The organism is Zoogloea sp. GDB6 (genome assembly GCF_056724105.1).
The window spans coordinates 912671-969265 of record NZ_CM161497.1 but is presented as its reverse complement, the minus strand read 5'-3'; the positions used below and the strand labels follow the sequence as shown (position 1 = coordinate 969265).

Below are 56595 nucleotides of genomic sequence, written 5' to 3'. Positions count from 1 at the left end.
CAGATTGTACACGTTGGCGATCAGGCCCCCTTCGATCTCCCGGCTCAGCGTCGAGCGGTCCTTGATCACATCGACCCGCAGCGTCGAGCGCGTCGCCAGACCCCACACGAAGGCCGTGCAGATCGCCACCAGCACCCCGGCGTAGATCAGGATCCGCGGGCGCATCACGTGCCCGACGATCTCCTTCCTGCCCCAGTGCCGCTTCATCGCGTTCTCGGTGGTGTAGCGGATCAGCCCCTTGGGGTAGTTCATCTTGTCCATCACCTGGTCGCAGGCGTCGATACACGCCGCGCAGCCGATGCACTCGTACTGCATGCCGTTGCGGATGTCGATGCCGGTCGGGCAGACCTGCACGCAGATGCCGCAGTCGACGCAGTCGCCCTTGCCCACCGTCTTCGGCTCGACGCCCTTGCGCCGCGCGCCGCGCGGCTCGCCCCGCTCGGGGTCGTAGGTGATCACCAGCGTGTCCGGGTCGAACATCACGCCCTGGAAGCGGGCATACGGGCACATGTACTTGCAGACCTGCTCGCGCATCACGCCGGCAAACAGGTAGGTGAAGCCGCCGTAGAAGCAAATCCAGAACAGCTCCCACGGGCCGAAGCTGAACGTCGCCGCCTCGTGCAGCAGTTCGTGCATCGGCGTGAAGTAGCCGACCAGCGTGAAACCCGTCCACAGCGCCAGGGCGCCCCAGGCGCCGAACTTGGCACCCTTGATCGCCAGCTTGCGGGCGCTCAGCGGGGCCTGGTCCAGCTTCATGCGCTGGGCGCGGTTGCCTTCGATCTTCTCCTCGATCCACATGAAGATCTCGGTATAGACGGTCTGCGGGCACGAATAGCCACACCATAGCCGCCCCGCCACCGCCGTGAAGAAGAACAGCGAATACGCGCTGATGATCAGCAGGATCGCCAGAAAGAACACGTCCTGCGGCCAGAAGATCCAGCCAAAGATGTAAAACTTGCGCTGCACTACGTCCAGCAGCACCGCTTGCCGGCCATTCCACGGCAGCCAGCACAGGCCGTAGAAAATGATCTGCGTCGCCCACACCAGAATCCACCGCCAGGTCGCAAAGCGGCCCGTCACCGCACGGGGGTAAACCTTCTGGCGGACAGCGTAGAGGGTGTCTTCAGTTTCCGCCCGCGCCCTGGCCTGGGAGTCGGGAGGGATGATGGTTCGAGGGTCTGCTTCGCTCATGGCTGCAAGGAACTCGCGTTGAAATGGGTCGGCACCACGGCGAAAACTGCTTCACGAAACCGTGGCGAATCACCCTATCCATAACAACATCCGTGCCATCTGGCCCGGCCGGCGGAAAGCCCCTGTGATCAAGGGTTTGGCCTGAGCTGCCGCTGGCCCGGCGCGCCACGCTGGCAGTCTTCTGACAGAAACGCTGCCACAGCTGGCAGCGTTTCTGTCCGGAACACGTGGCGGCAAGCCCTTGCCACCACCGCGACCGTCGCCCCCCAATCAGTCGCGCAGCCCGCGCACGGCGAGTGCCGCCAGGGACGTCAGCATCGCCAGGCCGGTGACCGCCAGCCAGCCCCACTGGGCAAACAGCAGGCTGCCGGCCACCGCCCCCGCCGCCATGCCGACGAACATGCTCACCACCAGGACCGCATTAAGACGGCTGCGCGCACCGCTGTCGAGGCCATACACGATGCTCTGGTGGGCGATCAGCGAGGCCTGTACGCCGAGGTCGAAGCCCACCGTGGCGATACCCAGCACCACCAGCTGGACGGTCGGCGGCAACTGCGTGCCGAGCCCCATCAGACCGAAGGACAGTGCGGCGAGGCCAGACGCCAGGCGGATCACCAGGGCCGGTCCGCGACGGTCCGCCAGATGGCCAGCCATCGGCGCGGCCAGCGCACCGGCCGCACCCGCCAGCCCGAAGGCACCGGCGGCGGCACTCCCCAGATGGAAGGGCGCGCCGTGCAGCATCAGCGCCAGCGTGGACCAGAAGGCGCTGAAGCCCACCGACAGCAGCCCCTGGGCCAGCGCCGCGCGGCGCAGCTCCGCATGGCGACCCAGCAGCGCCGGCAAGGACGCAAGCAGGGCACGGTAGGACAGCTGCGTGGTCGGCGCGAACTGCGGCAGCCAGCGCCACGCGGCCACGCCGATGAGCGCAATGCCGACCGCCGCCGCGGCGAACATCGCCCGCCAGCCCCAGTACTCGGCCACCAGTCCGCTGACCACGCGGGACAGCAGGATGCCCATCAAGAGGCCGGTCATCACCGTGCCGACGATGCGCCCGCGGCTCTGCTCCGGCGCGAGGCTGGCGGCGGCCGGCACGAAATCCTGGGCCAGCGTGGCGGTCAGGCCGATGGCCAGGCTGGCCAGCAGGAAGCCGCCGAAGTCCCCGGCCAACCCGGCCGCCAGCAGGGCCAGCACCAGCAGCACCGACTTGCCGAGAATGATCTGACGGCGGTCGTGGCGGTCGCCCAGCGGCGCCAACAGCAGGATGCCCAGCGCGTAGCCGAGCTGGGTCAGGGTCGGCACGAAGCCGGCTTCCCGCGCGCCGGCGCCGAACTCGGCCGTCAGCACGCCGAGCAGCGGCTGGCTGTAGTACAGGGACGCGACGGACAGGCCGGCGCCCGCCGCCAGCAGGAAGATCAGCGAGCGGGCCGGCCGACGGACCTCCGGCAGCGCCGGCTCGATCAACTCCGGTGCCAGCGGGACGGCCAGCGGGTCATGCGTCTTGCAAATGGAAGTCATGGCAAAGCTCCTGTTTCATGGGTGAACGAAGCTTGCCCGTCGCCCGATCACCACGGTAGTAGCCCGGCATGCAGATTTGCTATACGTTTGACGCATGAAGAAGACGCTCATCACCGCCCCCGGCGAGCCGCGCGCCCGCGCCGATGCCCCCGCCACCGCCACCGCGTCGGCCACCGGCGACCGCCTGGAATTGATCCAGACCTTCGTGCGCATCGTCGAAGCCGGCAACCTGTCAGCCGCTGCCGCCCAGCTCGGCATGACCCAGCCGACCATCAGCCGGCGCCTGCAGACCCTGGAGAAATCCCTCGGCGTGCGCCTGCTGCAGCGCTCCACCCACACCATGCGCCTGACGGTGGACGGCGAACGCTGCTACGAAGGCGCCAAAGCCCTGCTGGCCAACTGGGCGGCCTTCGAGTCCGACCTGAAAGGCGCCCGCGAGGAACCGGAAGGCGTGCTGCGCGTCGTCGCGCCCCATGCCTTCGGCCAGGAACGCCTGGTCGGCCCGCTGGCCAGCTACCTGCAGCGCTACCCGCGCATGAAGGTCGAATGGCTGCTGCACGACGACAGCGCGATCCAGGACTTCATCGCCGCCGGCATCGACTGCGCGATCCAGGTCGGCGAGATCCGCGATTCGTCGCTGGTGGCCATCCAGCTCGCCGAGGTGCCACGCATCGTCGTCGCGGCGCCGTCAGTGCTCGCCACCGGCGCCATGCCCCGCGAGCCGGAAGACCTCGCCGGCCTGCCCTGGCTGGCCCTGCGCACCTACTACCGCCACGAGATCGCGCTGCGCCACGTGGCGACGGGCGAGCGCCGTGTCGTGCCGATCGAACCGCGTCTGAGCACCGACAGCCTGTACGCGCTGAAGAGCGCGGCCCTGATGGGCCTGGGCGTCGGTGTCGGCTCGGCATGGGTGATGACCGAGGCGCTGGCCGACGGACGCCTGGTGCAACTGGCACCGGACTGGCAGGCCGCGCCGTTGCCGGTCAGCCTGGTCTATCCCTACGCCCGCTTCTACCCGGCCCGCCTGCGCTGCTTCATCGACGTGATGCGCGCCGCGCTGCCCCAGGCGATCGCCGGTTGAACCCGGCGTGGCGGCGAGCAACAGCCCTGCCACTGTTGGAATTCCCACCCTGGCTGCTGCCCGGCCAGCAGGCGACCAGTCCGTGATCGCCTGCTGGCCCCGCAGCGCAAGCCCGCCACGGGCGGCACGAAAGCTGCGTAGTCGTTTGCCATTTTTCTGGCACAGGGCTACGCACATGATCTCTTCCACCCTCAAGCTGGCCGGCCTGCTGGGCTTTGGCCTCCTCCTCGCCGGCGGCGGGCTGCCGCACACCGTCCAGGCCGCCGGGCTCGATCCCCGCGCGGTCGAATACCAGTTGCCGCAGGACATCAAGTGGGTGCGCAACGCGGCCGGCACGTCGGAGCAGGCGGTGCTGTTCGGCGACCCGAGCAAGCCCGGGCCTTACGTGGTGCGCATCAAGTGGCTGCCGGGCAACAACTTCAGCCGGCCGCACTTCCACAACGGCGACCGCTTCTTCGCGGTGCTGTCCGGCACTTGGTGGGTCGGCACCGGCGACAAGTTCGATCCGGACGCCACCGTTCCGGTAACGGCCGGCGGCTACGTCATCCACCACGGCGGCCAGGTCCATTACGACGGCGCCAAGAACGAGGAGGCGATCATCCAGGTGTGGGGCATCGGCCCGGTGCACACGACCCAGGCCAGCCGCTGATCGGTGCTCCCGCCGCCACCCTGCGCGGCGGGCAATGCGGATTCGCAGCTTAGTTTTGCGTCACAAGCATCCCAGGATTCCTTGTTTCACCCCGGCGCAGGTCCGGATGCATGATGAAGGCGTCTCTTCGATCACATTCCCCGGAGCCCCCGATGACCCAGGCACGCCAGACCGACTACCCGATCGACCCGCTGTTCACGCAGCGCTGGTCGCCCCGCGCCTTCACCGGCGAACAGATCCCCGAGGAAAGCCTGCTCGCACTGCTGGAAGCCGCGCGCTGGGCGCCGTCGGCCTATAACGCGCAACCGTGGCGCTTCATCTACGCGCGCCGCGACACGCCGAGCTGGCAGCCGGTTTTCGACAATCTCGTGGAGTTCAACCGCGGCTGGGCCCACAAGGCCGCGGCGCTGGTCGTCGTGCTGTCCCACAAGCAGTACACCGCACCGGGCGCCACCGAGAGCCAGCCCAATGCCTGGCACTCCTTCGACACCGGCGCCGCGTGGGCCAGCCTGGCCTTCCAGGCCACCCTGTCGGGCTGGCACGCCCACGGCCTCGGCGGCTTCGACGCCGACGGCCTGCGCGCCAGCCTCGGCATCCCCGACGACTACGCGGTCGAGGCGGTCATCGCGGTGGGCAAGCTCGGCGACAAGGCCAGCCTGCCCGAAGCCCTGCAGACGCGGGAGACACCCAACACCCGCCGTCCGCTGGCCGAGCTGGTGGCCGACGGCCGTTTCGACTTCGCGGCGTAAACGCGGAAGTGCCCGCCCGGCCTCCCCTTGCGGGTGCCGGACGGGCACTTCATTCAGCCAGACGAAACGCGCTTGTCAGTGGTCCCGCCGGTTGGGCGGCACGATGTTGAGGCGCGTCAGCTTGCGATAGAAGGTGGCCCGCGACAGGCCCAGCTCCTTCGCCGACACCGTCACCTGCCACTGGTTACGCCGCAGCACCTCCAGCATGCGCTCGCGCAGCCGGGCGTCCTTCTCCTTCAGCGGCGGCGCAGGCGGCTCCGGCAGGGATTCGCGCAGGCTGTGGATGCCGTGATCGTCCCGCGGCGCCGGCCGCGCCGACACCAGGCGCGGACCGAAGAACAAGTCCGGCGGGAAATGCGCGGTGTGCAGCAGCGTGCTCTCGCAGATCGCGCAGGCGTAGCGCATCGCGTGGCGCAGCTGGCGGATGTTGCCGGGCCAGCCGTGGCGGATCAGCGCATCGCGGGTTTCCGGCGCCAGGCGTAGGGATTCCCGCCCCATCGCCTTGACCTCCTCCTCCAGCACCCGGTCGATCACCGTGCCGATGTCCTCCCGCTCGCGCAGCGGCGGCAGCACGAACACCGCGCCGTTGAGGCGGTAGTACAGATCCTCGCGGAAGCGCCCCTCCTCCACCAGGCGCGGCAGGTTCTGGTGGGTCGCGCAGATGATGTGCAGCTTCACCGGGATCGGCTGCTCGGCACCCAGCGGCAGCACCTCGCCCTCGGCCAGCACGCGCAACAAACGGCTCTGCAGCACCAGCGGCATGTCGCCGATCTCGTCGAGGAACAGCGTGCCGCCGTCGGACTGCAGGATCTTGCCGCGGGCGCCCTTGGCCCGCGCACCGGTGAAGGCACCGTCCCGGTAGCCGAACAGCTCGCTCTCGATCAGGCTTTCCGGAATCGCCGCACAGTTGAGGGCGATGAAGGGTTGCTTGTGGCGGCTGCTGCAGTCGTGGATGGCCTTGGCGAAGGCTTCCTTGCCGGTGCCGGTCTCGCCCAGCAGCATCACCGGGATGTCCCGGTTGGCCACCTTCAGCGCGCGGCTGACGTTGGTGCGCACCCGCGAATCGTCGGTGGCCAGGTGGCCGAAACCGCGCACCTCGTTGCAGCCCTCGTCGTTGGTCGCGCCGTGGTGCACATCGCTCGGCGCACGGCGCCGTGCATCGGGCACCCGCAGCAGCGCGAAGAAACGTTCGCCGCTGTCCTGCACGCGCAGCGGAATGGCCTGCCCCGGCTGCGCGTGGGCCGCTGCCAGCAGATCGGCGGCGGAGCATTCGAAGAGGTCGGACACGCAGCTGATCATCCGCCCCGGCCGCTGCAGCAATTCCTTGCGGGCCCGGCGATTGCCGCCGACGATCATGCCGGTGTCGTCGAAGGCGAGCAGGTAGTCGGTCTGCACGTGCAGCAGCTCGGGGCTGCGGCCGAACTGCAATATCCAGTACTGGCGCAGGCTGTGGAATGCGAAGGCGTCCTCGATCAGGCGCGCCTTCTCGACCACCATCTGGAACACCAGCAACTGGCTGTCACGGTTCTCCGGCGAATACAGCGCCGACGCATCGAGCACCGCCAGCGGCTGATCGTCGATGCCGAGGATCGGCGCCGAGCTGCAGGTGAAGCCGATGTTGTGGGAGCGGAAATGCTCGCCCCGGTGCACGAGGATCGGCTGGCCATCCACCAGACAGGTGCCGACGCCGCAGGTGCCTTCATCCATTTCGGACCAGCGCGTGCCATTGCGGAAACCCTGGGCGCGGAATTCCTTGTCCAGTTCCGGCACGGTGCGGAAATCGACGGTGACGCCGGTGGCGTCGGTCAGCAGCACGCAATAGCTCGACGGCCGCAATTGTTCATGCAGGCGATCCATGCCCTCCCGCGCAATGCGCATGAAGGCATCCAGACGGTCGCGGTGCTCGCGCAATTCCTGCGCGGTCACCACCTGGGGCGTCGTCGCCAGCCCCGGATCGACCTGGTATTTGCTCAGAGAGCGTTGCCACGAGCGCGTCAGCCGGTCCTGCGCCGGATGCCTGGGCAGCCGCGCACCCCTCTCCACCACCTCGACCACGCGTTCCACGTGGCGGGCGATATCACCTTGTCCCCGCATCATTTTATTTCCCCCATATATATCGGGAGTGTTTTAGGAAAAACATCCTTTGGTAACGGCAAAGCGTATTCCGCTACGGCAATTAAATCAATGCTGACGTTTGTCTCCGTAAATTGAGACACCTGTCTCAGTTTCTCGTCTCTTTCTCGCCCCGGCGCCTCATTTCTCACCCTCCATTTTCAAAATCAATTTCACCGCACAGCAATATCAAAAATATAAAACCCTTAAACTTCATCATCATACAAAAATAGCAGCGCACCAATCCGGTATTCAATCGGCAATTGGCACGCCCCGTGCACAAAGGAGCGTAATTCGCCAACCAATTGAAGCCCAATTGTGAAACACGACTTCCAAATCCCTCCGATCGGCATCCTGGCCAATCCCGCCTCGGGGCGGGACATCCGCCGGCTGACCAGCAAGGCACTGGTTTTTCCGACGGTGGAAAAGGTCAACATGATCGAGCGCCTGCTCGGCGCCTTCGGTGCGGTGGGCGTACAGAAGGTCGTGATGATGCCGGACGTGGTGGGCATCACCGCCGGGCTGACCCGCGCCATCGACGGCCACCGGGCCGACCGCGGCCAGCCGTGGCCGCAGGTGGAATTCCTGCCGATGCAGCTACGCCACGACGCCAGCGACACCACGGAGGCGATCCGCCGCATGCGAGCGGCCGGCGTGGCAGTCATCGTCGTGCTTGGCGGCGACGGCACCCACCGCGTGGTGGCCTCCGAATGCGGCGACATCCCGCTGGCCACGCTGTCGTCCGGCACCAACAACGCCTTCCCCGAATTGCGCGAAGCAACGCTGACCGGCCTCGCCGCCGGCCTGTTGGCGAACGGCGCAGTCAGCGTCGACGAAGCCGCGGTGCCCAACAAGCAGCTGCGCGTACGGGTCGGCGAACGGGAGGAGATCGCTCTGGTGGATGTCTGCGTGACCCACCTCGACCACGTAGGCGCCCGCGCCGTGTGGGACCCGTCGAGCATCGCCGAGCTGTTCGTGAGCTTCGCCGAACCGGACGCCATCGGCCTCTCCAGCATCGCCGCGATGCTCGCCCCGGTGGGCCGCAACGAGTGGCAAGGCGCCTGGGTGCAGTGCGACGGTGCCACGTCGGCGGTGCTGGCCCCCATCGCGCCGGGACTGGTCGTGCCAGTGCCGGTGGCCGCCCACGGCCTGCTGCTGCCCGGCGAGCCCCGAGCGCTGCGCTGCCTGCGCGGCAGCCTGGCCCTCGACGGCGAACGGGAGATCGAACTCAACGGCCGCGAACCGGCCAGCGTGACTCTCGAACTGGACGGCCCGCGCACGCTGGACGTGCGCGCCACCCTCGCCGCCGCGGTGCGCCACGGCGCGCTGCGGCGCCCGCTGGCCACGGAGATGCCGGCATGACCCACCACCTTTTTCCCGCCTGCGGCCCGCCCGCAGCCCTCAACCCCGGACGGCGCCCCGCGGCGCCGACCGCCACCGACCCCGGCGCGGGCAGCCCGCTCCGCACCGGAAGCATCACCCAAAAATCCACAATCTGGAGACAACCGTGACCAAGAAACTGACTCGCGATGACCTGCTGACGGCCTACCGCACCATGCGCACCATCCGCGAATTCGAAGAGCGCCTGCACACCGACTTCGCCACCGGTGAAATCCCGGGCTTCGTCCACCTCTATGCGGGCGAAGAGGCGTCCGCCACCGGCGTGTGCATGAACCTCACCAAGGACGACCACATCGCCAGTACCCACCGCGGCCACGGCCACTGCATCGCCAAGGGCGTCGATCCGGTCGGCATGATGGCCGAGATCTGGGGCCGCAAGACCGGCACCTGCAAGGGCAAGGGCGGCTCCATGCACATCGCCGACCTGTCGGTGGGCATGCTCGGCGCCAACGGCATCGTCGGCGGCGGCGGCCCGCTGGTGTGCGGCACCGCGCTGGCGGCCAAGCTGCGCGGCACCCGCAACGTCAGCGTGTGCTTCTTCGGCGACGGCGCCTCCAACCAGGGCACCATCTTCGAAGCCATGAACCTGGCCTCGGTGTGGAACCTGCCGGTGATCTTCCTGGCCGAGAACAACGGCTACGCGGAAGCCACCTCCTACAACTACTCGGTGGCCTGCGACACCATCGCCGACCGCGCCTCGGCCTTCGGCATGCCCGGCATCACGGTGGACGGCTTCGACTTCTTCGCCGTCCATGAAGCCGCCGGCGAGGCCATCGAGCGCGCCCGCAACGGCGGCGGCCCGTCCCTGGTGGAAGTGAAGCTGTCCCGCTACTACGGCCACTTCGAGGGCGACCAGCAGACCTACCGCGCCCCCGGCGAAGTGCAGAACATCCGCGACACCAAGGACTGCCTGCTGCAGTTCGCCCGCCGTGTGACCGCCAGCGGCGAGCTCGCCCAGGCCGACCTGGACGCCATCGACGCCGAAGTGAAGGCCCTCATCGACGGCTCCGTGGTCAAGGCCAAGTCCGACCCGAAACCCACCGAAGCCGACCTGCTCACCGATGTGTACGTGAGCTACTGATCACGCCCGCCCAAAGAATTCAGGAGACATAAAAATGGCACGAAAGATTACCTACCAACAGGCCATCAACGAGGCTCTCGACCAGGAAATGGCCCGCGACCAGAACGTCATCGTGATGGGCGAAGACGTGGCCGGCGGCTCCGGCGCACCGGGCGAGCAGGACGCCTGGGGCGGCGTGCTCGGCGTGACCCGTGGGCTGTACGCCAAGCATCCGGGCCGCGTCATCGACACCCCGATCTCCGAATCCGGCTACGTCGGTGCCGCCATCGGCGCCGCCTGCTGCGGCATGCGCCCGGTGGCCGAGCTGATGTTCGTCGATTTCCTCGGCGTGTGTTTCGACCAGATCTTCAACCAGGCCGCCAAGTTCCGCTACATGTTCGGCGGCAAGGCCGAAACCCCGGTGGTGATCCGCGCCATGTACGGCGCCGGCTTCCGCGCCGCGGCGCAGCACTCCCAGTGCCTGTACAACATCTTCACCCACATCCCGGGCCTGAAGGTGGTGGTGCCGTCCAACCCCTACGACGCCAAGGGCCTGCTGATCCAGTCGATCCGCGACAACGACCCGGTGATCTTCCTCGAGCACAAGGCCCTCTACACGATGGAAGGCGAAGTGCCGGAAGAGCTCTACACCGTGCCCTTCGGCGAAGCCGCCGTGGTCCGCGAAGGCCACGACGTGACCATCGTGGCCTTCGGCCGCATGGTGCTGAAGGCCCAGGAGGCTGCCGCCGACCTGCAGAAGCAAGGCATCCACTGCGAGATCATCGACCCGCGCACCACCTCGCCGCTGGACACCGACACCATCCTCGAAAGCGTCGAGAAGACCGGCCGCCTGGTGGTGGTGGATGAATCCCATCCCCGCTGCAGCATGGCCTCCGACATCGCCGGCCTGGTCGCCGAGCAAGCCTTCGACAGCCTCAAGGCGCCGATCCGCCAGGTCACCGGCTTCCACGCTCCGGTGCCGTTCAGCGACGCGCTCGAAGAGCTTTACATCCCCAGCGCGGCGAAGATCGTCGCCGCCGTCAAGAGCGTCAAGGAGTACAAGTAATGTCTGCCATCCAAACCATCACCATGCCGAAGTGGGGCCTTTCCATGCAGGAGGGAAAGGTCAACGGCTGGCTCAAGCAGGTCGGTGATGCCGTCGAGCAAGGCCAGGAAATCGTCGAAGTCGAGAGCGAGAAGATCGCCGGCGCCGTCGAAGCCGGTGCCACCGGCGTGCTGCGCCGCCAGCTCGCCAATGAAGAAGACGTGCTGCCGGTCGGCGGCCTGCTCGGCGTCATCGCCGACGCCAGCGTGTCCGACGCCGACATCGACGCCTTCGTCGCCGACTTCCTGTCCAACTTCAAGCCCGCCGAGGGCGCGGAAGAAGACCAAGGCCCGACCACCCAGAAGATCGAGGTCAATGGCCACAAGCTGCGCTACCTCAAGCGCGGCGAAGGCGGCGAGGCGATGCTGCTGATCCACGGCTTCGGCGGCGACCTCAACAACTGGCTGTTCAACCACGAAGCGCTGGCCGCCGACCGGGCGGTGTACGCCCTCGACCTGCCCGGCCATGGCGAATCCACCAAGGACGTCGGCGAGGGCAACCTGGCCGCGCTGGCCGACACGGTGGCGGCGTTCCTCGACGCGGTTGACGTCGCCTCGGCCCACCTGGTCGGCCACTCGATGGGCGGCGCGGTATCCCTCACGATGGCCCTGCGCCACCCGGAGAAGGTCCGCTCCCTCAGCCTGATCGGCAGTGCCGGCCTGGGCAACGAGATCAACACCGGCTACATCCAGGGCTTCGTCTCGGCCGCCAACCGCAACGCCCTCAAGCCGCTGCTGGCCGACCTGTTCGCCGACAGCAGCCTGGTGACCCGCCAGCTGGTGGACGACCTGCTCAAGTACAAGCGTCTGGAAGGCGTCGGCGAGGCCCTCTCCACCCTGTCCGGCAACCTCTTCGCCGACGGCCGCCAGAACAGCGTGATGGCCGACCAGCTGGCCGAACTGGGCAAGCCGGTGCTGGTGATCTGGGGCGAGGAAGACCGCATCATCCCGGTCGCCCACGCCCACGCGGTGTCCGGCAAGGTGCAGGTGGAAGTGCTCGGCAACCGCGGCCACATGGTTCAGATGGAAGCCGCCAACGACGTCAATCGGGCCATTGCCCGCTTCGTCGGCTGACCGGCTCCGCCGGCGGACGGAACGCCGGCCCACGGGTATCCCCCCTCCCCGTGGGTTGGTGTCCGCCCTGCCGCGCGGGCCGCCGCAGGCCTGAAAACACCGGAGTCCGGCCCGAACCGGACCGCAAGCCCCCACCCCAAGGAGACATCATGCCCACTGCCCACGCCACGCCCGTCAGCCTGCGCGGCGCCGACAAGCTGGCCCGCATCCCCGTGAAGGTGGACAGCCAGCGCGCCTCGCCGCCCAAGCCGCCCTGGCTGCGCGCCCGCGATCCGGGCACCGCCTCTGTGCGCGACCTGCAGAAGCTGCTGCGCGAACAGGAGCTGCACACCGTCTGCGAGGAGGCCGACTGCCCCAACATCGGCGAGTGCTTCGCCCGCGGCACCGCCACCTTCATGATCATGGGCAGCATCTGCACCCGCCGCTGCCCCTACTGCGACGTGGCCCACGGCCGCCCCGCCCCGCTCGACGCCGACGAACCGGCGCGCCTGGCGCGCACCGTGGCGGCGATGGCACTGCGCTACGTCGTCATCACCTCGGTGGACCGGGACGACCTGCGCGACGGCGGCGCCGGCCACTTCGCGGCCTGCATCGCGGCCATCCGCAACACCTCGCCGCGGGTGCAGATCGAGATCCTGACCCCCGACTTCCGCGGCCGCGAGGCGCTGGCCCTGGAAACCCTCGGCGACGCGCTGCCCGACGTCTTCAACCACAACCTGGAAACCGTGGCGCGCCTGTACCGGGCGGTGCGCCCCGGCGCCGACTACGCCGCATCCCTGCGCCTGATCGCCGACATGAAGGCCCGCCACCCGGCGCTGCCCACCAAGTCCGGGCTGATGCTCGGCCTCGGCGAGACCGACGAGGAAGTCCTCGCCGCGATGCGCGACCTACGTGCCCACCACTGCGACATCCTGACCCTCGGCCAGTACCTGCGCCCGTCCGCCTCCCACCTGCCGGTGGAACGCTACGTGCCGCCGGAGGAGTTCGAGCGCTGGCGGCACATTGCGCTGGAGCTGGGCTTCGTCGAAGTGGCCGCCGGACCGCTGGTGCGCTCGTCCTACCGGGCCGACCAGCTGGCCGCCGGCAGCGGGCTGATCGCGGAGGCCGCAGCATGAGCATCCCGATCCGTCTCAACGGCCAGCCCCGCGAGATTCCCACTCCGTGGCGCGTCGCCGACCTGGTCATCGACCTGGGTTACGCCGGCAAGCGGGTGGCCGTCGAAGTGAACGGGCAGATCGTGCCCAAGAGCCATTACGCCCACACCCCGCTGGTCGGGCAGGACCGGGTGGAAATCGTCGTCGCAGTCGGAGGAGGCTGACATGGGAAAACCCGAAGCACATCACGTCGCAACACCGCTGGACACCCCCTTCATCATGGGCGGCCAGACCTTCCGCTCGCGCCTGCTGGTGGGCACCGGCAAGTACCGGGACTTCGCCCAAACCCGCGACGCGGTGGAGGCCAGCGGCGCCCAGATCGTCACCGTGGCGATCCGCCGCACCAACATCGGCCAGGACCCGTCCCAGCCCAGCCTGCTCGATGTGCTCGACCCGCACCGTTACACGCTGCTGCCCAACACCGCTGGCTGCTACAGCGCGATGGAGGCGATCCGCACCCTGCGCCTCGCCCGCGAGCTGCTGGACGGCCACGACCTGGTCAAGCTGGAAGTGCTGGGCAGTGCGGAGACCCTCTACCCCAACATGCCGGAAACGCTGAAGGCCGCCGAAGTGCTGGTGCGCGACGGCTTCCGGGTGATGGTGTATTGCTCCGACGACCCGGTGCAGGCGCGCATGCTGGAGGACATCGGCTGCGTGGCAATCATGCCGCTGGCCAGCCTGATCGGCTCCGGCATGGGCATCCTCAACCCGTGGAACCTCAACCTCATCATCGACGCCGCGCGGGTGCCGGTGATCGTCGATGCCGGTGTCGGCACCGCCTCGGACGCCGCCATCGCGATGGAGCTGGGCTGCGACGGCGTGCTGATGAACACCGCCATCGCCGCCGCCGGTGACCCGGTACGGATGGCCACCGCCATGCGCCTCGGCGTTGAAGCCGGCCGCCACGCCTTCCTGGCCGGCCGCATGCCACGCCGCCTGTACCACGCCAGCGCCAGCTCGCCGCTGGAAGGCGTCATCGGGCGCTGACGCGTCCCGCTGCCGGCCCCACCGGCGGCGGGACGGAAAGACGCATTGGGGAACGCGTGGCGCCCGCCGCGACTCGAAGGGACTTTCCCTGATTGGCGGAGCCGGTAGCGGCCGCCCACAATGCGCAGCATGAAAGCCCTGAACCAGATCGCCCTGTCCATGCTCGACCTCGTCGCCGTCCGTGAAGGCGGCAGCGTGGCCGACGCCCTTGCCATCTCCCTGCGCACCGCGCGCCATGTGGAGTCCCTCGGCTTCACCCGCTACTGGCTGGCCGAACACCACAACATGGCCGGTATCGCCAGCTCGGCCACCGCCGTGCTGGTCGGCCACATCGCCGGCGGCACCTCGCGCATCCGCGTCGGCTCCGGCGGCGTGATGCTGCCCAACCACGCCCCGCTGGTGGTCGCCGAAGCCTTCGGCACGCTGGCCGAGCTCTACCCCGGGCGCATCGACCTGGGCCTCGGCCGCGCCCCCGGCACCGACGGCCTGACCATGCGCGCACTGCGCCGCGAGCGTATCGAGCGCGAAGAAGACTTCCCCCGCGACGTGGCCGAACTGCAGCAGCTGCTGGCCCCGCCGCAGCCCGGCCAGAAGCTCATCGCCATGCCCGGCGCCGGCACCAATGTGCCGATCTGGCTGCTCGGCTCCAGCCTGTTCTCGGCGCGCCTCGCCGCCGAGCGCGGCCTGCCCTACGCCTTCGCCTCCCACTTCGCACCGCGCCTGCTGCTGCAAGCCCTCGACGTCTATCGCAGCAACTTCCGCCCGTCGGCACAGCTCGCCAAGCCCTACGCCATCGTCGGCGTGCCCTTGATCGCCGCCCCCACCGATGAAGAAGCCGACTTCCTGGCCAGCAGCACCTACCGTCGCGTGCTGGGCATCCTGCGCGGCGACCGGCGCCGCCTGCAGCCGCCGGAGGAGAACTTCATGGCCAACCTCCATCCGGAGGAGCGCGCCGCCATCGGCGACTTCCTCGGTGCCGCGGTCATCGGCAGCCCGGACAGCGTGCGCGCCGGCCTCACCCGCCTGGCCGAAGCCACCGACGCCGACGAGTTCATGCTGGTCAGCGACGTCTTCGACGCGGACCTGCGCCTGCGCGCCCTCGACATTGCCGCCCAGGTCTGCAAGGCTTGAGGCCTTCCCAGCAACCCCGCTCCTCACACCCCATGCCCGACTCCGTCTTTGCCGGTCTTCAGCCGGCCGCCGTGTGGTCCCATTTCGCCACCCTGTGCCGAACACCCCGTCAATCCAAGGCCGAGGACGCACTGCGCGACCATCTCCTCGACTGGGCCCTGGGCCGCGGCCTCGCCGCCCAGGTGGATGACGCCGGCAACCTGATCGTCCGCAAGCCGGCCAGCCCCGGCCATGAGGCGGCCCCCGGCGTGGTGCTGCAAGGCCATCTCGACATGGTCTGCCAGGCCAACGCCGACACGCCGCACGACTTCGCCCGCGACCCGATCCGCCCACGCCGCGACGGCGGCTGGCTGGTGGCCGACGGCACCACCCTCGGCGCCGACAACGGCATCGGCGTGGCGCTGATCCTCGCCGCGCTGGAGGACAAGACCCTGATCCACGGCCCCCTCGAAGCCCTGTTCACGGTGGATGAGGAGGCCGGCATGGGCGGCGCCCAGGGGCTGGCCCCCGGCGTGCTGCAGGGCCGGCTGATGCTCAACCTGGATACCGAAGACTGGGGCGAGTTCTATCTGGGCTGCGCTGGCGGTGCGGATGTCAATGTGCATCGCCCCGGCCACCCGGCACGCCTGCCGGCCAGCTTCGTCTGCCGGCAGATTCGCCTCGGCGGTCTGCGTGGCGGCCATTCCGGCGTGAACATCCATGAGGAACGCGGCAACGCCATCAAGCTGCTGGTGCGCGTGCTGCGCAGCCTCGAGGCGGACTTCCCGCTGCGCCTGGCCAGCCTGCAAGGCGGCACCGTCCGCAACGCGCTGCCCCGCGAAGCCCACGCGGTGGTGGCCTTGCCGACGACGCAGGTCGCCGAACTCGAAGAAGCCCTCGCCGGCTGGCAAGCCCTGCTGCGCGAAGAACTGGCGGGCGTGGACGACGGTGTCAGCCTGCACGCGAGCCCGGCCAGCGTCGATACCTTGCTGGCCGAAACCGAACAGGCGGTGTGGCTGGCCTCCCTGCACGCGGCGCCCCACGGCGTGCGGCGCTGGAGCCTGGCCGTACCGGGCGTCGTCGAAACGTCAAACAACCTGGGCGTGGTATCGGTAAGCCCCACGGAAGGCAGCGCCAACTTCATGGTGCGCTCCCTGCGCGACAGCGGCAGCACCGCGCTGGCGGAAGAAATCGTCAGCCTGTTCGCGCTGTCCGCCACGCCGGCCGAAATCTCCGGCCACTATCCGGGGTGGACGCCGAACCCGGCCTCGCCGCTGCTGGCCCTGTGCCAGGCGGCCTACGCGCGGGAGTTCGGCGACGAGTCACAGGTTAAGGTGATCCACGCCGGGCTGGAGTGCGGCATCATCGGCGCAAAATATCCGGGGCTGGACACCGTGTCCTTCGGCCCGACGATCCGCGGTGCCCACGCGCCTGGCGAGCGCGTCGACATCGACTCCGTCGGCCGCACCTGGCAGTTGTTCACCGCCATCCTCGCCGACATCGCCCGCAGCCCACAATGAACCCTGACGACCTGCAGGCCCTGGTCGACTACGTGATGCCCTTCGGCAAGTACAAGGGGCGCGTGCTGGCCGACCTGCCGGGCAATTACCTGGCCTGGTTCGCCCGCCAGGGCTTTCCGCCCGGCCGCCTCGGCCAGCTGCTGGCGCTGATGCTCGAACTCGACCACAACGGGCTCAAGCCGCTGCTGACGCCCCTGCGCCGCCGACCGCCACCCGCCTGAAAAAAATGCCGGCCCCTCGCGGGACCGGCATTTTTCATTTCCTGGACGATACTCGCTGATAAGCCCGTCCGACGGCGACTCAGCTGCCGCCCGGCTCCATCTGCGACTGCAGGTAGTTGGGCAGGGTCACGTCGTCGATCAGCGACAGCTGGGTTTCCAGCCAGTCGATGGCCTCTTCACAGGCTTCCAGCAGCTCCTGCAGCAGGTCGCGGCTGACGTAGTCGCCCAGCGTCTCGCTGAGGGCCACCGCCTCGACCAGCAGCGGGTGCTGCACGTCGCGCTCGTACTTGAGATCGCCTTCCAGGCATTCCTTGACGTTCTCGCCGATCAGCAGCTTGCCCAGGTTCTGCAGGTTGGGCAGGCCTTCCAGGAACAGGATGCGCTCGATGATCTCGTCCGCTTCCTTCATCACCCGGATCGACTGCTTGTAGTTGTAGTCGTTGAGCTTCTCGAAGCCCCAGTTGCGGAACATGCGGGCATGCAGGAAATACTGGTTGATCGAGGTCAGCTCGTTGGTGAGCGCCTTGTTCAGGATGTCGAGGACCTTCTTTTCGCCTTTCATCGCAGACCTTTCTTATGCGTTGGGGTGGCCAGGCTTCATCTGGCTTTGCAGGTAGTTGTGCAGGCCCACCGCGTCGAGCAGGCGGAGCTGCTTTTCCAGGTAGTAGGCGTGGTCCATCTCGGTGTCCTCGAGCTGTACCAGCAGCATGTCGCGGGTCACGTAGTCCTGGGCTTTCTCACAGGCCGCGATGGCCTTCTTGAGTTCGCCGACCACGTGGTATTCCAGCGCCAGATCAGCCTCCAGCATGTCCTTCACGCCCTTGCCGACCTTGATCGGGCTGCGCTTGTCCACATAGGCCGTACCTTCCAGGAACTGGATGCGCTGGATCAGCGCGCGGGCATGCTGGCGCTCGTGGTCGGACTCGTGCAGGGCCTTCTCGGACAGGTGCACATAGCCCATGTCCGAATACATCTCACCGTGAATCAGATATTGGTCAACGGCTGCCAGCTCTCCCGCCAGCAGGTCGTTGAGAATGCCAATGATTTTCTTGTCGCCTTTCATGGGAGGACTCCTTTTATTCCAGCTTTTCAGGCTGGCATGGAAACGGCGTGGAATCAAGCCATTCCAGGGAGTAGCGCGGCATATCAGAACTTCAGCGTCAGCCCCGCGTACAGCGAACGCCCCATGCCCGGCACGCCAATGCCATACGGTGCGCCGGCACCGTTGAGGGCCATCGTGGTGCCCTGGCCGATATACGCACCGCCCAGCGGCAACGCATATTGCTTGTTGAAGGCATTGTCGAGGCCCAGGTCGACGCGGTAGTGCTTCTGGTCGTAGCTGCTACGCAAGTTGAGCAGGCCATAACCGGCGGTACGGATCTCGTTGCGGACCTGGGACACGTCGTCCTTGGCCTTCACGAAGACCCCTTCGACGCTATTGATCCACGCGTTCACGCGATGCTCGACGGTGAGCCGCGCGTTGAGCGGCATGATGTTGTACAGATGGTCGTCGGTCCGCGCGTCCTTGCCGCGCACATAGCCCACGACCGCCTTGCCGGTGACGCTGCCGAAGCCCGCCCCCTCCGCCAGCAGCACCTGGCCGGACAGATCGATGCCGGCGATGCGCGCATCGGTGTTGACCAGCTTCAGGTAATTGAAGCGCTGCGCCGTACAGGTGGTGAGGCAGCGCGCATCGATGTAGTTGTCGATATAGGAATAATAGGGCGTGACTTTGAACGCCCAGCGCTGCTGCTCCACGTCGCGGAAATCGGCGCTGACGCTGACGGTATGCGCCACCTCCGGCTTCAGCGCCACGTCGCCCACATAGCCGTTGCCGTCGTTGAGCCAGTTGTTCATGGTCATCGCCATGCCGTTGGTGGACCACGTGTAGCGCTCGTAAAGGCTCGGCGAACGGGTCTTGCGCGAATAGCCGCCCTCGAAGACGCGCCCCGCGGCGGGCGTGAAGCGCAGCATCAGCGTCGCGTCCACGTTGTCGTCGGTCTTGCGGCGGTCGGCAGCGTTGAAGCGCGCCGCATCGGCGCCGTACATCATCGCCATCGTGTTGTAGCCCTGCACCGTGCCGGCATTCATGCGCAGGGTGCTGCTGCGCAGGCCGGCCAGTGAGGTCCACCGCGGCGTCCATTGGGCTTCCCATTCGCCATACACATCGAAGCGGTCGCGCTGGCCGTCGTTGATATTCGAGAAGGTATTCGGCGACATCATCATCGAGTTGGCCACCGGCGACCACCAGTCGTCCAGGCGATAGCGCTGGTATTCCGTACCGACCCGCAGCGTGTCGCGCTCGTTGAGGTTGATCTCGGCCTTCAGCTGCGCGCCGATGTTGTTGCCCCTGGTGTCCATCGGCATGCCGGCCACGTTCTTCGCCGCGCCATACCAGTACAGCTTGTCCTTGCCGAAATCCATCTGATGGCGGGTCTGTTCCTGGTAGATCCGCCCCTGCAGGCTGCCCCACTCGAAAGTCCCCGTGTAATTGAAGGCGAAGCGGGCACTCTTGTTGTCCGTCATGTCCATGTGCTGGTTCGGGAATCCCTGGTAGGGAATGTGCTGCACCCCGGCCTTCAGCTCGAACAGGTGGTTGCCATTGCGCAAGGCCACATCCAGCGCCTGGTTGATCGATTTGTAAGCCGACGAGGCGACCTCATCGCCGGCGATCCAGTGCGATCCCGCCAGCGTATCGAGCGCTGTCGTCCCACTCTTGAAGGCCTTCGCCGAACGGTAATTGCGCGACTCCGCCTCCGAGCCAGCGTACGTGATGCTCAGGTTTTCGCTGGCCCAGGTCGCCGTCGTATTGAAGCCGTGCGCATCGCCATTGGAACGGTAGAACGCCCCGACCTCACCGGTCGTGAGATTGCCCTCGCCCGCCGCCGCAAAGCGTGGCGCACGGGAATCGACGACCACCGTCGCGCCGATGCTGTCGCCGCCCAGGCTCACCGGCCGCACGCCGGAATAAACCTGGATCTCGCCGATGCGCGTGGGATCGATATAGGACAGCGGCGGATTCATGTGATTGCCGCAAGCCGAAATCAGGTCCATGCCATCGACCTGAATGCGGTTGCGGTCGTCCGCCAGCCCCTGGATGACCGGCAAGCTGGACACGCCACCCGCCGTCGACATCGCCGCCCCCGGCACGCCCAGCAGCAGCGCCGCCGAATCGCTGGTCGCAGCACGCTGGCGCGCGATCCACGACCGCTCCACGCCCTGCCCACCGCGCAGGGGCTCCACACGCGAGGCCGACACCGCCACCTCCGACAACTCCGCCGGCCCATCCGCCGCCCACGCAGCCGGAACGGAAACCAGGGGGAACAACGAGGCAATCATCAGGGCAAGCCGGGAGGGCACGGGCACAACACGTCGCATGGGGACTTCCTTATCCACTCAATTTCGTCAGGCCCGGATTCTCTTACCTCGCGAAATGATTGCCGATGCGACAAGATGCCGCAGTGTGACGGCGGCATGAGGCTTCAATGGCGGCGGATGGAAGCATGTTTGATCGTGCCGATGTCATGTTGACAGCAGCGGATCGAATGTTGGCCGGTGAACGGACATCGTGCACGCGGCAACATGCCGTGTTGCGACGTCAACATGCTTCGAGGCGCCGACGACACTCGATAACGAGCTATCAAAATGACATGTTCGACACCCGATCTAAAAGCCCAGCGTGCGCAACATTGATCATTGCGGCGTCAACATCGAATATCGCGCGGCCAACATTCAATACTGACAGGCGCGCCATGCAATATAGCTATAACGACATTCGATGTTCACTCCGCAACATCGTCCGTTCACGCTGCAAGATACTTGCGGGGCGGAACAATATGCATCGTGCGCTGCTCACTCACTTATCTGCGCGCAACACCATCGCGTCGCACCCCGCGCAGGGAGGATCCACCGATCGTCGCAACGCCATATGCCGAATGACACCCCATTCAGAGCAATTCATTCCGCATCCAAATATGAAAATGTGAACTGCTCCGCTGTGAAGATGTCGTCCCAAAACCGAGAATAAGGGGCAGTGTTCGGCCAGGTGCTGAAGAGCCAGTGATACGGCCTTCAGCTCTTTCAATCACAAGAGAAAGGGAGGACATGTTGCACAAGTTCATTCAAGGTGCGCGCGCATCGTTCATCGCCGCTTCGGCGATGGCGCTTTTTCAAGCAGCCCATGCGGGAGACTTCCCGAAGGACGTCCCGGGATCGACCGATCCGGCACTCATCAAGCGCTTCGCCGGCTCCACCCTGATCGGCTACAAGGCCGAGCCGTGGGAGGCCGCGCGCTTGCCGACGTCTGCGGTCATCAACAAAGACATACAGGGCAAGCCGTTCCGGGATGTGGTTACAGTAGAGGGCAAGCGCACGCGCGCTGTTTACCTGTCACCGGCCGGCAAGAGCCCGCTGGAGGTCTATCGCAACCACGAGCAGGCATTGAGTGCAGCCGGGTTCAAAAAGAAATTCTCGTGCGAGGTGGCGTGCAGCGATCAGTACTTCGCCTTGACACCCCTTGAATTCGACAAAGGCCTCTTGTGGTCGCGCGGATCCGTTCCCGCAGTGGGGTCAAGTGCCACATACAACCCGGATGCCGCAATCACGTTCGAAGATGGGCGCATGTGGGTCGGCTCGCTGACCCAGGGCGGCGTCGAGAAATGGGTGTTGCTGTATGTGAGCAAGGCGGTCAACTCGAACACCAACTACAGCGCGGCCTTTATCGAAGTGGTGGAGCCCAAGGCCATGCAGACAGGGCAGGTGACCGTGCTGAAGGCGTCCGACATCCAGTCCGGCCTGCAGAAGGAAGGCAAGGTGGCCTTCTATGGCCTGTACTTCGATACCGGCAAGGCCGAGATCAAGCCCAACTCCAAACAGCAACTCGAAGAGATGGGCAAGCTGCTCAAGTCGCAGCCGTCTTTGCAGGTCTATGTGGTGGGGCACACCGATGGGCAGGGCCAGCTCGACGCCAATCTGCAGCTTTCGCAACAGCGCGCCCAGGCAGTGGTCGATGCCCTGGTCAAGGATCAGCGCATCGAAGCCAGGCGTTTGATGGCAAAAGGGGTGGCCAGCCTCGCACCGTTGGATACGAACGCGACCGAAGACGGGCGTGCACGCAATCGGCGGGTAGAGTTGGTGGTGCACTGAAGCCGGCTGGCCCCCTACCCGACCATCGCCTGAATGGATGCCTTGTCGTTCAGCCAGGTGTCCTCGAAGAAGGTGACTTCGCCGGTGGCCAGGTCATGTTTGGCGCCAATGATGCCGATCTTGCCGGCGGCGATCATGTGCTCGAGGATGTAGCTGCGGTTGATGATCGAGCGCACCGAATGGCGTACGTTCAGGTTGGCAACATTCTCGACGAACGCGGTGTTCTTCGAATTGCGCTTTGCCGGTTCCAGGGTCTGGCTCTCCTGGTACACGGCGGGCTGAATCTTCGACAGCAGTTCGGTCAGGTTCCCGAGCTCCACGTGGTCGCAGGCGCCCTTGATGGCGCCGCAACCGCTGTGTCCGAGCACCACGATGAGTCTCGACCCGGCCACGTTGCAGGCAAACTCGAGGCTGCCGAGGATGTCGGTGTTGATCACGTTGCCGGCGATACGCACCGAGAAGATATCCCCGAGGCCCTGGTCGAAGATGAGTTCGGCCGATGTACGGCTGTCGATGCAGCTGACGATGGTGGCGAACGGCCATTGACCATCGCGCGTCTCATTGGCCTGCTGCAACAGGTCGCGGCTCACGCGCAGGTTGTTGACGAAGCGTGCGTTGCCTTCCTTGAGGAATTGCAGGGCGAGTGCCGGGGTGACGGTGGCCTGGGTGTCGAGGGTGTGCGTTTTCATGGTGGGTCGTGTCTGGCTTTCCAGCGATTGGGCTGGGTCGCATACTACCGACGGGAGAAAATAAGCAATAATCGATATTTACGATGATGTTGATCGATAAATATCTATGAATGCCACCTTTCGCCAGTTGCGCCTCTTCCTGGCGCTGGCCGAGCGCGGCAGTATCACCGCAGCTGCCGAGGCCTGCCATGTCACCCAGCCGACGGTGTCGATGCAATTGCGCGAGTTGGCCGAGGCCGCCGGTCTGCCTCTTTACGAGCAGATCGGCAAACGTCTGTTCCTGACCCCTGCCGGCGAGGCGCTGGCCGCAACGGCACGGGCGATGCTCGACGAGTGGCTCACCTTCGAGCAGACCCTCAATGCCATGAAGGGGCTGGAACAGGGACGCCTGCGCGTCGCGCTGGTGAGCACCGCGAAATACTTTGTGCCGCGCCTGCTGGGCAGCTTTTGTACGGAGCATCCGAACATCGAGATTGCCCTCGAGATCCTGAATCGCGACGGTGTGGTCGCGCGCCTGCGCGAGAACCGTGATGATCTATACATCATGTCGATGCCGCCCGAGAATCTCGATCTCGAACAGCACGCGTTCCTGCCCAATCCACTGGTCCTGATTGCCCCCGAGGAGCACCGACTGAAGGGGCGCCAGCTGAAACTTGCCGACCTCTCGGCCGAGCGCTTCATCCTGCGGGAGCGTGGTTCGGGCACACGCCTGGCATGCGACGCGTTTTTCTCGCGCGCAGCCTTCGTACCGGAAGTCAGGCTCGAGTTGGGCAGCAACGAAGCGATCAAGCAGGCGGTTGCCGGTGGCCTCGGCCTTGCCGTGATCTCGCGCCACGCGCTTGCGGCGCGGCTCGCGGACGATCAGCTGACCATCCTGAATGTGGACGGCTTTCCACTCCAATCCCGGTGGTTCACACTTTACCCACGCGGCAAAAGGCTTTCTCCAGTTGCGGCAGTGTTTCTCGATCACCTCACACGAACGGCGCTGGAATGGAGTGAGCGGCGCGAGTCGGGCTCATAGGCGGCAAAGGGCGCTGAATGTCAGCGTGACTCAAACATCGGTTACCACCTGCACGGGGTTGCATGCTTGGGTGACTTGAGCTTGTCACGGTACAAGCCAGCCAGTTCGTCATCTCAATGCGAAAAATGCTGCTTTACCCACTCCTCACACACCGCCCACAACTGCGGCGCGCCTCTCCTGATAACCGGCCCATAGCGCGACAAGACCTGCTCCAGTGAAACGCCGTTCTCCGTCCAGGTGCCGCCGCCGGTGACAACGTTGATCAGCAACGGCTGAAAGCGGTCGAGGGCCTTGGCGAACTGCGCATCCTCGCTCTCCGCCCGCTCGAATTCCTGCCACAGGGCCAGCAGTTCGTCGCCTTGCGGCTGCGGCAACAGGCCGAACAGGCGCGCCGCGGCGACCGCTTCCTGTTCGGCCTGCAATTCGGGCGATGACCCGCCATGGATCGGAAAGTCGCCGACGTCGATCTCGACGATGTCATGGATCAGGAGCATGCGCAGGACGCGGTTGGTATCCACCGGTCCGCTGGCGTATTCGCCGAGCAGCAGGGCATACATTGCCAGGTGCCAGGAGTGTTCGGCGGAGTTTTCCTTGCGGCTTTTGTCGAGCAGCGGCGACTGCCGCACGACGGACTTCAGGCGGTCGATCTCGCGCAGGAAGTTCAGCTGCTTTTCGAGTGTCGTGGATTGCATGATTTTCAGATCGTCAGGAGGTCTGCGAAGGTCTGTCCGAGCAATGTCGGCTGGATCGGGAGGACAAGAGCACAGGTGGATCTGGCATCTTCGTCGCTCAGGCGCACGAAGACGACGCCCTGATTGCCTAGCGTCGTCATCCGCTCAGGCACGATGGCGATCCCGCGCCCGGCGGCAACGAGGTTCAGCATCGAGGTCTTGGGGGAGACGATCTGGGCGGTGCCAGGCACGAAGCCGCGCTTCAGGCACAGATCCGTGACGACCCGCGCCAGGCCGCCGCGCTCCCGATAGACTGCGGAGACGAACAGTTCGTGCTGCAGGCTGGCCACCGTGACGCTGCCTTGCGTTGCCATCGGATGGTCTGCGGGAAAAGCGACCCACAAAGGCTCGGCCGCCAACTCGACAAAGCGCACACGCGAATCCCGCCGCAGCACGGGCAGCCGGATGACACCCACATCGGCGTTGCCATTGGCCACCAGCGAGACCTGCTCCTCGGACGACGCCCGGTCGAGCTCGATCCGTGCCTTTGGACAGCGGGCGGTGAACGCGTCGAGAACCGACATCAAACTCGGCGCCGGAATCGTGCTGGAGTGCAGCAGCTTCAGCACACCCGACTCGCCGCGCGCCAGCTGTAGACCTTCCTCCGCGGCGGATGCCAGGGTTTTCGGAATGCTCGCGACCCGTTCCCGATAGACCGCGCCAGCCGGCGTCAATCGCACGCCGCGCGGTTCCCGCTCGAACAGGATGAAGCCCAACTCCTCTTCCAGTTGCGAGATCTGCCGGCTCAAGGCCGACTGCGCAATGAACAGGCTGGCAGCCGCCTGGGTGAAGCCGCCGAGATCGGCAACGGTCAGGAAATACTGGATTTGCCGAAAGCTGGGCATGCCGAAACGAGATGAATAGAGGGCCGATTTGGTATTTGTCTTATACCGACCCGCTCCACAGAATGAAACACCCCACACATTTCTGCGGAATCATTCATGTCCATCACGTCCCACGCCCTGTCGTACCTGCTGGTGGTGTTGGCGGGCGCGAGCGTCGCGCTGCAACAACTGCTCAACGCCAATCTTCGCGCACATCTCGGCTCCCCGTGGTGGGCCGGGTCCGTCAGCTATCTGGTGGGCCTGGCGGCAATGCTCGCCGTCGCCCTCATCGCACCGGGGCCGCGTTTCACCGAATCGTTTTCCGGGGCAGCGCCCTGGACCTCGTGGACCGGCGGCCTGTTCGGAGCCCTCTTCATCGGCATCGCCATCCTGATGGTCCCGCGACTGGGCGCGGCAACCACACTGGCCCTGATCGTCGTCGGGCAGATGATCGGCTCCCTCGCCTTCGACCACTTCGGCGTGCTGGGCATCCAGCAGCAGCCCGCCACGCTGATCCGGATGGCCGGCGCAGCGTGTTTGATTCTGGGCGTGGTACTGATCCGCGCCTGACGGCTCGCCCGCCTTCGCAATGCGACGTCATGCCGCATTGTCGATTCGCAACGCTCGCCAGAGAATCCCCGGCCATTCGACAACATGCCTAGAGGATTCTCACATGAGCAGACCGGCTATCCGTTTCGCATTGACCGCCATTTCCACCGCCCTCCTCTCCGCTTGCGGTGGCGGCGGAGGTGGAGGGGCCACCGCCACTACCTCACTCAGCGGGACGGTGGCCGATGGTTATCTGAAGGGTGCGACAGTGTGCCTCGACGTCAATACCAACGGCCTGTGCGACAGCGGGGAACCGACTGCAACGACCACCGACGGCGGCAAATACACCCTGTCCGGCGTGACGGCCGGCGACGAGACGAAGTATCCGGTGCTGGTCCTCGTGCCGGACAGCGCGGTCGATAGCGACAATCCCGGCAGTACCGTCGGCAAGGGCTACTTCCTGTCCAGCCCGGCCGGCAAGGGCGGCTTCGTCAGCCCGCTCACCACACTGATCCAGCAGAAGGTCGCCGCTGGCGCGACCCTCGAAGCCGCCGAAAACAGCGTCAAGGCACTGTTGGCCATCAACGACAGCGCGGTCAGCCTGCTCAACGATTACGTGGCCGCCCAGGGCAACGCCGTCCAGACCGATGCCACCTCGGCCGGCCGCTTCGCCCGCGCCCATGAAGCCGCCAAGGTCGTCGCCGCGTCCCTGCAGGCCGGCTATGACACGCTCAAGTCCGACACCAGCGCCAAGGCGGTGCACAAGGTCCTCCTCACCCAGGCCGAGGATGCCCTCACCGTCCAGGCGGCCACGTCCGCCGACACGGCAACCCCGACCTTCTCCACCACCGGCGTGATCGCCGCGGACAGCGCCAACACCCTGAAGGCGCGCGTCGCCTACGAGAAGTATGGCAGCACGGCTGCCACCCAGGCCGTCTCCATCGACTTCGACGTGACCGCCGGCGGCCAGACCGTCAGCTGCGGCGCCACGATCGCCGGCCTCGGCACCAAGGGCACCAGTGGCCAGATCCGCGACCTGCGCTTCTACATCGCCAACGTGATGCTGATCGATGCCCAGGGCAACGCCGTGCCACTCAAGCTCGACGATAACGCCAACCAGTCCCGCGGCGTGGCGCTGGTGGACTTCGAGGACGCCACCGGCAAGTGCCCGACCAGCACCGGCACCGCCGCCACCTACAAGACCATCACCGGCAAGGTCGCGCCGGGCAACTACGTTGGCGTGGCGATGACCCTTGGTGTGCCGGTCCGCTCGGCCGACACCGACCAGGTCGCCCTCAACCACAGCGACACCACAGCGGCCACCACCCCGGCGCTGCTGGGCAATTCGGCGATGGCCTGGTCCTGGCAGTCCGGCCGCAAGTTCAGCAAGATCGAGTTTGTGCCGGATGCACCCATCGTGCGCCCCACCGGCACCACCACCGCCTGGAACGTCCACCTCGGCTCCACCGGCTGCAAGGGCGACCCCACCAAGGGCGTGGTGACCGCCTGCACCAACCCCAACCGCATGGACTTCTCCTTCGCGGCCTTCAACGCCGGCACGCAAAAGGTCGTTCTCGACCTGGCCGAGCTGTTCAAGTACTCGGACCTGTCCTACGACGGCGGCGGTGCGGCCGGCTGCATGTCCGGCACCACCGACCCGGAGTGCGCCGGCATCTTCCAGGCCCTGCAGATCGACCTGGCAAGCGGCCTGCCGATCAACGGGGGCGCAACCCAGCGCGTGTTCGTCGTGAAGAGCAAGTAAGCCATCCGCCCAGCATCCCGATGAAACGCCACGCCCCCGCCCGGGCGTGTGCCGCCGCCCTGCTCGCGAGCCTCGTGCTCGCCGGCTGTGGCGGCGGTGGCACGTCCACCACCGATACCAGCCTTGCCACAAACACCGACGCGTCCTGGAACTGGAACCTGCCGGTGAACTTCGCCACGCCGGCCGTGCCCGCCGACAACCCGATGTCGGAAGAGAAGTTCCAGCTCGGCCGGCGCCTGTTCTACGACACCCGCCTGTCCGGCAACGGCACCCAGGCGTGCGCCTCCTGCCACTTCCAGAATCTCGCCTTCACCGACGGCAAGGCCGTCTCCACCGGCTCCACGGGCCAGCTCACCGCACGCGGCGCGATGCCCATCGCCAATTCGGCCTACCACCCGACCCTCACCTGGGCCAACCCGACGCTCACCTCCCTGGAAAAGCAGATGGAGGTGCCCCTCTACGGCACCAACCCGGTGGAACTGGGCATCAACGACGGCAACAAGGCCGCCGTGCTCCAGCGCTTCCAGGCCGACAGCGACTACGTGGGGCGCTTCGCCCGCGCCTTCCCCGGCGAGGCCGCCCCGCTCAACTTCACCAACGTCATCAAGGCCATCGCCACCTTCGAGCGGGGCATGCTGTCCGGCGACTCCAGATACGACCGCTACCAGAAAGGGCAGGCCACCCTCAGCGCCGCCGAGGAACGCGGTCGGACCCTGTTCTTCGGCGAGAAGGCCGAGTGCTTCCATTGCCATGGCAGCTTCAACTTCAACGATCAGTTGCGCCACACCGGTTCCCGTGACGTGGAAACCCCCTTCCACAACACCGGCCTCTACAACATCGACGGCAAGGGCGCCTACCCATCGCCCAACCGCGGCGTCTTCGAGATCACCGGCAAGGCCGAGGACATGGGCGCCTTCCGTGCCCAGAGCCTGCGCAACGTCGCGGTCACCGCGCCCTACATGCACGACGGCAGCCTTGCAAGCCTCGAAGAGGTGCTCGACTTCTACGCCGCCGGCGGCCGCAACCTGACCACCGGGCCTCACGCTGGCGACGGCCGCGCCAACCCGTACAAGAGCGACCTGATCTCGCGCATCGACCTCAATGCCCAGGAGAAGGCCGACCTGATCGCCTTCCTCAAGACCCTGACGGACGAGAGCCTGCTCACCAGCAGCCGTTTCGCCAGTCCTTTCCAGTAAAGGCTGCCCCATGCGCCACGCCTCCCTGATCGCCTCCGTCGCCCTGGCCGCGAGCATACTCGCCGGCCTTGCGGCCGAACACGCACTGCAACCGCAGCCAGCCTGGCAGTGGTCCCTGCCCAGCTATCTCAAGCCGCCGCGAGTGCCCGCCGACAACCCCATGTCGGAAGAGAAGTTCCAGCTCGGCCGGCGCCTGTTCCACGACACCCGCCTGTCCGGCAACGGCACCCAGGCCTGCGCCTCCTGCCACCTGCAGAAGCTCGCCTTCACCGACGGCAAGGCTGTCTCCACCGGCTCCACCGGCGAGACCACCGCCCGCAGTGCCCCGTCCATTGCCAACAGCGCCTGGTATCCCACGCTGACCTGGGCCAATTACTCCATCCTCGATCTCGAACGCCACATGCTCGTCCCCATGTTCGGCGAGAACCCGGTGGAGCTCGGCATCAACGACAGCACCAAGGAAACGGTGCTGCAGCGCTTCCGCGCCGATCCGGACTACCGGACCCGCTTCGCCCGGGCCTTCGGCCCCGGCGGCGACGCCATCAGCTTCGCCCACCTGATCCAGGCCATCGCGGTGTTCCAGCGCGGCGTGGTGTCGGTGAATTCCCGCTACGACCGCTTCCTGCAGGGCCAGCTCACCCTCAGCGACGCCGAAGCCCGCGGCCGCGCGCTGTTCTATTCGGACCGCGCCCAATGCGGCAACTGCCACAGCGGCCCCACCTTCAGCGACCAGTACGCCGACACCGGAACACGGACGGTCCAGACCCCGTACCACAACACCGGCCTCTACAACCTCGACGGCCAGGGCGCCTACCCGGAAGACAACCGCGGCATCCTCGAACTCTCCGGCCAGCCCCGCGACATGGGGCAGTTCCGCACGCCCAGCCTGCGCAACGTGGCCGTCACCGCCCCCTACATGCACGACGGCAGCGTCCCCACGCTGGAAGCCGTGCTCGACCACTACGCCGCCCACGGCCGGCGCATCGCCGACGGCCCGCGCGCCGGCGACGGCAGCCGCAACCCGCTCAAGGACGCCCGGCTCGACCTCATCCGCCTGAACGCCGACGACAAAGCCGACCTGATCGCCTTTCTCAAGACCCTGACCGATGAAGACCTGCTCACCAATCCACGCTATGCCGACCCGTTCAAGTAGCCGCCTCGCCGCCCTCCTGCTCCTTCTGGCCGGCCCGGTCCACGCCCACGAGGCCCACGACGCCGACGGCGGCGAGCGACTCAGCGTCATCGGCGGCATCGGCCTGATGTCGCTGCACGCCGACGATCCCTACCCGCGCCCCCGCCTGCCCGGCGTACTCGAAGCCGGCAGCCCGCGGGCCGACGACCGCCGCGACGGCCTCGACTACGCCGAGATCGGCCTGCGCGCCCGCTTCACGGACCAGCTCCAGGGCTACCTCAAGATCGGCCACCACGGCGGCCGCGATGCCCGCAACGAAACCGAGGAGGCCTGGCTGGACGGCCACATCGAACCGCTCACCGACCATCGGGCCAGCCTGCGAGCAGGCCGCCAACTCGTGCCGCTGGGACTGCTCAACCCGGTGCATGCCCACGCCTGGGACTTCGGTGTCGCGCCGCTTGCCCTGCGCGCCGCGGTCAATGAGTCCTGGCGGGCCGACGGCTTCAGGGCCGACTGGAATCTTCCCGGTGGCTGGAGCGCCGGCCTCGGAGCCTGGCGCAACCAGGGCTTTCCGGGCGCCGACGCCGGCGGCCTCAAGCTCGTCACCGCACGCGGCGGCTGGCGCAACGACAGCCTGCGCATCGAGGCAGGCTACGCCAATGTGAATGCGGACGGCCGCGCCCTGCTGAGTACCGGCAACATGGGCCACACCCACAGCGTTCCCAGCTGCACACGCATCGCCAGCGACCGGGTGTGCTTCTTCGGCACAGCCCAGCTCCTCACCCTGGCAACCCGCTGGCAGCCAGCCGAGAGCCGTTACTGGATGGGCGGCGAATGGTGGATCAAGCGGGAAGACGGACGCCTCGACAGCATCAACGGCAGCCCCGCCTACACCGGCACCCTCAACGGCGGCTGGCTGGACGCCGGCTGGCGCCCGGCTCAGGGCTGGGAGACCATCCTCCGCATCGAACGGGCGGTGGCACGGCACGATCTCGTCGGCGCCAACGCCGGCCTGGTGGCCAACCAGTCGGGCATCGCCGAATCCGGCCACGCCCTGCGCGCCATCGGCGCGGTCGTCCAGTGGCGCCCCGCCGGCGGCCACCGCCTGGCCGCCGAATGGCATCGGGAACAAGGCGGCGGGCCGACCAACAACATCTATCTGCTGCGCTACCAGTTCCTCTTCGAGAAAGGCCTGTTCTGAGGCTTCAAGCGCCCGGCACGCTCAGCCGCTCCACCATCCGCACCAGATCCGGCAGCCGGGTGACACCCATCTTCTGCATGATGTTGTGGCGGTGCACCTTCACCGTCATCTCGGACACCCCGAGTTCTGCCGCCGCTTGTTTGTTGAGGGCGCCCTTGACCATGAAGGTGATCACTTCGCGTTCGCGGGCGGTGAGGGAGTCGTAGCGGCGGCGGATCGCGCCGACTTCGCTTTCGTCCTTGTACGACGCCCGCGCGCGTTCGAGGGCGGCGTGGATGGCGTCGAGCAGGTCGTCGTCGCGGAAGGGCTTGGAGAGGAATTCGACGGCGCCCTTCTTCATCGCCAGCACGGCCATCGGAATGTCGCCGTGGCCGGTGATGAAGATGATCGGGATCGACAGGCCGTCCTGCGCGAGCCGCGTCTGCAGTTCCAGCCCGTTGAGGCCGGGCATGCGGATGTCGAGGATCAGGCAGGCCACGCCGGGCGGGCGCTGCGCCGCCAGAAAATCCTCGGCCGAGGAAAAGGTTTCGACGGGCAAGCCGACCGAGCGGATCAGGCTGCTCAACGCCTCCCGCACCGACAGGTCGTCATCCACCACGTACACGCGTTCTGGGCTGTCCACCATGCTGTCTCCGTGTGTTTTCAATTGTCGGGGATCGTGAAGCGGAAGCAGGCGCCCGGCCCGGCGCTGCGCTCCAGCCACAGGCGGCCGCCGTGGTTCTCGACGATGCCGCGGCTGATCGCCAGCCCCATGCCGAGGCCGTCCTGCTTGGTGGTGTAGAAGGCGTCGAAGAGCTTGGCCTCCACGCCTTCGGGCACGCCTGGGCCGCTGTCCTGCACCGAGAATTGCAGCCCGCCGGCCGACGCCGGCTCGACGCGGATCTGCAGCAGGCGCTCGCGGCCGGGCAGGTCGCGCATGGCATCCACCGCATTGACGATCAGGTTGAGGATCACCTGCTGCAATTGCACCGCGTCGGCGATCAGGCACGGCGTGGGCACCGGCAGTTCAACGCGCACCTGCACGCCGGCCTCGACGAGCATGGCCTGCAGCATCTGCAGGAGCTCGTCGAGCATGCGCGCCACATCCACCGGCTCGCGGCGGATCTCGCCGGCGCGCAGGAAGCCGCGGATGCGCGAGATCACCGAGCCGGCCAGGCTGGCGTCCCGATTGACCCGCTGCAGCGCGGCCTCCACTTCGCCGAGGTCCGGCGCCGGCCGGGCCAGCCAGCGCAGCGCGGCCTGGCTGTTGGTGATCACCGCCGACAGGGGCTGGTTGATCTCGTGGGCGATGGAGGCCACCAGCTCGCCCATCGCGGTGAAGCGCGCCACGCGGGCCAGCTCGCCGCGGGTCGCCGCCAGCGAGCGTTCCGCCTCCATGCGCAGCGTGACGTCCTCGACGATCACCGCCAGCATCGGCCCGTCTTGCGCCATAGCCGGGATGCGCGACGCGCACACGTTGGCCCACAGGTAGCCGCCGTCCTTCTTCTCGTAGCGCTTCTGGGTCTTGTAGCCGGGCAGCTCGCCGTCGAACAGGCCATACACGTTGCGCTGGGCGGTTGCCCGCTCGGACGGCTCGGTGATCTCGATCAGCGACACACCGACGATCTCGTCGGCACCGTAGCCGAGCATGCGCTGCAGCGCAGGGTTGGCGGACAGGATGCGCCCCTCCCGGTCGGCCAGCGCGATGCCCACCGCGGTGTTCTCGTAGAGGCCGAGCCAGCGCCGGTCGGACACCTGCAGCGCGGTGAAGCTGCGTTGCAGGGTCTTGCGGCTCTCGACCAGCCCCGACGTGAGTTCGAGGATATCCGAGGCCTGGGAGTTGAGCTCCCGCTGCAGGATGTCCACGGTGCGCTTGACCGTCACCAGATTACGCGCGCGGGCACACAGCTCCTGGGCCGAGAAAGGCTTGATCAGGTAATCCTGCACCAGGTTCTCGAGGAGGTTGGAGCGCAGCGCGTCGTCGGCCCGCGCCGACAGCACCAGCACCGGCACGTTCGGGTAGTCCGGCAGCTCGGCCAGCGCCCGCACGAAGCGTTCGCCGTCCCAGCGCGGCATCATCAGGTCGGTAACGATCAGGTCCGGCGGATCGGCCACCGCCGCCTCGAAGGCCGCCTCGCCGTCCTCACGCAGGATCACGTTGTACTCGCCCGACAACACGTCATGCAGGAAGAGGCGCAAATCCAGATTGTCCTCGGCCACCAGCACCTTCGGCTTGCCCGGCTGGAAGGTGCCTGGGTGGAAAGTCTCCTCGTCGGGCAAGGACAGCCCTGCAGCAGGGGACGGCACAGCTTCCGCCGCGAGCAGCCCCTCGCGCCCCGCACCCGCACGCACAAAGGCGCCATCCGGCGCGCGGGCCGGCAGTTCCACCTGGAAGCACGCGCCGCCGCCCGGCGCATCGACCACCACCACCGTCCCCCGGTGCAGCTCGACGAACTCCTTGACGATGTTGAGCCCCAGCCCGCTGCCCCCCGCGCCGAGGCCTTCGCGCCCCTGGGTGAAGCGGTCGAAGATATGCTGCTTCATCTCGTCCGGCACACCCGGCCCGGTGTCCTGCACGCTGATCAGCACACGGCCGCCGGACAGGTGCTCGAAGCTGCAGGCGATGCGCCCACCCGGCGGCGTGAACTTGAAGGCGTTGGACAACAGGTTCTCCACCACGCGGGCGAACTTGGCCCGGTCCACGTCAGCGTAAAGCTCGTCCTCGCCGCGCAGGCTGAAGCTGATGTGGCGGTCCTCCACCGCCGCGTCGAAGCCGGCGGCGATCTCACGCACCAGCGCCACCAGGTTGGCCTGCACGTAGGCCATCGGCATCCGGTCGGCATCGATGCGGGCCAGGTCGAGCAGGTTGTTAACCTGCTGCAGCAGGGAGCGCGCGTTGCGCTGGATCGTGGCCAGGCGAAAGCGCTCCCGCTCGCCGAGGGCGGCGCCTTCGTGGATCAGCTGCTCCACCGGGCCGAGGATCAGGGCCAGCGGCGTGCGCAGCTCGTGGCTCACGTTGGCGAAGAAGCGGGTCTTGTAGCCGTCGAGTTCCTTCAGACGCTCCAGTGCCGCCTGCAGCTCGCCGTTCTTGCGCGACAACTCGGCGCTGCCGGCGATCTTCTCGGTGATGTTGCGCCCTTCCGGCAGCAGGAAGGCCACCTGCCCGGCGTCGTCGAGGATGGGCGTCAGCGAGAAGTCGATGACGATGGTGCGGCTGCCGTGCTGGTCGCCGAACACCTCGAAGTCGCAGCGCACGAAGCGGCCCGTGCGGGCCTCCTCGATCATCTCGCGCACCCGCTGGCGCACCTCTTCCGACACCTCCCACCAGCGCGCCTGCCAGAAGGGCTTGCCGATCACGTCCTCCAGCGCCAGGCCGGCCCCGTCCAGCGCCGCCTGGTTGATCTCCAGCACATTGCCGTCCAGGTCCAGCAAACCCAGAAACTGGTACATGGAATCGAGAATGATCCGTGCCATCTTCTGCCGGCGTACGTCCCGCGCATCGCCGGCCTCGATGACGACCCCGCGCACCGAGGTCTGCCGGGCCACCCTGCAAATCTTGTCGTCGGGATTCATCCCGTCCTCTCCCAATGCGGACAGGCCGCGGGGACAAGATCTGTCCCCGCGGCCGCCCTTTTTTCTGCCAAGGATGCGCGTTCAGAAGCGATAGGTATAGGCCAGCGTTGCGTTGTCCTGGGCGTGGCTCACCCGGATCGGCGCCGAGGTGTTCGGCAGGCTGCCGTTATCCATGCTCTCCTGAAAAGCGTGGGACCACGCGAAATCCACGCTGGAATTCGGCGACACCGCGTAGCCGAAACCCGCCGACAGATGCTTGCGCGGAATCGCCGGGATCACCGCGAACAGCGTCGAGCTGGGCAGCGCCTGCTGCGCAAAACGGAAGCCGCCACGCAGCGTCCAGCGGGAATCCGCCTGCCAGGCACCGCCCACCGCCAGGATGGTCTGGTCCTTGTAGTTCTGTGGCAGCAGGATGTTCAGATCGCCCCCGGCATCGGCGGCAAAGCCCACCTTGATGTCCTTCATCACGCTGGACCAATACACCCGCGACAGATCCGCCGCCAACGTGAGGCGCTCATTCACCCGCTGGCTCACGCCGAGGTTGAGCACCGCCGGCATCTGGAAGTCGCGGATGCTGATGCGGCCCTGCAGCGGCACCTGCCCCGCCACGCCATCGACGGCCGTCAGCGTCGCCCGGCCCTCCATGTCCGACACATGGCTGCGGCCGGTGTAGGCGGCGCCGACACGGGTCGCCTCGGAGAACGCGTAGGTCATACCAACCCGCGGCGTGTAGCCCCACGCACCGATGCCGCTCGCCACCGGTGAATTGCGGGTCAGGCTGAAGTGCGCGCCGCGCAGGTCCGGCAGGCCGCCGAGCACCGGCAGCAGCGAACCGGACACCCGCCCGGCGCCGATCAGGCTGCCCACCTGGTCGGCCCCCAACAGCAGGTTGAGGTTCATGCCCTGCCAGGTGGCATCGATGCCGGCGCCGACGGTCAGCGCTTCCGACACGCGGAAGCTGGCCGCGAACGGAATGTTCAGCACCAGCAGGCGGCTCGAATTCTCCAGCCCCGTATCCAGCCCGCCGGTCGCACGGGACAGGAAGCTGCTGCGGCCAAACTCGGTGCCCAGCCCGCCCTGCGCAAAGGCGCCGACGCCGAAGGTCCACTCACCCACGCGGCGGCTGTAGGCCACCTGCGGCGCGTAGTAGGGGCCACGGTTGGCGCTGTGGTTGCTGGAGCTCACACTCTCGCCGGTGCTCTGGTTGCGCACGTCGATGTCGGTGGTCACCAGATCGACGCCGAGCAGGAAGGCGTTGTCGGTCTGCATCAGCGACAGGGTCGCCGGGTTGGTCATCATGCCTGCCGGGCCGGTGTCGAACGCCGTCGCCGCACCGCCCATGCTGCGGGAGACCGCCCCGAAGCCCTCCAGGCGGAACACATCGGTGGCACAGGCGCTGCCGCCGGCCGCCGCGAGGGCCAGCGCCACTGCGCTGACGGCCACGCCGCGACGCTGCCCCCCCTGCCCCTTCGAATACCGTCTTCTCATTGTTGTCTCCGCATCGGTTCCAGCCGGAACCTCAAAAGAATCGATCGAAATGGATCTGCTCGAAGGGCACCCGATGATCGACCATCAGCATTTCCTGCAGGGCCTGGGTCATCGGCGGTGGACCGGCAAAGTAGAACTCATAGCTGGAGAGGGCGGCCGGCAGGGCCTGGGGAAGGCGGGTGTGCACGAAGCCCGTGACACCCGCCCAGCCCTCTACGCCTGGGGAGGAGACCACCGGGCAGTAGACGATGTGCTCACTGAAGCCGTCGAGCGCGGCGAGCATCGACTCGCCGCACACGTCACGGGGCTCCCGTGCGCCGTAAAAGAAATAGAGTTTGCGCGGGCCGAGCATCCCGGCCTCCACGGCCCCACGGGCGATGGAGATCATCGGCGCGAGGCCGGAGCCGCCCGCTACGCAGACCAGATCGCGGGGCGCATCGGTGCGCAGGTAGGCCACGCCGTAGGGGCCGTCGAGCCCGATCTCCATGCCCGGACGCAGCAGGTTGAACAGGGCGTAAGTGCCCTTGCCCTGCCCCACCCGGCGGATCTGGAAATGCCACTCACCCGCCTTGTTGGGCGTGTTGGACAGGGAATAGGCGCGGGATGACCCGACACCCGGCAAGTCGAGCATTGCGAACTGGCCGGGCAGGAATTCGGCCGGCCCCTCGGCATGGAAGCGGAACTCCCGAATGTCGTGGGTAATGTCGGTGACGCCGGTCAGCACCACGCGACGCCGCTTCGGCTGGACGGCCGGCACGTATTCCTTGCCGGTCGGCGCCTTGATGGTCACATCGCCCACCGCCCGGCACTGGCAGGCCAGATGGCGCCCGCGGCGGCGGTCGCGCTCGCCGAGGCCCGGCGCGTCGGGCCACAGGTCCTCGACCTCGCCGCTCAGCAGCTCGAACTTGCAGCCGCCGCAACCGCCGGAGTTGCATTCATAGGAGAGGCCAACACCGCCCCGCAGCGCGGCGCGGAGGATGGTATCCCCCGGCGCCTGCTCGAAGCGGCTGCCGTCCCGCTCATTCAGGATCAATGGCGCGTTCATGGCATTTTGGCCCGCTCAGAGGCCCAAGCTGCGGCGAAAGTCGCGGGTGGCGGCCTTGGCGGCTTCGGCGGCGCCCGGCACGTCGGGCAGCACTGCGCAGTAGGCATCGATGGCACGGTCGGCCAACGGCTCCCACTTGGCGATCCAGCCCTGCATCAGCTCCTTGTTGCCCGGCGTTTCCTGGGCCATGGCGGCAAAGGCCGTCGCCCAGCGGCGGTGGCGGGCCACGTCGGTCAGCTGCGCATCGGTGATCAGGCCCAGCAGCGTGTCGCCGTTGTGGCGGGCGGATTCGCCGAGGCGGCGCAGCACGGTCTCCTCGACCGCCGGCTTGACCACCAGGTTCAGCACCACCACGGCCTCGCCCCAATCCCACACGGTCAGCGCCTTCTCCATCAGCTCGCGGAAGCCCTGCCAGGCGGAATCCTCTTCCCAGTAGCGCCGCTCGTCCGCGCCAAAGCCCTTGTCGGCAAAGGTCTGGGACAGCTCCTTGGTGCGGTAGGCGGTGTGGCTCAGCCAGCGCAGGCTGTCGGCCATCTGGAAGTAGTTGCAGTTGGTCAGCGTGCTGGCCGGCGACACCTGGCCGACGTAAGCCGACGCCATCTGCAGCGTATGAAACAGGTAGCGGGCCGGGGTGTACAGGCGGGCCAGCGTGCCGGCCCAGCGCGGGTCGAGGGCCTTGTCGTGCTCGCGCTCGTTGAACTGGTCGAACAGGCCGAAGACGTAGGTCTCCTGGCCGTCCTGCATCAGGTTGTAGGTGCGATAGACCACCTCGTCCGGATCGCGGAAGGCGTTCCAGTCGGCATGCTTCAGCGCGGTACCGAAGGTGTTCTTCTTGTACCACTGGTTCATGAACATGTTCGGGTCCAGCTCGTAGGGCGAGTCCGGGCGCTTGTCGTTGTAGTGCAGGTTGGTGCTGACGATCTCGTATTCGCTCGGCTTGCGGCGGCGGGCGGCCAGGTGGCTCCAGGTCTTCTGGGGCTTCAGGACTTGAATCTCGGACATGCGGTGTCTCCTCGCGTCTTTCTTGTCTGGGGTGGCGGTCTGCGGCCGCTCAGAGCGTCTTGTTGAAATAGAAGCGGATCTGGTCGTCGCGGCTCTCGATCTGGCCGGCGAAGGAACTCAGGTCCACCTCCAGGTCGTTCATGCGGAACGGGCGCCCCAGCTCCTCTTCGATGGTGGCCTGGCGCAGGATCATTTCCTGGTCGGCGTGGATGCGGATGTAGGCGCGCTTGTCATCCACGAAGATTTCCTTGCCCGGGTTGTCCACCTTGGCGGCCTCGATGACCGCCTGGGCCAGATCACCGGCGCGCATCACCGGGCCAACCATGTTGTTGTGATAGGCCTGCGCCGAAGTTGCAGTGCTCATGCTCGTGTCCTTTTAAATAGAGGTGGCCTGCAGCGGCGCTCAGCTGTGGGCAAACAGGGGCTCGACGCCCTCGGTGCTGACGAACACATCGTCGCCATCGATCTTGACCGGATAGCTCGCCAGCGCGCAGTCGTCCGGGTTGATGCCCTTGCCGGTGCCGGCGTCGAACTGCCACAGGTGAGCGCGGCAGATCAGCTTCTTGCCGTCGAACTTGCCTTCCGACAGGGCGATGTCCTGGTGCGGGCAGATCGCCTGGAAGGCCTTGATCTCGCCGCCGTCGGCACAGACCAGCAGCACCTCGTGGCCATTGACGGTGTAGGGCGCCATCTCCCCTTCCCACACGTCATCGACCGTACATACCTTGGTGAAACTCATGCTCTTGCTCCTCGATCCGGCGAGTGCCTCAGGCGGCCTGCCAGATGATGTCCACCGTCTCGGTGGGCTTGAAACCCGCCTCGGCAACCTTCAGGTTGCGCGGCAAAAACTCGGTGCTGCCGTGGCGGCGCACCCGCAGGATGTGGCCCGGCCGGTCACGCACGCGGCGGCCGACGGAATGCACGGCGGCAGCAGCCGCCACCTCGTCCATGGTGTGCTCCGTATCCACGGGCACCAGCTGCAGGACGAAATCCCCCTCGAAATTGGAGGTCAATGGAAAAAGGGCCATGGTGTAAATCTCCTCGTGTGGCACACGGCGCGCCGGCAGCAGGCCTGCCGGGCGCGCCGATCAGGGGGTCAATGGGGAAAGATCAACCCGCCTTACGGGTCTCGCGGAGGGCGCGGTAAACCTCGGCCCAGGCATAGTTGTGGGCGTCGTCGCCGATCTCGCCCGGGGCCAGGCCCATGTACTGCAGCGCCCCGCCCAGATCCATCGGCTGGATCATCCCGGCCAGGAAGCGATCGACGATGGACAGGTGGCCGGCGTAGCGCTCGGGCTCCTGCTGGAACACCCAGCGATCCACCTCGGAGCCGAAGTGGTACAGGCGGCCGTTGTATTCGAGGGGGTAGTCCTTCACGTCCCAGCCCTTGCCCGGCACGCCGAGGATGGGCAGCTGGCACATGTTGCAGACGTAGGGCAGCGTTTCCGGATAGGTCTTGGCCATGTTGCCGTCGACCACGTTGTCGATGAACACATCCCAGCACTGGCCCCAGGTGTCGTTCCAGCCGGGGTACTTGGCTTCCAGCCAAGCGCGTTCGTCCGGGGTTACGCCGGCGGCCGGGTTCCACCACAGGGTCGGGCGCCAGAAGTAGGAGCCCAGGTGCATGCCGTGGTGGGTCTGGCCGATGTCCTTCAGGAAGATGTCCCAGTACCAGGGCAGGTCCAGGCCCATGTCGGTGAGGGCGCGCTCGAACTGGGCGACGATCCACTCCTCCATGAACTCCTTGAAGGACTGCTTGCGGTGCTCCAGCGGGGTGTAATAGTCCATGATCGGACCGGTCAGCACCGAGAACAGCTTCCAGGCGCCCCACACCGCAATATCCACGCGCTTCTGGGCTTCTTCCTTCTTGCCGTTCTCGATCAGCACCTTCAGGGCCGGGCCGCCGATCTGGGCGTGGCGCGACTCGTCCGTCTGGATGCTGGAGATCAGGTTGGCGAAAGTATGGTCGCCCGCCTCCGCCGCATCCGCGGCAAGACCGAGGAACTGCATGTTGGTGAAGCCGGTCTCGAAGCTGAAGGTCAGCATGATGGAAACGCTGATTGCGTCCCGCGTCATCATGATGTCGTCGAAGAAATGGCGGGCCGCGATCATCGCCCACTCATTGGTGTCGTAGGCCTTGAAGGCCCAGTCCATCTGGCGGTCCTTCGCCACGTGCTCGTGGGGGAAGTAGAGCTGCATCTGGCCGTGGCGGATCTCGTCCATACAGCCCAGCGTGGACATGTTGCGCATGCCCGGCGCCTTGGAGAACCGCATCATCCGCGCCTCGGCGCTGGCCGCCGCGTATTCGCCGCGGGCAATGGCGCCGTAGTGCGCCTTCATCACCGACTTCCAGCCCGGGTCGGCGTTTTCGAAGATCCGGCTGCGCTCCAGCGCCGCCTTCACCGAATAGGCCCCCGCATCCTTCTCGCGCTGGACCTTCACGTATTCCGGATAAGTCTGCTTGTAGGGCTCGTCGTAGTTTTCCCAGGCGCTCAGCGGCAGACCGAATTCGCCCGACAGCTTGGGCGGAAACAGTTCGTCCTCGGTAACGTACTTGGGTGTCCAGTTGGTGGAACGGGCCAGGTCATACCAGTCCATCCGATTGAGTACGGCCATTCATGTCTCCTTCATAACGGGATGCAGGAGCCCTGCAGCTCCCCCTCGTATCCGGTCGATCTGCGCCGACCGGAGCGACTAGCCGAACCGACGCTGCGTTTCGACCGTGTGGAGGAAAGTTATAAGGAAACAAAAACTCGGGGTATTAGACGATGGTTTAGGTGCTGTGCACCATGGGGGAGACGACGCTGCTTCACGCCTCTAGATCAAGCCTTCAAGCCGCTTCAGCCACGCATCGAAATGCGGGCATGCGGCCCGTATGGCATCCTTGTGGCCGGGGCTGGTACGCACAAGATATCTTCGTTGATACAAGGCAATACGCAATTCCGCGCAAGGAATGGTTGTAATCAATAGCGCGGACCAGCATCACCTGAAGATCATGATCAGGGGGCAGGAGGTTTCAGTTGCTCCCACCCCGGGCGATCAACAAGGCCTTCAGGATCGGGAGCTGCTTGGCGGCGAAAGATCTTGCCCGGGCGGTCAGTTCAGCGAGGTTCTCTTCAGGGCTTTCCAGCGTCCTGCCTTCCATAACCAGTCGCTGGCCCTGGACTGTCATGATTTGCCAGGCGTCCTGTGCCCACTCGGCCGGCTCCTCCTTGCCTGCCTTAAGCGCGGCAAGGAACAACTGCTGGAAGCGGTTCAGGGCAATCCCCCCACCGGTCACCGGGCTGGACAGGAAGCCAAGCTCATTGCTCCCCCGCGCTTTCCGGCACAGGTGAGCATTGAGCCGGTCGGTTTGCGGCCTGGCCCGGTCAATCACGCGGTCGTCCTGCGCCATCGCCATGTGCCCCGCGCCGGTAAGCACCATCACGGCCTCGATGATCTGTCTCAAGCTGAGTCCTGCGCCCGCCACGGCGCGCTCGATCTCGCCAAGACTACGCACCCGATGATCCGCGAGCAGATCGAGGATGGGGTGATAGACCGACTCGGTCAGCGTCACCTCCCCCACCGCGGTACGAAGCGTCAGCGACACATCGGGGCTACAAGTGGTCAGGATTACCCGCTGAGCACGCAGGGCCTCGGCCCTCTCCAACTCATTGAGCTTGCGCGCCCCCCTGACCCAGTAATCGCGCCGGAACTGCTGATTGACCAGGAAATCGCGCGTGGTCTCGCGGAACATCGGGTCGGGAATGTCTCTCAGGAAAATCTGCTGTTCACCAGACAGGCTCAGCGCCTCGATGTGGTCGAGACAATACGCGGAGCAGGCGTAATCGAGCTTGGCCGGCGCCAGCCACTTGGCCATCGTTGCGAAATGCATCGGATGCCAGTCGCGGTTGAAATACTCATGCGCAAGGTACTGGCGGCTATGCTCCTTGAGCTTCTGCAGGCGCTCGGCCACGAAGGGATTGGCCTGGCTGAAAGCCGGGTTCAAGCCCAGCAACTTGTCGGCAAAGGCCAACGCACCGTCGATCCGTTTGACGATACCGTGCCCCTCCGCCCCCAGGACATCCGCATGCTCGGTGAGCAGATGGCGCATCGGCGCAAAAGACGCCCAGCCCGGCTGCGTGTTGTAGCTGATGTAGAGAACACCCCCAACCTTGAGCTTGCGCCGGATGAAATCGACGATGACCTGGCGATTCTCGTCCGAGATCCAGCTCCAGATGCCGTGCAGGCCGATGAAGTCGAAATCGGGCAAATCGGTCCGCTGGGCGAAATCGGCAAAGGCTTCATCGAATAGCTGGGCGCCTGCACCGGAGGCGGCGGCGAGCTCCTGCGCAAAGCCTGCCTGGCTGGGGTTGAAATCGGTGCCGTACCACTGCACGACGCTGGCCGCGGCGTGGAGATTGGCCGACAGCCCCTGGCCAAAACCAAGTTCGCACGCAGCCCCCACCTCTGGAAACACGAGCCCCTGATAGGAAAACGCGAGCTTGATACGCTGCGGATTCAGTTCCGTGTAATAGCCATAGGTATAACCAATATCGGCCACATAGCCCGCAGTCCAGTCATTCATCGCTCGTCCTCCTCCTTGTACGCTGCTCTCGGCAACATCGGTTTTGATCCCGCGCGATTATGACATCAAGCCGGCAAGCCCCACCCACCGCAAATCCTCACCACCACCACGAAAACGCGGGAGCCCGGAACGCGTCCGGGCTCCGACCGATCAGGACGTCCTCTCAGCCGCCCGCAGCGCCTCGAACAGATCCCGCATCTCCTGGGCCAGCATCGAGCACGCCCACAGGTAATTGTCCTGCAGCGTCGGACTCATGCGCCGGAAGGCATCCCCCGCATCGCCATAGGTCATGGCGAGCAAGGACAGCAACTGCACCTGACGGGCGGAAAGCTGATCGACGATGGCCAGCGCATTGGCCTCCTCGGCCAGCCGGTAGAACGGCCCCGCCGGCGCGGGAAAACTGAGCGGCGTATTCATCGCGGCGCCCTCCCCTCGCCCCGCGCCCGGCGCGGAAGAAGCGGAACAATTACGACGGCATTAAGAATGGACGCGTGCGAACCGACGCACGCCAGGGTGGAAACAACCATGGTGCGGACTCCTTGTTTGGGACTCTTTCCGCTCCCCGTCGCCAAACGGGGGGCGGGCCAAAGCAGGGTTGGCGAACCGGAAACAAGGAACCGGCAGGGCCGAAGCCCTCCCCACCCGGCCCGCCATTGATCATGGACGCACCAAGGGCGCACGGACAAAAAAAGCCGCAACGCGGCTCACTATCCGCCTTGTTTTCAGCAGGTCGCCAAACCTGATCGCTGTTGTCTCAGCGACGGGCGGGAGTATCGGCTGGGTGTTGCGGGAGCGTCAAGGGAGGTTGGTGACGGGGATGAATGGCGAAATCGTCAAACTCTCATGCAGTCTGCCAGAGCAGAAAATTGTGAATTGCTCCGCTGCGAGGATGTTCCTGTATGACCAACAATGGACTGCAGGAGTCGGCCAGATGTAGTTAACGGCTATTCGGGGATGGCGGAATGCCATTGGCAAACATGCCAAATAAATCTAACCACACTACGATGCTGTTGGCTGCTACTTTCCCTGTCGTGTTATTTTTCATTGTGCGTAGTTTTCTTTTTTTTAACAATAACTTGCCGACCGCGTTATCCGGCATTCCGATGTTATGCGGCAGAACTGCCCCCAGAAAACAAAATTAGGCATTAATAGCAACCACTCAGCAATGAACTTTTAAAAATACATTAAGTCATGAGCAACGATTCAAATAACATCCAATGGATATTAATCCCTCTCCCACAAGAGGCTATCTCCAATATACGGGCATGGATATACAGACTTGCGCCGAACAAAGAGACTGATGAAGCTCTTGCAAAAAACTGCGAGGATGCAATCGAAAAAGCATTTATTGCTCACGACCTCTCGTACAACCGAGATAAATACGGAGAAATCCGGATGAATGAACTTCGAACAATACATGGGTCAGACGGGATTTGCGTTCCAGAACATTGCTTCGTCGCCCCCTCCGATACACTTGCGCGCGTTCAAGAACCTCTACGCCCATTTTCCTGTAATTCCTAACCATTCCTGAGGTTTTAAACATAGTTCATAGCCTTGAAAAGAAGGGGCTCGTCTCGCTAAACCTGTATAGCGCATCCGACCTTGTTGCACTTACAAAGTCAGGTATGACGAGAGCACTGGAAATTCAACGTGCATCAAGAACAAACTCGGCCTAACCACTGTCGTGACGAACCGCCTCATGCGGCCTTTTACCGGAGATTGAACGATGAAAAAGCCTGACCTAAATGCACTTGCCTCCGATCTGAGAAAGGTTGGAGCCGAGGTGAAGAAGTTGGCGCAGCCGCTCGATCTAGAGTCCATGGAGAAATCTGGGCTGGTTAAGAAGGTCGGCGCTTGGTACGCCGTTCCAAACATTCATCGTCTGCCCGAACATGCCCGCGTGAAGATTTCGGAGATGAAAACCGACAAGGGTGGTCGTCTCCTGGTCAAGTTCAAGAAGTCATCCGGCTTTGATCGCATTACTAAGAAGTTCAAGAAGCTTGGGGTGATATAAGCGCCTGCTTCAATCGGGAGGCCGTTGCCATTCAGGTAATCGGTTGGCCAAAGACGCATAACTCTGCAGTCGAGCGGACCTACGCGAAAAACCGCGCAGGTCTGGTGAATTAAGACGTTAGCAATCAGGGAGATCATTGTGAATACACTTAACGCACAGCCTACTCCACTGAGAGTATTTACTCCGCCAGCGACCGGCGAAGGTATCACCGTCGAGGGGGGCACTTACTATATGGGCCAACAGATTGGCCAGGGTGCGTTCGGAACTGCCTACGAATGCGTTGATGAATGGAATAACTCGCTGGTTGCAAAAGTTCTAGTCCCTCAAGGTCGCACATTCGAACAAGTCAAGTCGATCTGGCTTGAGGAATTGAACAAGCTAGTTACCCTCAGGCATCCGAACATTACGTATGTACATAGAGCATTTGAGTACAGAGATACCTTTTACATAATTATCGAGCGCTGCAGCTTCACCTTAGGGGAGATCATTGGAGGTAACTACCAAGATAACACCGTGTGGATCCCATATATCGCTAGGGATGTACTGCAGGGCGTCTCATACATGCACTCAAACGGCTATGTGCATAAAGACATCCACCCGGGGAACGTATTTGTTTCACAGAGCATTGACCGAATGGTGCCAACCAAGGATCCAGTCTGGTCCTTTAAAGTAGGCGATCTTGGAATATCAAGATTGGAGTCTGATATAGACATCTTTGGCACCATGATGGCCCAATGGATGCTGCCACCCGAGGCAATCAACCCCACCGAATTTGGCCCTGTATCGCGACAAACGGACATATACCATGTAGGGCTACTTCTGCTAGCTATCATGCTAAATAGGGTGCCCACGTTCTCACGCGATGAAATTCTGGCAGGGGCACCACGTCGGCTCGCAGAGACCTGTTCGAGCCCCTATGGATCGGTGATTTCAAGAGCGTTGCGACGTCATACTGCAATGAGAACCGGCAGTGCATTGCAGTTTTGGCGCGAAATTCAAGATGTATCGCGCGTATGACTCCTAACTTTCCGGTTAGCCGGACAACCGAAAGCGGGGCGCTCTTCGAACGAACCGCCTTGCGCGGCTGTTACCTACACGTTGAACGACAGCTTTCCTCAAAGCTCAAAGGCGGTATCGGGTCGGCAGCCGTTACTCGTCTCTCACCCGAGAACCACAACACAAATTCAACCGCCCCGCCTGAAATCGTAAAACCCACAGCACGTCAGCCATGCCAGAACAACCGAAACATGAAGACGACGCCTTATCGGCAATCCGTCTATTTCTCCATTCTTCGGCTGCAAATCGTGCGTTGCCGGAGGCCACGTTCCTGCTCGCGGCAGCAACGTCACGGCTGTCGGTGACGAATCTGGAAGCTTGGGAGAGGCATTTCCGTACGGAGCTTTGGATTATCTGAATCACTACCGACTTCTCCACGCACTTCAACCGCCAGACGCGATGCCGGTAGGCCGATCAGAGCTCACCGCCCAAAACACTGCGCCCACTGACCTCAATGCCCAACCATCGGCGCTCTTCACGCGTAACCATTCAGCCCCCCGGTTGTGACACTCCCCCCGAGGCAGCCTGTCTTGTGATAAAACGCACATGACATGAAGCCGTCCTCTCCTTCAGACCCGCCGCCCAGTGAGCCACCGCTTCCCGCAACGGTCGAGGCGTGCCACGCGGTGATCGCGTCGCTGCTGGAGCGCTTGGCGCGACTCGAAGAGCAACTGAAGGTCAATTCCCGCAATTCATCCAAGCCCCCGTCCGGTGACGGTCCCGGAGCGCTCCCGCGCAAGACCCGAAAGAAGAGCGGACGAAGCCTCGGTGGCCAGGCGGGCCATAAGGGCAGCTTCCGGGCCATGCTGGCCCCGGACGAGGTGGACCGGCAAGTGCGCTGTGCGCCGCCCGAGGCCTGCCCCAACTGTGGTGCGGCAGTTGTGCCCGACGAGGGCAAGCCGATCCGGCACCAGGTGTTCGAGGTGCCTGCGCTTACCGCCGAGATCACCGAGTATGTGCGCGAGCGGGGCTGCTGCACGGGCTGCGGTCACCGGAACCACGGCGCCCTACCCACGGGTGTGCCGCGTGGGCAGCTGGGGCCGCGGGCGCTCGCCCTCGTGGGGACGCTGGCTGGGCAGTTCCACCTCTCGCAAGCCAAGGTCCGGGATCTGCTCGGGCAGGTGATGGGGGTTCGCTTCAGTCTTGGGGCGATCTCGCAAGCCCACGGCCATGTGGCGCAGGCCCTGGCCGCGCCAGTACGGGAACTGCACCTCGAGATTGCACGCGCGCCCGTGCGCCACGCGGACGAAACCTCGCACCAGAGCCACACGTCCCTGATGTGGCTGTGGGCCCAGGTCACGCCGTGGGGCGCGGGCTTCCGGGTCGATCCGTCGCGCGGAAAGCTTGCCGCTCAGGCACTTCTGGGCAAAGAGCCGCAAGGCATGATCGTCAGCGACCGCTATGCCGGCTATGCCTGGATCGATTCTTCCCAGCGCCAAGTCTGCTGGTCGCACCTGCTGCGTGACTTTGCACGGATCGGGCTGCGCCAAGGCCTGCCCGGACGGATCGGTCGGCGGCTCGAAGCCTACGGCTTCACGCTGTTCCGTTGGCGAGGCGCCGGTGCGCCGGCGGCACACTACGGCTGGCTGCAGAAGCGAATCCGTACCCAGTTACAGGCCGCCGCAGACCAGAGCTCGTGCTCGCGCACCGCCAAGACCTGCCGGAACCTGCTCGCCCTGTGGCCGGCGCTGTGGCACTTCCTGGACGACCCGGCCGTTGCGCCCACCAACAATGCCGCTGAACGGGCTCTGCGTGGATTCGTCATCCGGCGCAAGCTGTCCTACTTCACGCGTTCCGGACGAGGGCTACGCTTCATCGAGCACACCTTCTCGGCGGTGCAGACCTGTCGGCTGCAGGGACGCAACGTGTTCGACTACATGACCCAGGCCCTCAGCGCCTGGCTCGCCGGCACTTCGCCCCCTTCGCTGGTGCCGGAGGAGATCCGTGCGCAGCACGCAGCCGCCTGAAAGACCCCATACCCCTCAAGCAGTAGTAGGCGGGGGTGAATGCTTACCTTCACGCAGTGCAGCTCACTCCACGCTGACCCCACTTCCCTCCCAGCCGCGTTCACTTCCCTCTGAGCCCTGCCTTTGATGCTTCGATTTGAACTTGCTCGGCTCCGAACTGAGCAAGTTCAAATCAACGTTGAGCCGGCCTCCCTCAGACTTGAGCCAGCTTCCGTCCGACTTGACCCCGCTTCCCTCCGAGCATCAAGAGCTTCCCTCTGAGCATCGATAGTTCATCTCTGAGCATCTCGAGCTCAGCTCGCCGCATCAAAAGTTCAAGTCCGGGAATCTCGAGTTCAAGTCCGGGAATCTCCAGTTCAAGTCTGAGCTGAACAAGTTCAAGTCCGGGCTTCGACAGTTCAAATCGGAGGGTCGAGCACTTCGCTCCGGGCTCGGACGTGTCAGCAATCTTGTGCTCAGGCTGCCTGCAGCGCCATCGGTTGATAGCGCACCCCGTTCCGGGCCTGCGCTTCCGCGGTCGGTACGAAGCCGAAGGCTGCGTACGTGGGCACGGCGTACAGGGATGAGTTCACCGTGAAGTGGGTGGTGTCGCCGGCGTTGGCCTTGAGGCGCTGCCACAGGCCGCGGGCAATGCCTTGCCCGTGCAGGTCGGCGCGGACGAACAGGTGGTGTACGTGGGTCTGGCCACGTAGCGCGGCGACGCCGACCAGTTCGGTTCCGACGCAGGCCACCACGTAGTCGATGGCCGGGTCGGCGATGCAGCGGGCGACCGCGTCGATGGAGAAGTTCTCCAGGAAGGGCCCCGCCTCCGCAGCGGCGGGATCGGCGAGGAAGTAATGGGCGAGACCGCCGATCAGGTCGGCCACGGCCGGAGCGTCGGATGGCTGGGCGCTGCGGAGGGTGAATTCAAGAGGCATGGGCGGGGCGGGATGGTTGAATCAAGGTTGATCGACAGTTCAGATCAGAGGCTCGAATGCCCTGCCCGGAGCGTGTCTGCATCAGAAATTTTGCGGTGAGGAAGTCGCTTTTCCATTTCGTGAGCAGTCAGGGGACGGCCCAGTAGATACCCTTGAATCACGTCGCAGTCCCATCCCAACAGTAAATCAGCCTGGCGATCTGTTTCTACGCCTTCCGCCACGACCTCCATCTTCAGTTGGTGGGCAAGGCTGATGATTGCAGGAACGATGGAGTTCTCTTCGGTCCCGGATTCAAGACCAACCACAAACGAACGATCGACCTTGAGTCGATCAATGGGAAAGCGATTCAGATAGGACAGGCTGGAGAAGCCTGTTCCGAAATCATCTATTGCGATCCGCAGCCCGATTTTTTTTAATGCCCACAGGGCGTTCTCGGCCTTTTCGGCGAATTTCATCACAACGCTCTCCGTCAGTTCAATTTCCAGGAGGTTGGCGGCGAGACCTGATTTTTCCAGCAGCGCCTGGATGGACTCTGCAAAGCCGGGCTGCTCGAACTGGCGTGCGGACACATTGATGGCAAGCGGAACCACGTTCAGGCCTTGCTGAACCCAGGTTTGACTTTGTCGCGCCGCCTCCTCCAATACCCACTTCCCCACCTCAAGGATCAGCCCGCTTTCTTCTGCCACCGAGATGAACTGGCCAGGCGGAATCAGCACGCCGTTCTCAGTGATACGCACAAGCGCCTCAGCGCCAATCAATTGACGTGTCCGGAGATCGAACTGAGGCTGGTAGTGGAGGACGAGGCGAGAGTCCCGGAGTGCTTCGCGAATGCGCGTTTCCGTGCGCAAGCGCTCCGATACCAGCTGATTCATGTTTCGCGTAAAGAACTGGTAATTGTTGCGTCCCAACTCCTTGGCACTGTACATGGCAGTGTCCGCATGCTGGATCAGCGTACCGCTGTCCGTGCCGTCGTCGGGATAGGCGGCGATACCGATGCTGGGCGTCACTACAAAGTTATGCCCCTTGATTTGAATTGGCGCGCTGACGCTGGCCAGTATCCGTGCGGCGACGTCGCAGGAGTCTTGCAGGCGCTCCATGCTTGTGATGACTACGACGAATTCATCGCCCCCCATCCGTGCAACCAGGTCGCCACCTCGCAAGCAGGATCGGAGTCGATCAGCCACTTCTTTCAACAGCGCATCCCCCACGTGATGCCCCAATGAATCATTGATGTTTTTGAACCGGTCCAGATCGACGAACAGCACGCCCACGTGGCACTCGAAACGTTTGGCGTTCTGTATGGCTTGGTGGAGTTCCTTGAGCAACAGTACGCGGTTCGGCAGATCCGTAAGGGCGTCGTACAACGCCAGATGGTTGATACGCGCCTGTGCGGCCTTGTGCATGGATATGTCGTGGGCGATGCCAATGTAGCCGACCCGCTCGCCTGTTTCATCGATCATGCTCGATATGGAGAGCATGACCGGGATTCCTTTCCCAGACTTGGTCCAGTAGGTGACTTCCTGCTCCACCGATTGATCGGATCCGACGCTGTCCAATGGCGAGACGATTGTCTTGAAACGCGTGCCGTCATTGTCCGGGAGGTGCTCCCGATCATGAAAAACTGACGGAAGCATCTGCCCGATCACCTCGGCTGAAGAATATTCCAGCATCTTTTCGGCGGCAGTATTGAACACCCGGATTGTGCCCTCCCGATCGGTCGCGATAATGGCGTACCCCGCGTTCGACAGGACGGCTTTTTGCAGTGTCATCACTTGGCGCAGCCGATTCTCCGAATCGCGACGTAACTTGATTTCATCCTGCAATTGCCCATTGGCTTGCGCCAACTCCACTGTGCGCTCGCGGACCTGCCGCCTGATGGAATCGGACTGTCCGACGATCGTGTAGGCAAGAACACCGAGCATGGCGCTCAAGGCGATGCCAGACCCGAGCAGGGTCAGTTCGCCCCGGCCAGGGGCCAGGCTGAACGACCCCGCATGCGGCGTTGCGACGACACGCCATTTTCTATTCCCCGGCACGTCGATGAACTCTTCGTGGGAAAGGGGGGAAGGGCTCTTGTCCGCTGCGCTGTACATCTCAAGCGGTACCGGCTCCGAAACGTCCTGAAGGGACAGGGCAACCTGTTTCCAGCCCCGCGCCTCGGCCATGCGCTGGGACCAGAGCAGCATGTCACCCACGCGTATCACGAGCGTGGCGAAGCCGAAAAGGCGAGCCTGCCCGCGAATGTCATCGCGGTAGAGGGGCGAAAATGCAATCACCCCCGTCTGGCCGGTTGATTTGCTCAATACCAGCGAAATCGGCTCCGTCACCGCGATGCTGCTGCTTTCGACTGCCTTATTGATTGCCACTCGCCGCGGAAAACGTGGATTCGGGCGTGTCTCCATTGCCACATCGAATCCGATGGCAGCCCGGTTCTGGGTCACTGGCTCCGCATAGAGAAAGGGATAGAACGTGTCCCGCTCGATTGCATTCACGAACTTGCCCTGCCCCAAAGACTCACTGATACGGAAATCGGGATATTCATCGCGCGATTTTCTTTCGAACGCCGCACGCTCAATGCCGGAGACCCGAGGGTTGTATCCGACGGCTTGCAAATAAGGATGCTGCGCAAGCATCGGTGCCACATAGTGCTGAAAGCCCTTCAGGGTTCCTCCTCGCACCAGCTCCAAATGTCGCGACACAAGTGCCAGCACCTCAAGCGTGGTTTGCACCTCGGTGCGTAGAGCATTTATCCGGATTGCGGCCGCTTGTCCGAATTCAAGCCGGGTGTTGTTCCGCTCTGCTTCCAGCGCATTGAGGAAAAGAACGACGGTCAAGGCCGCCGAAAGAGCAAACACCACTAACCCTGCCAGCTTGGCACGCATGTACCTACCCCAGATTTACACTGCCCGAAATATAACCAGCGTTAAGGCAGCAATCCAGTCAGTCTCGTTGGCAACGGCCTTGTTGCGCAAATTCGCGCAGGCCTTGGTGTCGTGGGCGCCATCGCCGCGGACACCGCAGAGGGCCTCATCTGCAGCTATCCTCATGCCCGGAGCCGACCCGTCGGGACTGGCGGTTTGTGCAACAACGCGTGCCAGGAGCTGGAGTTCATACTGCAACGAAGAGGCAATCCCCACGCTGCCGACCACAATGACGATGGCGTTCTGCATGCAGGCATATCCTTGTGTGCCGGCGTGATCCGGAGTGCCGACAGAAAAAGGAAATGCCAATGCTATTAATTTTGCGGAGGACGAAGGGCGAGAATTACCCATGCAATCACGGTTAATTCTAAAAGCGCGCCCCGCACGGTAAAATCACAGCAACACGTGGGTATTTGCCGTACTAACTTCACATTCGCCCTATGCTTTTGCATTCTCTTTTGACGGAACGCTTCGACAGCAAACACAGCAGTGAGGAGTTGCTGCAGATCCTGGCGTCGGTGCTGAACGCGTTTCCCGTGGCTTGCTTCCTGATCAATAGCGAACACCGCGTGATTCATTGGAATATGGCGTGTGAGGTTCTGACCGGCGTATCTGCGCGTGCCATCATCGGCACCAAGGATCAGGGAAAGGCGTTCTACGCCTGCGACCGAATGGTCATGGCCGATCTGGTCCTCGATGGCGCGGCGAACAATCAGGTCGATGCGCTTTACCACGGCAAGTTCCGGCCTTCTTCGACAATCCCCGGCACCTATGAGGCCGAGGACTTCTTTCCCGACTTTGGCAAAGAGGGGCGCTGGCTGTATTTCACGGCCGCCCGCATCTGCGACGTGCATGGCACGCCCATCGGTGCGATCGAAACCTTGCAGGATGTGACGGCACGCCGGCGGGCCGAGACGGCCCTGCACTTGAGCAATGAGCGCTTCAAGGCGCTCAGCTGGATCGACGATCTGACACAGCTCTACAATTCGCGCCGGTTTCATGAGGTGCTCGACAATGAGATCTCGCGGGCCGCGCGCTACGCTCATCCGCTGTCGCTGATGGTGTTTGACATTGATTACTTCAAGCAGATCAACGATACCCATGGGCATCAGGAAGGCGACCGCGTCCTGCGGCTGATTGCCGAGTACCTGCGCCAATGGCAGCGCGAGGCGGACCATCTGTTTCGTTTTGGCGGTGACGAGTTTGCCGTGATCCTGCCGGAGACCAATGCGGCCGCGGCGCACTCCGCCGCAACGCGATTGGTCGAGGAGTGGCGGCAATTCAACGGCAACGAAGCCGGCGCAGTAGCCCATGGCAGTACGCTCAGCGTCGGCGTTACCCAGTTGAAAGCGGATGACACGGCGGAGACCTTTGTTCGGCGGGCCGATCAAGCGGCCTACGAGGCCAAGCACCTCGGGCGGGATCGCGTTATCTGCGCGTAAAGCGCGCTCGATCATGGCCGCGGAGGGTGAAGGCGAGGGAGATGGGAAGGGCGCCCGGGATGATTTTATTTTCAGATTTAGTTTGCTATGTCGTCGAATAGTGCGTATCGTGAAACGCAGCGATTTCTAGTTGTGTCGTGATTTTGTTGGTCTAGTATCCGCAGTCCTGCGGCAGCATTCCCCCATTTTTACCTCGCCCTCTTGATCTCGCCCCATTCAGGGGCTATGCCCCGTAATTTTTCGGAGATTCAAGATATGTCTACAGGTACCGTGAAGTGGTTTAACGATTCCAAGGGTTTTGGTTTCATTACGCCCGACGACGGCGGCGATGACCTCTTCGCCCACTTTTCCGCGATTCAATCCTCGGGTTTCAAGAGCCTGACCGAAGGTCAGCGCGTCAATTTCGACGTGACGGCCGGCCCGAAGGGCAAGCAAGCCAGCAACATCCAGATCGCCTGATTTTCCCGGCATCTGTCTCAAAAGCGGTTGAGTCCTATCAGCCGCTTGCAAGCTCTTGTGCCGACTTGATGGTCGGCACAGGCGTGGAATCGGATCATTCTGAATTCCATGCAGCTTCAGCAAGAAATCCATCACTCCAGCGCAGCACAGAGCGACGGCTCGAATGCCCTTGCTCCGACGCGAGCATTGCCGCCCTGCCCTGCGGAGATGCCTGGTGGCACCCGATGCCTCAATCGGGTCGTCGCGAATTGGCCGGTCTGTCTCATGCCGACCTTCATCGTTTATCCAGCCCCTGCGATGAGACGCAAACGGCGCGCGAGCGGCCTTCAACGCACGCCGTTTCAACGACATGGAGAACAGCATGACCAATGCCATCCAGCGAACCGAGCTGAGGACTTTCTACTACACCCCCGTCCATTGTCCGTTCTGCGGCACGCGGGTGATGGGTGCGGATCCGGTTGACGAGACGCTCATCACCGCCTGCCCCCATACCTTGTTCATTGCCCATGACACGGCTTTCGAATACCGCTCTGAGCGATTCGACAGGAACCTCGATCTGCATGGCTTGAGCGACCAGGAGGTGGAAGAGCGCTGGCTCAGGGAGGCCGGCGGGATCGACGGCTTCACCAACCAGATCACGCTGGCGGACGCAATCAAGGTTGCGGCCTATGAACCGGAGCCGTCGCCCTACGGTTCTTACTACGGCTTTGCGCCGACCGAATGAGCATTACCCCTGAGCCCCGTTTCTTTCGGGCTTGACCTTATTTACCCCAGGAGAAACGATTATGGCCAAGGAAGATTTGCTTGAAATGCAAGGTGTTGTGATGGAAGTGCTGCCGGATTCGCGCTTTCGCGTCACCCTCGATAACGGACACATGCTGGTAGCCTACAGCGGCGGCAAGATGCGCAAGAACCATATCCGCGTGCTGGCCGGCGACAAGGTCTCGCTTGAACTGTCCCCTTACGATCTGAGCAAGGGCCGGATCACGTTCCGCCACATCGAGGGCCGCACGCCACACGCTCCGCGGGCACAACGCCGTTAAAACGTATCGGACACGCCCGTCTGTCCGCATGGGACTTCGTTGTCCATTCGGCCGACTGGGCCTTCAGGAGGAGCCATCATGGCTAAGCCAAACTACCAGTTCGAAAAGCGCCAGCGAGATCTGGCCAAGAAGCAGAAACAGGAAGAAAAGCGTCGCGAGAAGCTTGCGAACAAAGCGGCCAACGCCAACGCTCCGCAGACGGACATGCCGGAAGATGGTGTGTCGCAGGGCGTGGACAGTCAGGATTCCGGGACCGCATTGAATTAACAATGCGGCGCCGTCGTAGTCCCTAGCGTCTGGCGACTCCATCGGGAGCGCCAGACGTTTTTGCATTCAAGCTGCGCTTACGCGCACACGCAGTTGCGTCCGTTGCGCTTGGCCCGGTAGAGCTTTTCGTCGGCGCGCTCGATCATGGCCACGTGGTCGCCGCTGCTGTCCGGCACCATGGTGCACAGGCCGACGCTGAGGGTGACGCTGCCGGTGGGGGACATGGCGTGGGGGAGTTGCAGGTCGGCGATGAGCTGGCGGCATTTCTCGGCGATCTGCAGGGCGGCGTCGGCCGGGGTTTCGGGCAGGACCAGGGCGAACTCCTCGCCGCCGTAGCGGGCGAACAGGTCGCTGGAGCGCACGGGCATGGCGCTGATCGCCTGGGCGATACGCTGCAGGCAGGCGTCGCCGCGCACGTGGCCGTAGTGGTCGTTGTAATTCTTGAAGTAGTCCACGTCGAACAGCAGCAGGGACAGGGGCTGCCCGCTGCGCAGGGCGCGCGCCCATTCGGCCACCATGGTCTGCTCGAACATCCGCCGGTTGGCGATACCGGTCAGTTCGTCCTGCTTGGCCAGGGCTTCGAGCTTGCGGTTGAGCTGGAGGACCTTGTCTTCCATCTCCTTGCGTTCGGTGATGTCGAACATGAAGCCGACGAGGTCGGTGGTGACGCCGTTCTCGTCGCGGATCACATGCACCACGTCGCGGATCCACACGTAGCTGCCGTCGGCCTTCAGGGCGCGGTAGTCGGCTTCGTGATCGACGCCCTGCTCCGACTGGCGGATGCAGAAGTTGGCGGTGCACTCCCGGTCTTCCTCATGGATGCGCTCGATCCAGTCCATCGCCCCCAGCCAGCTGTCCCGCGGCCAGCCGAGCAGGCTTTCGATCTGTGGGCCGATGTAGTCGAACTGCTTGGTCTGCCAGTTGATCTTCCACGGAATCGCCTTGGTCGATTCGAGCAGGGTCTTGTACACGCCCCAGTCGTCGCTGCGTTCCAGCCTGTCGATTCCATTGAAAGTCTGCGCGTCGGTCATCGTCTTCTCTCGTACGGGGTCTCTCCGGCCAGGCAGGGCCGGCCGGAAAGATTAGCGCGGAAATTTTGCTGAGAAAGACGGCGCGGGGCGGGACTGCGGTACTTGTGCACACTTTGGGGAAAGTGTCATAAAGCGTTAAGGGGCACGGCACGGATGGGGCACGGGACCTTACAAGCGGAACCGCGCCACCGATTCCCGCAGTTCGCTGGCCAGGGTTTCCAGCCGCTTCACGTCTTCGTCCGCGGCCCGTACCGATGCGGCGGACTCTTCGGCCATGCGGGCGATGCGTTCGACGTGCTGGGCGACGCTGGTGCCGGCCTGGCTTTGTTCGGCGGTGGCGCTGGCCACGTCACGCACTTTGGCGACGGTGGCTTCGGCGCCGGCGCTGATCTCGCGCAGGGACGCCGCGGCGGCCGTGGCCATGTCGACGCCGCGGCCGACCAGCGGGGTGATGGCCTGCATGCTGCCGACGACGGAGCCGGTGTCGGCCTGGACGGCGGCGACCATGGTGGTGATCTGGCCGGTGGCGCTGGTGGTGCGTTCGGCGAGCTTGCGCACTTCGTCGGCGACGACGGCGAAGCCGCGCCCTTGTTCGCCGGCCCGCGCGGCTTCGATGGCGGCGTTGAGGGCGAGCAGGTTGGTCTGG

Annotated in this window: 53 protein-coding genes (2 of these 53 only partly in view); 28 read left to right on the top strand and 25 right to left on the bottom strand. The window is 64.7% G+C overall.

What is annotated here, in order from left to right:
- Positions 1-1191, bottom strand: the 5' portion of a protein-coding gene (ccoG, locus tag AC1PQG_RS04345; RefSeq protein WP_481121430.1) for a cytochrome c oxidase accessory protein CcoG. 249 nt of this gene lie to the left of the window's left edge; 1191 of the gene's 1440 nt are visible here — the first part of the coding sequence; its start codon is at positions 1189-1191; the stop codon falls past the left edge of the window.
- A gap of 270 nt (positions 1192-1461) precedes the next feature.
- Positions 1462-2706, bottom strand: a complete 1245-nt coding sequence (locus tag AC1PQG_RS04340; RefSeq protein ID WP_481121429.1) for an MFS transporter — start codon at positions 2704-2706, stop codon at positions 1462-1464.
- Between the two features lie 94 nt (positions 2707-2800).
- On the opposite strand from AC1PQG_RS04340, the gene AC1PQG_RS04335 reads away from it, so the two are divergent.
- The 3 genes from AC1PQG_RS04335 (at position 2801) to AC1PQG_RS04325 (ending at position 5185) form a co-directional block, all read left to right on the top strand.
- Positions 2801-3787 carry a LysR family transcriptional regulator gene (locus tag AC1PQG_RS04335; protein ID WP_481121428.1) on the top strand — a complete coding sequence of 329 codons (987 nt, stop codon included), beginning with the start codon at positions 2801-2803 and terminating at the stop codon, positions 3785-3787.
- Between the two features lie 175 nt (positions 3788-3962).
- Positions 3963-4436 (top strand): cupin domain-containing protein, encoded by a 474-nt coding sequence (locus AC1PQG_RS04330; protein ID WP_481121427.1) that lies wholly within the window; start codon positions 3963-3965, stop codon positions 4434-4436.
- Between the two features lie 152 nt (positions 4437-4588).
- Positions 4589-5185: a nitroreductase family protein gene (locus AC1PQG_RS04325; protein WP_481121426.1), complete on the top strand. Its 597-nt coding sequence runs from the start codon at positions 4589-4591 to the stop codon at positions 5183-5185.
- A gap of 75 nt (positions 5186-5260) precedes the next feature.
- Here AC1PQG_RS04325 and AC1PQG_RS04320 read toward each other — a convergent pair whose 3' ends face one another.
- Positions 5261-7282, bottom strand: coding sequence for a sigma-54-dependent Fis family transcriptional regulator (locus tag AC1PQG_RS04320; protein ID WP_481121425.1), 2022 nt, complete (start codon positions 7280-7282; stop codon positions 5261-5263).
- 333 nt (positions 7283-7615) lie between these two features.
- Here AC1PQG_RS04320 and AC1PQG_RS04315 point away from each other — a divergent pair, with 333 nt between their 5' ends.
- The 10 genes from AC1PQG_RS04315 (at position 7616) to AC1PQG_RS04270 (ending at position 16928) form a co-directional block, all read left to right on the top strand.
- Positions 7616-8659: an ATP-NAD kinase family protein gene (locus AC1PQG_RS04315; protein WP_481121424.1), complete on the top strand. Its 1044-nt coding sequence runs from the start codon at positions 7616-7618 to the stop codon at positions 8657-8659.
- Between the two features lie 145 nt (positions 8660-8804).
- Positions 8805-9779: a thiamine pyrophosphate-dependent dehydrogenase E1 component subunit alpha gene (locus tag AC1PQG_RS04310; RefSeq protein ID WP_374486957.1), complete on the top strand. Its 975-nt coding sequence runs from the start codon at positions 8805-8807 to the stop codon at positions 9777-9779.
- 34 nt (positions 9780-9813) lie between these two features.
- The gene (locus AC1PQG_RS04305; protein ID WP_481121423.1) at positions 9814-10824 is read left to right on the top strand and encodes an alpha-ketoacid dehydrogenase subunit beta; all 1011 of its coding nucleotides are present in this window, start codon (positions 9814-9816) and stop codon (positions 10822-10824) included.
- Positions 10824-11936 (top strand): acetoin dehydrogenase dihydrolipoyllysine-residue acetyltransferase subunit, encoded by a 1113-nt coding sequence (locus tag AC1PQG_RS04300; protein ID WP_481121422.1) that lies wholly within the window; start codon positions 10824-10826, stop codon positions 11934-11936. Before AC1PQG_RS04305 ends, AC1PQG_RS04300 begins: the two co-directional genes overlap by 1 nt.
- Positions 11937-12085: 149 nt before the next feature.
- Positions 12086-13051 carry a lipoyl synthase gene (gene lipA, locus AC1PQG_RS04295; protein WP_481121421.1) on the top strand — a complete coding sequence of 322 codons (966 nt, stop codon included), beginning with the start codon at positions 12086-12088 and terminating at the stop codon, positions 13049-13051.
- Positions 13048-13254 (top strand): sulfur carrier protein ThiS, encoded by a 207-nt coding sequence (thiS, locus tag AC1PQG_RS04290; RefSeq protein WP_481121420.1) that lies wholly within the window; start codon positions 13048-13050, stop codon positions 13252-13254. Before lipA ends, thiS begins: the two co-directional genes overlap by 4 nt.
- A 55-nt stretch (positions 13255-13309) precedes the next feature.
- On the top strand, positions 13310-14077 hold the full coding sequence (locus AC1PQG_RS04285; RefSeq protein WP_481122964.1) for a thiazole synthase: 768 nt from the start codon (positions 13310-13312) through the stop codon (positions 14075-14077).
- Between the two features lie 129 nt (positions 14078-14206).
- A complete protein-coding gene (locus tag AC1PQG_RS04280; RefSeq protein WP_481121419.1) occupies positions 14207-15208 on the top strand; it encodes an LLM class flavin-dependent oxidoreductase in 1002 nt (333 codons plus the stop codon).
- A gap of 32 nt (positions 15209-15240) precedes the next feature.
- Positions 15241-16707 (top strand): aminoacyl-histidine dipeptidase, encoded by a 1467-nt coding sequence (locus AC1PQG_RS04275; protein ID WP_481121418.1) that lies wholly within the window; start codon positions 15241-15243, stop codon positions 16705-16707.
- On the top strand, positions 16704-16928 hold the full coding sequence (locus tag AC1PQG_RS04270) for a DUF3820 family protein (RefSeq protein WP_481121417.1): 225 nt from the start codon (positions 16704-16706) through the stop codon (positions 16926-16928). The genes AC1PQG_RS04275 and AC1PQG_RS04270 overlap by 4 nt, the downstream gene beginning before the upstream one ends.
- Positions 16929-17007: 79 nt before the next feature.
- Here AC1PQG_RS04270 and bfr (AC1PQG_RS04265) read toward each other — a convergent pair whose 3' ends face one another.
- From bfr (AC1PQG_RS04265) to AC1PQG_RS04255, 3 genes are all read right to left on the bottom strand, one after another.
- Positions 17008-17490, bottom strand: a complete 483-nt coding sequence (bfr, locus tag AC1PQG_RS04265; protein WP_481121416.1) for a bacterioferritin — start codon at positions 17488-17490, stop codon at positions 17008-17010.
- Positions 17491-17502: 12 nt separating this feature from the next.
- Positions 17503-17991 carry a bacterioferritin gene (gene bfr, locus AC1PQG_RS04260; RefSeq protein WP_481121415.1) on the bottom strand — a complete coding sequence of 163 codons (489 nt, stop codon included), beginning with the start codon at positions 17989-17991 and terminating at the stop codon, positions 17503-17505.
- Positions 17992-18074: 83 nt separating this feature from the next.
- Complete coding sequence (locus AC1PQG_RS04255; protein WP_481121414.1) at positions 18075-20267, bottom strand: TonB-dependent receptor plug domain-containing protein; 2193 nt, start codon at positions 20265-20267, stop codon at positions 18075-18077.
- A gap of 765 nt (positions 20268-21032) precedes the next feature.
- Between AC1PQG_RS04255 and AC1PQG_RS04250 the strand changes: the two genes are divergently transcribed.
- Positions 21033-22073 (top strand): OmpA family protein, encoded by a 1041-nt coding sequence (locus AC1PQG_RS04250; protein WP_481121413.1) that lies wholly within the window; start codon positions 21033-21035, stop codon positions 22071-22073.
- A gap of 14 nt (positions 22074-22087) precedes the next feature.
- Here AC1PQG_RS04250 and AC1PQG_RS04245 read toward each other — a convergent pair whose 3' ends face one another.
- Positions 22088-22762 (bottom strand): carbonic anhydrase family protein, encoded by a 675-nt coding sequence (locus tag AC1PQG_RS04245; RefSeq protein ID WP_481121412.1) that lies wholly within the window; start codon positions 22760-22762, stop codon positions 22088-22090.
- Between the two features lie 106 nt (positions 22763-22868).
- Here AC1PQG_RS04245 and AC1PQG_RS04240 point away from each other — a divergent pair, with 106 nt between their 5' ends.
- Positions 22869-23783 (top strand): LysR family transcriptional regulator, encoded by a 915-nt coding sequence (locus AC1PQG_RS04240; protein WP_481121411.1) that lies wholly within the window; start codon positions 22869-22871, stop codon positions 23781-23783.
- Between the two features lie 113 nt (positions 23784-23896).
- On the opposite strand, the gene AC1PQG_RS04235 is transcribed toward AC1PQG_RS04240, so the two are convergent.
- The gene (locus tag AC1PQG_RS04235) at positions 23897-24475 is read right to left on the bottom strand and encodes an HD domain-containing protein (protein WP_481121410.1); all 579 of its coding nucleotides are present in this window, start codon (positions 24473-24475) and stop codon (positions 23897-23899) included.
- A gap of 5 nt (positions 24476-24480) precedes the next feature.
- Positions 24481-25359 (bottom strand): LysR family transcriptional regulator, encoded by an 879-nt coding sequence (locus AC1PQG_RS04230; protein WP_481121409.1) that lies wholly within the window; start codon positions 25357-25359, stop codon positions 24481-24483.
- A gap of 96 nt (positions 25360-25455) precedes the next feature.
- Between AC1PQG_RS04230 and AC1PQG_RS04225 the strand changes: the two genes are divergently transcribed.
- The 5 genes from AC1PQG_RS04225 (at position 25456) to AC1PQG_RS04205 (ending at position 31178) form a co-directional block, all read left to right on the top strand.
- Positions 25456-25908: a DMT family transporter gene (locus AC1PQG_RS04225; protein WP_481121408.1), complete on the top strand. Its 453-nt coding sequence runs from the start codon at positions 25456-25458 to the stop codon at positions 25906-25908.
- A gap of 103 nt (positions 25909-26011) precedes the next feature.
- Positions 26012-27649, top strand: a complete 1638-nt coding sequence (locus AC1PQG_RS04220) for an MbnP family copper-binding protein (RefSeq protein ID WP_481121407.1) — start codon at positions 26012-26014, stop codon at positions 27647-27649.
- 20 nt (positions 27650-27669) lie between these two features.
- A complete protein-coding gene (locus AC1PQG_RS04215) occupies positions 27670-28845 on the top strand; it encodes an MbnH family di-heme enzyme (RefSeq protein WP_481121406.1) in 1176 nt (391 codons plus the stop codon).
- Positions 28846-28855: 10 nt separating this feature from the next.
- Complete coding sequence (locus AC1PQG_RS04210; RefSeq protein WP_481121405.1) at positions 28856-29998, top strand: MbnH family di-heme enzyme; 1143 nt, start codon at positions 28856-28858, stop codon at positions 29996-29998.
- Positions 29979-31178, top strand: a complete 1200-nt coding sequence (locus AC1PQG_RS04205; protein WP_481121404.1) for a hypothetical protein — start codon at positions 29979-29981, stop codon at positions 31176-31178. The genes AC1PQG_RS04210 and AC1PQG_RS04205 overlap by 20 nt, the downstream gene beginning before the upstream one ends.
- 4 nt (positions 31179-31182) lie before the next feature.
- Here AC1PQG_RS04205 and AC1PQG_RS04200 read toward each other — a convergent pair whose 3' ends face one another.
- The 11 genes from AC1PQG_RS04200 to AC1PQG_RS04150 form a co-directional block, all read right to left on the bottom strand.
- Complete coding sequence (locus AC1PQG_RS04200; protein WP_481121403.1) at positions 31183-31803, bottom strand: response regulator transcription factor; 621 nt, start codon at positions 31801-31803, stop codon at positions 31183-31185.
- 17 nt (positions 31804-31820) lie between these two features.
- Complete coding sequence (locus AC1PQG_RS04195; RefSeq protein ID WP_481121402.1) at positions 31821-34730, bottom strand: ATP-binding protein; 2910 nt, start codon at positions 34728-34730, stop codon at positions 31821-31823.
- Positions 34731-34811: 81 nt separating this feature from the next.
- Complete coding sequence (locus AC1PQG_RS04190; protein WP_481121401.1) at positions 34812-36218, bottom strand: OmpP1/FadL family transporter; 1407 nt, start codon at positions 36216-36218, stop codon at positions 34812-34814.
- Between the two features lie 31 nt (positions 36219-36249).
- A complete protein-coding gene (locus tag AC1PQG_RS04185; protein WP_481121400.1) occupies positions 36250-37263 on the bottom strand; it encodes a 2Fe-2S iron-sulfur cluster-binding protein in 1014 nt (337 codons plus the stop codon).
- Between the two features lie 15 nt (positions 37264-37278).
- A complete protein-coding gene (locus AC1PQG_RS04180; protein ID WP_481121399.1) occupies positions 37279-38265 on the bottom strand; it encodes an aromatic/alkene monooxygenase hydroxylase subunit beta in 987 nt (328 codons plus the stop codon).
- 49 nt (positions 38266-38314) lie between these two features.
- Positions 38315-38629 (bottom strand): MmoB/DmpM family protein, encoded by a 315-nt coding sequence (locus AC1PQG_RS04175; RefSeq protein ID WP_481121398.1) that lies wholly within the window; start codon positions 38627-38629, stop codon positions 38315-38317.
- 39 nt (positions 38630-38668) lie between these two features.
- Entirely contained in the window at positions 38669-39004 is a 336-nt protein-coding gene (locus AC1PQG_RS04170) for a monooxygenase system ferredoxin subunit (protein ID WP_481115507.1), read from the bottom strand.
- A 28-nt stretch (positions 39005-39032) separates the two neighbouring features.
- Positions 39033-39293 carry a toluene-4-monooxygenase system B family protein gene (locus tag AC1PQG_RS04165; RefSeq protein ID WP_481121397.1) on the bottom strand — a complete coding sequence of 87 codons (261 nt, stop codon included), beginning with the start codon at positions 39291-39293 and terminating at the stop codon, positions 39033-39035.
- A gap of 82 nt (positions 39294-39375) precedes the next feature.
- Positions 39376-40881: an aromatic/alkene/methane monooxygenase hydroxylase/oxygenase subunit alpha gene (locus AC1PQG_RS04160; RefSeq protein ID WP_481121396.1), complete on the bottom strand. Its 1506-nt coding sequence runs from the start codon at positions 40879-40881 to the stop codon at positions 39376-39378.
- Between the two features lie 400 nt (positions 40882-41281).
- Positions 41282-42832 (bottom strand): methyltransferase regulatory domain-containing protein, encoded by a 1551-nt coding sequence (locus tag AC1PQG_RS04155; RefSeq protein WP_481121395.1) that lies wholly within the window; start codon positions 42830-42832, stop codon positions 41282-41284.
- Positions 42833-42982: 150 nt separating this feature from the next.
- On the bottom strand, positions 42983-43249 hold the full coding sequence (locus AC1PQG_RS04150) for a hypothetical protein (RefSeq protein ID WP_481121394.1): 267 nt from the start codon (positions 43247-43249) through the stop codon (positions 42983-42985).
- Between the two features lie 1309 nt (positions 43250-44558).
- Between AC1PQG_RS04150 and AC1PQG_RS04145 the strand changes: the two genes are divergently transcribed.
- From AC1PQG_RS04145 to tnpC, 3 genes are all read left to right on the top strand, one after another.
- Positions 44559-44846 (top strand): hypothetical protein, encoded by a 288-nt coding sequence (locus AC1PQG_RS04145; RefSeq protein WP_481121393.1) that lies wholly within the window; start codon positions 44559-44561, stop codon positions 44844-44846.
- Between the two features lie 138 nt (positions 44847-44984).
- The gene (locus tag AC1PQG_RS04140; protein WP_481121392.1) at positions 44985-45863 is read left to right on the top strand and encodes a protein kinase family protein; all 879 of its coding nucleotides are present in this window, start codon (positions 44985-44987) and stop codon (positions 45861-45863) included.
- A gap of 590 nt (positions 45864-46453) precedes the next feature.
- Positions 46454-47869: an IS66 family transposase gene (tnpC, locus tag AC1PQG_RS04135; RefSeq protein WP_481120182.1), complete on the top strand. Its 1416-nt coding sequence runs from the start codon at positions 46454-46456 to the stop codon at positions 47867-47869.
- A 455-nt stretch (positions 47870-48324) separates the two neighbouring features.
- On the opposite strand, the gene AC1PQG_RS04130 is transcribed toward tnpC, so the two are convergent.
- The 3 genes from AC1PQG_RS04130 to AC1PQG_RS04120 are packed head-to-tail and all read right to left on the bottom strand — an operon-like array spanning position 48325 to position 51956.
- Complete coding sequence (locus AC1PQG_RS04130) at positions 48325-48786, bottom strand: GNAT family N-acetyltransferase (protein ID WP_481121391.1); 462 nt, start codon at positions 48784-48786, stop codon at positions 48325-48327.
- A 44-nt stretch (positions 48787-48830) separates the two neighbouring features.
- Positions 48831-51668, bottom strand: a complete 2838-nt coding sequence (locus tag AC1PQG_RS04125) for a bifunctional diguanylate cyclase/phosphodiesterase (protein ID WP_481121390.1) — start codon at positions 51666-51668, stop codon at positions 48831-48833.
- Between the two features lie 15 nt (positions 51669-51683).
- Positions 51684-51956, bottom strand: a complete 273-nt coding sequence (locus tag AC1PQG_RS04120; RefSeq protein ID WP_481121389.1) for a hypothetical protein — start codon at positions 51954-51956, stop codon at positions 51684-51686.
- Between the two features lie 209 nt (positions 51957-52165).
- Here AC1PQG_RS04120 and AC1PQG_RS04115 point away from each other — a divergent pair, with 209 nt between their 5' ends.
- The 5 genes from AC1PQG_RS04115 (at position 52166) to AC1PQG_RS04095 (ending at position 54918) form a co-directional block, all read left to right on the top strand.
- On the top strand, positions 52166-53149 hold the full coding sequence (locus AC1PQG_RS04115; protein WP_481121388.1) for a sensor domain-containing diguanylate cyclase: 984 nt from the start codon (positions 52166-52168) through the stop codon (positions 53147-53149).
- Between the two features lie 255 nt (positions 53150-53404).
- Positions 53405-53608, top strand: coding sequence for a cold-shock protein (locus AC1PQG_RS04110; RefSeq protein ID WP_481121387.1), 204 nt, complete (start codon positions 53405-53407; stop codon positions 53606-53608).
- A gap of 361 nt (positions 53609-53969) precedes the next feature.
- Complete coding sequence (locus AC1PQG_RS04105; RefSeq protein WP_481121386.1) at positions 53970-54332, top strand: hypothetical protein; 363 nt, start codon at positions 53970-53972, stop codon at positions 54330-54332.
- Between the two features lie 61 nt (positions 54333-54393).
- On the top strand, positions 54394-54651 hold the full coding sequence (infA, locus tag AC1PQG_RS04100; RefSeq protein WP_481115519.1) for a translation initiation factor IF-1: 258 nt from the start codon (positions 54394-54396) through the stop codon (positions 54649-54651).
- 78 nt (positions 54652-54729) lie between these two features.
- Positions 54730-54918 carry a hypothetical protein gene (locus tag AC1PQG_RS04095; protein ID WP_481121385.1) on the top strand — a complete coding sequence of 63 codons (189 nt, stop codon included), beginning with the start codon at positions 54730-54732 and terminating at the stop codon, positions 54916-54918.
- 77 nt (positions 54919-54995) lie between these two features.
- Here the strand turns inward: AC1PQG_RS04095 and AC1PQG_RS04090 are convergent, their stop codons facing one another.
- On the bottom strand, positions 54996-55949 hold the full coding sequence (locus tag AC1PQG_RS04090; protein ID WP_481121384.1) for a GGDEF domain-containing protein: 954 nt from the start codon (positions 55947-55949) through the stop codon (positions 54996-54998).
- Positions 55950-56117: 168 nt separating this feature from the next.
- Positions 56118-56595: the 3' end of a methyl-accepting chemotaxis protein gene (locus AC1PQG_RS04085; RefSeq protein WP_481121383.1), read on the bottom strand. Its footprint extends 1136 nt past the window's final position; 478 of the gene's 1614 nt are visible here — the last part of the coding sequence; its start codon lies off the right edge, out of view — the gene reads right to left on this strand; the stop codon is at positions 56118-56120.

Bases quoted from the DNA above. Each gene is read 5' to 3' on its own strand.
- AC1PQG_RS04090 (WP_481121384.1), bottom strand. From the start codon at position 55,949: ATGACCGACGCGCAGACTTTCAATGGAATCGACAGGCTGGAACGCAGC.
- AC1PQG_RS04250 (WP_481121413.1), top strand. From the start codon at position 21,033: ATGTTGCACAAGTTCATTCAAGGTGCGCGCGCATCGTTCATCGCCGCT.
- AC1PQG_RS04150 (WP_481121394.1), bottom strand. From the start codon at position 43,249: ATGAATACGCCGCTCAGTTTTCCCGCGCCGGCGGGGCCGTTCTACCGG.
- AC1PQG_RS04255 (WP_481121414.1), bottom strand. From the start codon at position 20,267: ATGATTGCCTCGTTGTTCCCCCTGGTTTCCGTTCCGGCTGCGTGGGCG.
- AC1PQG_RS04225 (WP_481121408.1), top strand. From the start codon at position 25,456: ATGTCCATCACGTCCCACGCCCTGTCGTACCTGCTGGTGGTGTTGGCG.
- AC1PQG_RS04215 (WP_481121406.1), top strand. From the start codon at position 27,670: ATGAAACGCCACGCCCCCGCCCGGGCGTGTGCCGCCGCCCTGCTCGCG.
- AC1PQG_RS04160 (WP_481121396.1), bottom strand. From the start codon at position 40,881: ATGGCCGTACTCAATCGGATGGACTGGTATGACCTGGCCCGTTCCACC.
- infA (WP_481115519.1), top strand. From the start codon at position 54,394: ATGGCCAAGGAAGATTTGCTTGAAATGCAAGGTGTTGTGATGGAAGTG.
- AC1PQG_RS04275 (WP_481121418.1), top strand. From the start codon at position 15,241: ATGCCCGACTCCGTCTTTGCCGGTCTTCAGCCGGCCGCCGTGTGGTCC.
- AC1PQG_RS04340 (WP_481121429.1), bottom strand. From the start codon at position 2,706: ATGACTTCCATTTGCAAGACGCATGACCCGCTGGCCGTCCCGCTGGCA.
- AC1PQG_RS04190 (WP_481121401.1), bottom strand. From the start codon at position 36,218: ATGAGAAGACGGTATTCGAAGGGGCAGGGGGGGCAGCGTCGCGGCGTG.
- AC1PQG_RS04125 (WP_481121390.1), bottom strand. From the start codon at position 51,668: ATGCGTGCCAAGCTGGCAGGGTTAGTGGTGTTTGCTCTTTCGGCGGCC.
- bfr (WP_481121415.1), bottom strand. From the start codon at position 17,991: ATGAAAGGCGACAAGAAAATCATTGGCATTCTCAACGACCTGCTGGCG.
- AC1PQG_RS04130 (WP_481121391.1), bottom strand. From the start codon at position 48,786: ATGCCTCTTGAATTCACCCTCCGCAGCGCCCAGCCATCCGACGCTCCG.
- AC1PQG_RS04120 (WP_481121389.1), bottom strand. From the start codon at position 51,956: ATGCAGAACGCCATCGTCATTGTGGTCGGCAGCGTGGGGATTGCCTCT.
- thiS (WP_481121420.1), top strand. From the start codon at position 13,048: ATGAGCATCCCGATCCGTCTCAACGGCCAGCCCCGCGAGATTCCCACT.
- AC1PQG_RS04195 (WP_481121402.1), bottom strand. From the start codon at position 34,730: ATGAATCCCGACGACAAGATTTGCAGGGTGGCCCGGCAGACCTCGGTG.
- bfr (WP_481121416.1), bottom strand. From the start codon at position 17,490: ATGAAAGGCGAAAAGAAGGTCCTCGACATCCTGAACAAGGCGCTCACC.
- AC1PQG_RS04230 (WP_481121409.1), bottom strand. From the start codon at position 25,359: ATGCCCAGCTTTCGGCAAATCCAGTATTTCCTGACCGTTGCCGATCTC.
- lipA (WP_481121421.1), top strand. From the start codon at position 12,086: ATGCCCACTGCCCACGCCACGCCCGTCAGCCTGCGCGGCGCCGACAAG.
- AC1PQG_RS04220 (WP_481121407.1), top strand. From the start codon at position 26,012: ATGAGCAGACCGGCTATCCGTTTCGCATTGACCGCCATTTCCACCGCC.
- AC1PQG_RS04105 (WP_481121386.1), top strand. From the start codon at position 53,970: ATGACCAATGCCATCCAGCGAACCGAGCTGAGGACTTTCTACTACACC.
- AC1PQG_RS04165 (WP_481121397.1), bottom strand. From the start codon at position 39,293: ATGGCCCTTTTTCCATTGACCTCCAATTTCGAGGGGGATTTCGTCCTG.
- AC1PQG_RS04110 (WP_481121387.1), top strand. From the start codon at position 53,405: ATGTCTACAGGTACCGTGAAGTGGTTTAACGATTCCAAGGGTTTTGGT.
- AC1PQG_RS04235 (WP_481121410.1), bottom strand. From the start codon at position 24,475: ATGCAATCCACGACACTCGAAAAGCAGCTGAACTTCCTGCGCGAGATC.
- AC1PQG_RS04335 (WP_481121428.1), top strand. From the start codon at position 2,801: ATGAAGAAGACGCTCATCACCGCCCCCGGCGAGCCGCGCGCCCGCGCC.
- AC1PQG_RS04325 (WP_481121426.1), top strand. From the start codon at position 4,589: ATGACCCAGGCACGCCAGACCGACTACCCGATCGACCCGCTGTTCACG.
- AC1PQG_RS04155 (WP_481121395.1), bottom strand. From the start codon at position 42,832: ATGAATGACTGGACTGCGGGCTATGTGGCCGATATTGGTTATACCTAT.
- AC1PQG_RS04240 (WP_481121411.1), top strand. From the start codon at position 22,869: ATGAATGCCACCTTTCGCCAGTTGCGCCTCTTCCTGGCGCTGGCCGAG.
- AC1PQG_RS04175 (WP_481121398.1), bottom strand. From the start codon at position 38,629: ATGAGCACTGCAACTTCGGCGCAGGCCTATCACAACAACATGGTTGGC.
- AC1PQG_RS04185 (WP_481121400.1), bottom strand. From the start codon at position 37,263: ATGAACGCGCCATTGATCCTGAATGAGCGGGACGGCAGCCGCTTCGAG.
- AC1PQG_RS04280 (WP_481121419.1), top strand. From the start codon at position 14,207: ATGAAAGCCCTGAACCAGATCGCCCTGTCCATGCTCGACCTCGTCGCC.
- AC1PQG_RS04300 (WP_481121422.1), top strand. From the start codon at position 10,824: ATGTCTGCCATCCAAACCATCACCATGCCGAAGTGGGGCCTTTCCATG.
- AC1PQG_RS04270 (WP_481121417.1), top strand. From the start codon at position 16,704: ATGAACCCTGACGACCTGCAGGCCCTGGTCGACTACGTGATGCCCTTC.
- AC1PQG_RS04095 (WP_481121385.1), top strand. From the start codon at position 54,730: ATGGCTAAGCCAAACTACCAGTTCGAAAAGCGCCAGCGAGATCTGGCC.
- AC1PQG_RS04145 (WP_481121393.1), top strand. From the start codon at position 44,559: ATGAAAAAGCCTGACCTAAATGCACTTGCCTCCGATCTGAGAAAGGTT.
- AC1PQG_RS04330 (WP_481121427.1), top strand. From the start codon at position 3,963: ATGATCTCTTCCACCCTCAAGCTGGCCGGCCTGCTGGGCTTTGGCCTC.
- AC1PQG_RS04320 (WP_481121425.1), bottom strand. From the start codon at position 7,282: ATGATGCGGGGACAAGGTGATATCGCCCGCCACGTGGAACGCGTGGTC.
- AC1PQG_RS04245 (WP_481121412.1), bottom strand. From the start codon at position 22,762: ATGAAAACGCACACCCTCGACACCCAGGCCACCGTCACCCCGGCACTC.
- AC1PQG_RS04170 (WP_481115507.1), bottom strand. From the start codon at position 39,004: ATGAGTTTCACCAAGGTATGTACGGTCGATGACGTGTGGGAAGGGGAG.
- AC1PQG_RS04305 (WP_481121423.1), top strand. From the start codon at position 9,814: ATGGCACGAAAGATTACCTACCAACAGGCCATCAACGAGGCTCTCGAC.
- tnpC (WP_481120182.1), top strand. From the start codon at position 46,454: ATGAAGCCGTCCTCTCCTTCAGACCCGCCGCCCAGTGAGCCACCGCTT.
- AC1PQG_RS04205 (WP_481121404.1), top strand. From the start codon at position 29,979: ATGCCGACCCGTTCAAGTAGCCGCCTCGCCGCCCTCCTGCTCCTTCTG.
- AC1PQG_RS04200 (WP_481121403.1), bottom strand. From the start codon at position 31,803: ATGGTGGACAGCCCAGAACGCGTGTACGTGGTGGATGACGACCTGTCG.
- AC1PQG_RS04210 (WP_481121405.1), top strand. From the start codon at position 28,856: ATGCGCCACGCCTCCCTGATCGCCTCCGTCGCCCTGGCCGCGAGCATA.
- AC1PQG_RS04180 (WP_481121399.1), bottom strand. From the start codon at position 38,265: ATGTCCGAGATTCAAGTCCTGAAGCCCCAGAAGACCTGGAGCCACCTG.
- AC1PQG_RS04285 (WP_481122964.1), top strand. From the start codon at position 13,310: ATGGGCGGCCAGACCTTCCGCTCGCGCCTGCTGGTGGGCACCGGCAAG.